Source organism: Streptomyces tagetis (genome assembly GCF_018069565.1).
Classification (GTDB): domain Bacteria; phylum Actinomycetota; class Actinomycetes; order Streptomycetales; family Streptomycetaceae; genus Streptomyces; species Streptomyces tagetis.
Genome location: NZ_JAGPNL010000011.1, coordinates 1 through 55,893, shown reverse-complemented (window position 1 = coordinate 55,893; position 55,893 = coordinate 1). Strand labels below are relative to the sequence as shown.

General features: G+C 73.3%; 52 protein-coding genes. 24 read left to right on the top strand and 28 right to left on the bottom strand.

From position 1 onward, the window contains the following. Positions 1-54: 54 nt before the first annotated feature. From ureG to J5Y05_RS29300, 3 genes are all read left to right on the top strand, one after another. Positions 55-732 carry an urease accessory protein UreG gene (gene ureG, locus J5Y05_RS29310; protein ID WP_210876320.1) on the top strand — a complete coding sequence of 226 codons (678 nt, stop codon included), beginning with the start codon at positions 55-57 and terminating at the stop codon, positions 730-732. Beyond that, complete coding sequence (locus tag J5Y05_RS29305; RefSeq protein ID WP_210876319.1) at positions 720-1,490, top strand: urease accessory protein UreD; 771 nt, start codon at positions 720-722, stop codon at positions 1,488-1,490. Before ureG ends, J5Y05_RS29305 begins: the two co-directional genes overlap by 13 nt. 172 nt (positions 1,491-1,662) lie before the next feature. Continuing rightward, the gene (locus J5Y05_RS29300) at positions 1,663-3,273 is read left to right on the top strand and encodes an alpha/beta hydrolase (protein WP_210876318.1); all 1,611 of its coding nucleotides are present in this window, start codon (positions 1,663-1,665) and stop codon (positions 3,271-3,273) included. 83 nt (positions 3,274-3,356) lie between these two features. On the opposite strand, the gene J5Y05_RS29295 is transcribed toward J5Y05_RS29300, so the two are convergent. The 5 genes from J5Y05_RS29295 to J5Y05_RS29275 form a co-directional block, all read right to left on the bottom strand. Further along, entirely contained in the window at positions 3,357-4,079 is a 723-nt protein-coding gene (locus tag J5Y05_RS29295; protein ID WP_210876317.1) for a lysophospholipid acyltransferase family protein, read from the bottom strand. A gap of 169 nt (positions 4,080-4,248) precedes the next feature. Further along, positions 4,249-5,769, bottom strand: coding sequence for a glycine betaine/L-proline transporter ProP (gene proP, locus J5Y05_RS29290; protein WP_210876316.1), 1,521 nt, complete (start codon positions 5,767-5,769; stop codon positions 4,249-4,251). 199 nt (positions 5,770-5,968) lie between these two features. Next, positions 5,969-7,189 (bottom strand): ornithine--oxo-acid transaminase, encoded by a 1,221-nt coding sequence (gene rocD / locus J5Y05_RS29285; protein ID WP_210876315.1) that lies wholly within the window; start codon positions 7,187-7,189, stop codon positions 5,969-5,971. Then, on the bottom strand, positions 7,186-8,025 hold the full coding sequence (gene ddaH, locus J5Y05_RS29280; protein WP_210876314.1) for a dimethylargininase: 840 nt from the start codon (positions 8,023-8,025) through the stop codon (positions 7,186-7,188). Before ddaH ends, rocD begins: the two co-directional genes overlap by 4 nt. A gap of 126 nt (positions 8,026-8,151) precedes the next feature. Then, positions 8,152-8,655, bottom strand: coding sequence for an Lrp/AsnC family transcriptional regulator (locus J5Y05_RS29275; protein WP_210876313.1), 504 nt, complete (start codon positions 8,653-8,655; stop codon positions 8,152-8,154). Between the two features lie 100 nt (positions 8,656-8,755). Here J5Y05_RS29275 and J5Y05_RS29270 point away from each other — a divergent pair, with 100 nt between their 5' ends. From J5Y05_RS29270 to J5Y05_RS29255, 4 genes are read left to right on the top strand one after another with little or no spacing between them, the layout of a single operon-like run. Then, complete coding sequence (locus J5Y05_RS29270; RefSeq protein WP_210876312.1) at positions 8,756-9,526, top strand: LytR/AlgR family response regulator transcription factor; 771 nt, start codon at positions 8,756-8,758, stop codon at positions 9,524-9,526. 2 nt (positions 9,527-9,528) lie between these two features. Then, a complete protein-coding gene (locus tag J5Y05_RS29265; protein WP_210876440.1) occupies positions 9,529-9,891 on the top strand; it encodes a hypothetical protein in 363 nt (120 codons plus the stop codon). 8 nt (positions 9,892-9,899) lie between these two features. Next, complete coding sequence (locus J5Y05_RS29260) at positions 9,900-11,615, top strand: sodium/solute symporter (RefSeq protein WP_210876311.1); 1,716 nt, start codon at positions 9,900-9,902, stop codon at positions 11,613-11,615. Continuing rightward, positions 11,612-12,817, top strand: coding sequence for a sensor histidine kinase (locus tag J5Y05_RS29255; RefSeq protein ID WP_210876310.1), 1,206 nt, complete (start codon positions 11,612-11,614; stop codon positions 12,815-12,817). The genes J5Y05_RS29260 and J5Y05_RS29255 overlap by 4 nt, the downstream gene beginning before the upstream one ends. A 30-nt stretch (positions 12,818-12,847) precedes the next feature. Here J5Y05_RS29255 and J5Y05_RS29250 read toward each other — a convergent pair whose 3' ends face one another. The 5 genes from J5Y05_RS29250 to J5Y05_RS29230 all read right to left on the bottom strand — a co-directional run bounded on the left by J5Y05_RS29250 (position 12,848) and on the right by J5Y05_RS29230 (position 17,419). Continuing rightward, a complete protein-coding gene (locus J5Y05_RS29250; RefSeq protein ID WP_210876309.1) occupies positions 12,848-13,018 on the bottom strand; it encodes a hypothetical protein in 171 nt (56 codons plus the stop codon). 124 nt (positions 13,019-13,142) lie between these two features. Continuing rightward, a complete protein-coding gene (locus J5Y05_RS29245) occupies positions 13,143-14,093 on the bottom strand; it encodes a cytochrome c oxidase assembly protein (protein WP_210876308.1) in 951 nt (316 codons plus the stop codon). A gap of 97 nt (positions 14,094-14,190) precedes the next feature. After that, positions 14,191-15,216, bottom strand: coding sequence for a 6-phosphofructokinase (locus J5Y05_RS29240; RefSeq protein WP_210876307.1), 1,026 nt, complete (start codon positions 15,214-15,216; stop codon positions 14,191-14,193). A 211-nt stretch (positions 15,217-15,427) separates the two neighbouring features. Further along, the gene (locus tag J5Y05_RS29235; RefSeq protein ID WP_210876306.1) at positions 15,428-16,156 is read right to left on the bottom strand and encodes a type 1 glutamine amidotransferase; all 729 of its coding nucleotides are present in this window, start codon (positions 16,154-16,156) and stop codon (positions 15,428-15,430) included. Positions 16,157-16,180: 24 nt separating this feature from the next. Beyond that, entirely contained in the window at positions 16,181-17,419 is a 1,239-nt protein-coding gene (locus tag J5Y05_RS29230; RefSeq protein WP_210876305.1) for a MurT ligase domain-containing protein, read from the bottom strand. A gap of 171 nt (positions 17,420-17,590) precedes the next feature. Between J5Y05_RS29230 and def the strand changes: the two genes are divergently transcribed. Beyond that, positions 17,591-18,160, top strand: a complete 570-nt coding sequence (def, locus tag J5Y05_RS29225) for a peptide deformylase (protein WP_210876304.1) — start codon at positions 17,591-17,593, stop codon at positions 18,158-18,160. A 12-nt stretch (positions 18,161-18,172) separates the two neighbouring features. Here def and J5Y05_RS29220 read toward each other — a convergent pair whose 3' ends face one another. After that, positions 18,173-18,829, bottom strand: a complete 657-nt coding sequence (locus tag J5Y05_RS29220; RefSeq protein WP_210876303.1) for a TetR/AcrR family transcriptional regulator — start codon at positions 18,827-18,829, stop codon at positions 18,173-18,175. Between the two features lie 170 nt (positions 18,830-18,999). Between J5Y05_RS29220 and J5Y05_RS29215 the strand changes: the two genes are divergently transcribed. Beyond that, positions 19,000-20,226, top strand: a complete 1,227-nt coding sequence (locus tag J5Y05_RS29215) for an acyl-CoA dehydrogenase family protein (RefSeq protein ID WP_210876302.1) — start codon at positions 19,000-19,002, stop codon at positions 20,224-20,226. A 48-nt stretch (positions 20,227-20,274) separates the two neighbouring features. Here J5Y05_RS29215 and J5Y05_RS29210 read toward each other — a convergent pair whose 3' ends face one another. From J5Y05_RS29210 to J5Y05_RS29190, 5 genes are all read right to left on the bottom strand, one after another. Continuing rightward, positions 20,275-20,511 (bottom strand): DUF6213 family protein, encoded by a 237-nt coding sequence (locus J5Y05_RS29210; RefSeq protein WP_210876301.1) that lies wholly within the window; start codon positions 20,509-20,511, stop codon positions 20,275-20,277. A gap of 26 nt (positions 20,512-20,537) precedes the next feature. Then, the gene (locus J5Y05_RS29205) at positions 20,538-21,923 is read right to left on the bottom strand and encodes an NADP-dependent succinic semialdehyde dehydrogenase (protein ID WP_210876300.1); all 1,386 of its coding nucleotides are present in this window, start codon (positions 21,921-21,923) and stop codon (positions 20,538-20,540) included. 75 nt (positions 21,924-21,998) lie between these two features. Next, positions 21,999-22,457: an NUDIX hydrolase gene (locus J5Y05_RS29200; RefSeq protein WP_210876299.1), complete on the bottom strand. Its 459-nt coding sequence runs from the start codon at positions 22,455-22,457 to the stop codon at positions 21,999-22,001. Continuing rightward, complete coding sequence (locus tag J5Y05_RS29195; RefSeq protein WP_210876298.1) at positions 22,454-23,992, bottom strand: ATP-dependent DNA ligase; 1,539 nt, start codon at positions 23,990-23,992, stop codon at positions 22,454-22,456. Before J5Y05_RS29195 ends, J5Y05_RS29200 begins: the two co-directional genes overlap by 4 nt. 29 nt (positions 23,993-24,021) lie before the next feature. Then, complete coding sequence (locus J5Y05_RS29190) at positions 24,022-25,110, bottom strand: NAD(P)/FAD-dependent oxidoreductase (RefSeq protein WP_210876297.1); 1,089 nt, start codon at positions 25,108-25,110, stop codon at positions 24,022-24,024. Positions 25,111-25,187: 77 nt separating this feature from the next. Here J5Y05_RS29190 and J5Y05_RS29185 point away from each other — a divergent pair, with 77 nt between their 5' ends. The 5 genes from J5Y05_RS29185 (at position 25,188) to J5Y05_RS29165 (ending at position 29,464) form a co-directional block, all read left to right on the top strand. After that, positions 25,188-25,760: a helix-turn-helix domain-containing protein gene (locus J5Y05_RS29185; RefSeq protein ID WP_210876296.1), complete on the top strand. Its 573-nt coding sequence runs from the start codon at positions 25,188-25,190 to the stop codon at positions 25,758-25,760. A gap of 166 nt (positions 25,761-25,926) precedes the next feature. Further along, positions 25,927-26,898, top strand: a complete 972-nt coding sequence (locus tag J5Y05_RS29180) for an NADPH:quinone oxidoreductase family protein (protein ID WP_210876295.1) — start codon at positions 25,927-25,929, stop codon at positions 26,896-26,898. Then, the gene (locus J5Y05_RS29175; protein WP_210876294.1) at positions 26,895-28,076 is read left to right on the top strand and encodes an acyl-CoA dehydrogenase family protein; all 1,182 of its coding nucleotides are present in this window, start codon (positions 26,895-26,897) and stop codon (positions 28,074-28,076) included. Before J5Y05_RS29180 ends, J5Y05_RS29175 begins: the two co-directional genes overlap by 4 nt. Further along, the gene (locus tag J5Y05_RS29170) at positions 28,073-29,146 is read left to right on the top strand and encodes an acyl-CoA dehydrogenase family protein (protein ID WP_210876293.1); all 1,074 of its coding nucleotides are present in this window, start codon (positions 28,073-28,075) and stop codon (positions 29,144-29,146) included. Before J5Y05_RS29175 ends, J5Y05_RS29170 begins: the two co-directional genes overlap by 4 nt. A 123-nt stretch (positions 29,147-29,269) precedes the next feature. Continuing rightward, the gene (locus tag J5Y05_RS29165; RefSeq protein WP_210876292.1) at positions 29,270-29,464 is read left to right on the top strand and encodes a hypothetical protein; all 195 of its coding nucleotides are present in this window, start codon (positions 29,270-29,272) and stop codon (positions 29,462-29,464) included. Between the two features lie 39 nt (positions 29,465-29,503). Here J5Y05_RS29165 and J5Y05_RS29160 read toward each other — a convergent pair whose 3' ends face one another. From J5Y05_RS29160 to J5Y05_RS29125, 8 genes are all read right to left on the bottom strand, one after another. Continuing rightward, positions 29,504-29,872 (bottom strand): DUF779 domain-containing protein, encoded by a 369-nt coding sequence (locus J5Y05_RS29160; RefSeq protein WP_210876291.1) that lies wholly within the window; start codon positions 29,870-29,872, stop codon positions 29,504-29,506. A 50-nt stretch (positions 29,873-29,922) separates the two neighbouring features. Further along, positions 29,923-30,312: a luciferase domain-containing protein gene (locus tag J5Y05_RS29155; protein ID WP_210876290.1), complete on the bottom strand. Its 390-nt coding sequence runs from the start codon at positions 30,310-30,312 to the stop codon at positions 29,923-29,925. Positions 30,313-30,494: 182 nt separating this feature from the next. Beyond that, complete coding sequence (locus tag J5Y05_RS29150; RefSeq protein ID WP_210876289.1) at positions 30,495-31,610, bottom strand: lytic polysaccharide monooxygenase; 1,116 nt, start codon at positions 31,608-31,610, stop codon at positions 30,495-30,497. A 228-nt stretch (positions 31,611-31,838) separates the two neighbouring features. Further along, the gene (locus tag J5Y05_RS29145; RefSeq protein WP_210876288.1) at positions 31,839-32,978 is read right to left on the bottom strand and encodes a glycoside hydrolase family 12 protein; all 1,140 of its coding nucleotides are present in this window, start codon (positions 32,976-32,978) and stop codon (positions 31,839-31,841) included. A 352-nt stretch (positions 32,979-33,330) separates the two neighbouring features. Continuing rightward, entirely contained in the window at positions 33,331-34,662 is a 1,332-nt protein-coding gene (locus tag J5Y05_RS29140) for a globin domain-containing protein (protein WP_210876287.1), read from the bottom strand. A 338-nt stretch (positions 34,663-35,000) separates the two neighbouring features. Continuing rightward, positions 35,001-35,717 carry a glycoprotein gene (locus J5Y05_RS29135; protein WP_210876286.1) on the bottom strand — a complete coding sequence of 239 codons (717 nt, stop codon included), beginning with the start codon at positions 35,715-35,717 and terminating at the stop codon, positions 35,001-35,003. Beyond that, positions 35,714-36,304, bottom strand: coding sequence for an RNA polymerase sigma factor (locus tag J5Y05_RS29130; RefSeq protein WP_210876285.1), 591 nt, complete (start codon positions 36,302-36,304; stop codon positions 35,714-35,716). Before J5Y05_RS29130 ends, J5Y05_RS29135 begins: the two co-directional genes overlap by 4 nt. Further along, positions 36,304-36,498 carry a hypothetical protein gene (locus J5Y05_RS29125; RefSeq protein ID WP_210876449.1) on the bottom strand — a complete coding sequence of 65 codons (195 nt, stop codon included), beginning with the start codon at positions 36,496-36,498 and terminating at the stop codon, positions 36,304-36,306. Before J5Y05_RS29125 ends, J5Y05_RS29130 begins: the two co-directional genes overlap by 1 nt. A 350-nt stretch (positions 36,499-36,848) precedes the next feature. On the opposite strand from J5Y05_RS29125, the gene J5Y05_RS29120 reads away from it, so the two are divergent. From J5Y05_RS29120 to J5Y05_RS29110, 3 genes are all read left to right on the top strand, one after another. Next, positions 36,849-37,679: an SAM-dependent methyltransferase gene (locus tag J5Y05_RS29120; protein ID WP_210876284.1), complete on the top strand. Its 831-nt coding sequence runs from the start codon at positions 36,849-36,851 to the stop codon at positions 37,677-37,679. A gap of 739 nt (positions 37,680-38,418) precedes the next feature. Beyond that, the gene (gene ctaD, locus J5Y05_RS29115; RefSeq protein WP_210876283.1) at positions 38,419-40,146 is read left to right on the top strand and encodes an aa3-type cytochrome oxidase subunit I; all 1,728 of its coding nucleotides are present in this window, start codon (positions 38,419-38,421) and stop codon (positions 40,144-40,146) included. Continuing rightward, positions 40,136-40,507, top strand: coding sequence for a hypothetical protein (locus tag J5Y05_RS29110; RefSeq protein WP_307854147.1), 372 nt, complete (start codon positions 40,136-40,138; stop codon positions 40,505-40,507). Before ctaD ends, J5Y05_RS29110 begins: the two co-directional genes overlap by 11 nt. A 203-nt stretch (positions 40,508-40,710) precedes the next feature. On the opposite strand, the gene oxc is transcribed toward J5Y05_RS29110, so the two are convergent. Continuing rightward, the gene (gene oxc / locus J5Y05_RS29105; RefSeq protein ID WP_247615531.1) at positions 40,711-42,447 is read right to left on the bottom strand and encodes an oxalyl-CoA decarboxylase; all 1,737 of its coding nucleotides are present in this window, start codon (positions 42,445-42,447) and stop codon (positions 40,711-40,713) included. Positions 42,448-42,673: 226 nt separating this feature from the next. Between oxc and J5Y05_RS29100 the strand changes: the two genes are divergently transcribed. Beyond that, positions 42,674-43,357: a GntR family transcriptional regulator gene (locus tag J5Y05_RS29100; protein WP_210876282.1), complete on the top strand. Its 684-nt coding sequence runs from the start codon at positions 42,674-42,676 to the stop codon at positions 43,355-43,357. Between the two features lie 155 nt (positions 43,358-43,512). Here J5Y05_RS29100 and J5Y05_RS29095 read toward each other — a convergent pair whose 3' ends face one another. Continuing rightward, on the bottom strand, positions 43,513-45,669 hold the full coding sequence (locus tag J5Y05_RS29095; protein ID WP_210876281.1) for an acetate--CoA ligase family protein: 2,157 nt from the start codon (positions 45,667-45,669) through the stop codon (positions 43,513-43,515). A 2-nt stretch (positions 45,670-45,671) separates the two neighbouring features. Continuing rightward, a complete protein-coding gene (gene frc / locus J5Y05_RS29090) occupies positions 45,672-46,901 on the bottom strand; it encodes a formyl-CoA transferase (protein ID WP_210876280.1) in 1,230 nt (409 codons plus the stop codon). 307 nt (positions 46,902-47,208) lie between these two features. Here frc and J5Y05_RS29085 point away from each other — a divergent pair, with 307 nt between their 5' ends. From J5Y05_RS29085 to J5Y05_RS29065, 5 genes are all read left to right on the top strand, one after another. Further along, complete coding sequence (locus tag J5Y05_RS29085) at positions 47,209-47,943, top strand: acyl-CoA dehydrogenase family protein (protein WP_210876279.1); 735 nt, start codon at positions 47,209-47,211, stop codon at positions 47,941-47,943. A 277-nt stretch (positions 47,944-48,220) separates the two neighbouring features. After that, positions 48,221-48,703 (top strand): formate dehydrogenase subunit gamma, encoded by a 483-nt coding sequence (locus J5Y05_RS29080; protein ID WP_210876278.1) that lies wholly within the window; start codon positions 48,221-48,223, stop codon positions 48,701-48,703. Positions 48,704-48,750: 47 nt separating this feature from the next. Continuing rightward, complete coding sequence (locus J5Y05_RS29075) at positions 48,751-50,388, top strand: formate dehydrogenase beta subunit (RefSeq protein ID WP_372450538.1); 1,638 nt, start codon at positions 48,751-48,753, stop codon at positions 50,386-50,388. Then, positions 50,385-53,201 (top strand): formate dehydrogenase subunit alpha, encoded by a 2,817-nt coding sequence (gene fdhF, locus J5Y05_RS29070; protein ID WP_210876277.1) that lies wholly within the window; start codon positions 50,385-50,387, stop codon positions 53,199-53,201. The genes J5Y05_RS29075 and fdhF overlap by 4 nt, the downstream gene beginning before the upstream one ends. A 1-nt stretch (position 53,202) precedes the next feature. Then, positions 53,203-53,439, top strand: a complete 237-nt coding sequence (locus J5Y05_RS29065; protein ID WP_210876276.1) for a formate dehydrogenase subunit delta — start codon at positions 53,203-53,205, stop codon at positions 53,437-53,439. A 431-nt stretch (positions 53,440-53,870) separates the two neighbouring features. Here the strand turns inward: J5Y05_RS29065 and J5Y05_RS29060 are convergent, their stop codons facing one another. Further along, positions 53,871-54,884, bottom strand: coding sequence for a 2-dehydropantoate 2-reductase (locus tag J5Y05_RS29060; RefSeq protein WP_210876275.1), 1,014 nt, complete (start codon positions 54,882-54,884; stop codon positions 53,871-53,873). A gap of 285 nt (positions 54,885-55,169) precedes the next feature. On the opposite strand from J5Y05_RS29060, the gene J5Y05_RS29055 reads away from it, so the two are divergent. Continuing rightward, a partial coding sequence (locus J5Y05_RS29055) for an ATP-grasp domain-containing protein (RefSeq protein WP_210876274.1) occupies positions 55,170-55,893 on the top strand: 724 nt, incomplete at its 3' end.

Below are 55,893 nucleotides of genomic sequence, written 5' to 3'. Positions count from 1 at the left end.
ACGTGCCGCACCCCCGGCCCGCGGGGCCCGCCCCACGACAACCGGAGTCGCACCATGCACCTCGGCCACCACCACGACGGCCCCGCCGCCGTCTCCGCCGACGCCCACCGGCCCGACGGCACCCGCCGCGCCCTGCGCATCGGACTCGGCGGACCCGTCGGCACCGGCAAGACGGCCACCGTCGCCGCGCTCTGCCGCGCCCTGCGCCAGGAACTCTCCCTGGCCGTCGTCACCAACGACATCTACACCCGCGAGGACGCCCGGTTCCTGCTCCGCGAGGCGGTGCTGCCGCCCGAGCGGATCACCGCCGTGGAGACCGGTGCCTGCCCGCACACCGCCATCCGCGACGACATCTCCGCCAACCTGGAGGCCGTCGAGGACCTGGAGGACACGGTCGGGCCGCTCGACCTCGTCCTCGTCGAGTCCGGCGGCGACAACCTGACCGCCACCTTCTCCAGGGGCCTCGTCGACGCGCAGGTCTTCGTGATCGACGTGGCCGGCGGCGACGACATCCCCCGCAAGGGCGGCCCCGGCGTCACCACCGCCGACCTGCTCGTCGTCAACAAGACCGACCTCGCCCCCCACGTCGGCTCCGACCTGGAGCGGATGGCCGCCGACGCGCGGGCACAACGCGGCGACCTGCCCGTCGTCTTCCAGTCGCTGCGCGGCGAGGCCGGGGTCCGGGACGTGGCCGACTGGGTCCGCGCCCGGCTGGCCGCGTGGACGGCGTGACCCCGCCGGGCGGCGTACGGGCGAGGGCCGAGATCCTCGCCCGCGGCGACGGACACGGACGTACGGCGCTGCCGCTGCTCGCGGGGGAGGGGCCCCTCGCGGTGCGGCGGACCCGGGGCACCGGCACCGGGGCCCGGGTCCTGCTGGTCGGCGCCATGAGCGGCCCCCTCGGCGGCGACCACTTCACGGTGACCGCCCGCGCGGCGGCCGGCGCCCGGCTGAGCGTCGGCTCGGCCGCCGCCACCCTCGCCCTGCCGGGGCAGGACCGGGCCGGCGCCCGCCACGAGGTCCGGCTCGCCGTCGACGACGACGCCGAACTCCGCTGGCTGCCCGAGCAGTTGATCTCCGCCCACGGCAGCGACCTGGAGGTCGTCACCCGCGTCGACCTCGCGCCCACCGCCCGGCTGGTGCTGCGCGAGGAACAGGTACTGGGCCGGGCCGGTGAGGAACCGGGACGCCTCTCCAGCCGTCTCACCCTGCGGATCGGCGGACACTGCCTCCTCGACCAGGAACTGGCCTGCGGGCCGGGCGCCCCGGCGGGCTGGGACGGCCCGGCCGGACTCGGCGGCCACCGCGCCGTCGGACAACTCCTGGTCGCCCGGCCGGAGTTCGCAACGGAGCCACCGGTGACCCGGATGCTCGCGGAGGGCGCCGCCCTGCTGCCGCTGCCCGGACCCGCGGTGCTGGTGAGCGCCGTGGCCCCGGACGGGCTGCGACTGCGCCGTCTGCTGGACGCGGCCCTCGCGGCCCTGGGCTGAGGCCCACTGGACGCGGCCCTCGCGGCCCTGGGCTGAGGCCCACTCGCCGAACACGCCTCTCCGTTTATCGGATTGGCAAAGAAGTCGGGCCGCCCCTGTTCCCCGGGAACGCCCAGCCGCCAGGATCGGTCCCCGTACTTGTCATGTCAGCAACGTGCACGGGGAGAGTCACTTGAGGAAGACAAGGCTGCACCGGGGGACCGGCCGGGCCGGCGCCGTCGGAGCGCTCGTCGCCGCCACCCTGATAGCCGGGAGCGTCGTCGCGCCCGCCGCCGGCGCCGCCCCGGCCGCCACCGCGCAGGGACAGGGCCGGGACCGGGAGGCGCGCGGCGTCGAGATCGCCGCCGCCCGCGCCGCCAAGGCCGGCATCGACTGGCGGGACTGCCCCGCCGACTGGAACCTCCCCCGGCCGATCCAGTGCGGCTGGGTCACCGTCCCCGTCGACTACGCCCGGCCCGACGGCCGCCAGATCGACCTGGCCGTCGACCGGATCGCCGCCACCGGCACCAAGGCCGAGCGCCAGGGCGCGCTGGTCTACAACCCGGGCGGACCGGGCGGCTCCGGCCTCCGCTTCCCGACCCGGGTCACCGGCAAGAACGCGGTGTGGGCCAAGGCCGCCACCGCCTACGACTTCGTCGGCTTCGACCCGCGCGGCGTCGGCAAGTCGGCGCCCCTCTCCTGCGTCGACCCGCAGGAGTTCGCCCAGGCGCCCAAGCCCGACCCGGTGCCCGCCTCGGAGGCCGACAAGCGCGCCCAGCGCCAACGGGCCCGCGCCTACGCCGAGGGCTGCCGGCAGCGCGGCGGCGACCTGCTGCCGTACCTGACCACCCCGAACAGCGCCCGCGACCTGGACGTCATCCGCGCCGCCCTCGGGGAGCGGAGGCTCAACTTCCTCGGCGTCTCCTACGGCACCTACCTCGGCGCCGTCTACGGCACCCTCTTCCCCGGCCACGTACGCCGCATGGTCGTCGACAGCGTCGTCAACCCCTCCCGGGAGAAGATCTGGTACCAGGCCAACCTGGACCAGAACGTCGCCTTCGAGACCCGCTGGAAGGACTGGCAGGACTGGGTCGCCGCCCACGACGCCGCCTTCCACCTCGGCACCACCCGCGCCGAGGTCCAGCAGCACTGGCTCACCCTGCGCGCCACCGCCGCGAAGAAGCCCCTCGGCGGGGTCGTCGGCCCCTCCGAGCTGATCGACTTCTTCCAGAGCGCCCCGTACTACGACTCCGCGTGGGTGCCCGTCGCCACCGTCTTCTCCCGGTACGTCGCCGGGGACACCCAGGCGCTGATCGACGCCGCCGCCCCCGACCCCACCGACACCGCGGGCAACGCCGCCGCCGAGAACGGCAACGCCGTCTACACGGCCGTGGAGTGCACCGACGCCAAGTGGCCCACCGACTGGCGCACCTGGGACCGGGACACCACCCGGCTCCACCGCGACCACCCGTTCATGACCTGGGCCAACACCTGGATGAACCTGCCCTGCGCCACCTGGCCGGCCAAGCAGCGGACCCCGCTCGACGTGAGGACCGGCAAGGGGCTGCCGCCGGTCCTCATCGTCCAGGCCGAGCGGGACGCGGCCACCCCGTACGCGGGTGCCCTCGCCCTGCACCAGCGGTTCAAGGGCTCGCGCCTGATCACCGAGCGGAACGCCGGTTCCCACGGCGTCACCGGCCTGGTCAACCCCTGCGTCAACGACCGGGTCGACACCTACCTGCTCACCGGCGAGGTCGACGCCCGCGACGTGACCTGCGCCCCGCACGCCACGCCCAGGCCGTGACCCGAGTGGGTACGGGAGTCCGGTGACCGGGCAAGCGGAGGGGGCGGCCGGTCGCGTACCGGCCGCCCCCTCCCGCGTCCGTCTCAGGACCGCCGGCGCGGCACCCCCGGCAGCCGGGGCCCCTTCGCCGCGGCCTCCTCCGCCTTCACCTCGGCCGCGTACCGGTCCACGTACTCCTGGCCGGAGAGCGACATGACGGCGTACATGATCTCGTCGGTGACCGCGCGCAGCACCGCCTTCTCGCGCTCCATCCCGGCGTAGCGGGAGAAGTCCAGCGGCCGGCCGAAGCGGATGACCACGGGGTGCACCCGGGGCAGCACCCTGCCGGGCGGCTGCGCCTCGAAGGTACCGATCATGGCGCAGGGCACGACCGGGACGCCCGCCCGCAGCGCCATCACCGCGACGCCGACCTTGCCCTTGTAGAGCCGGCCGTCGTGCGAGCGGGTCCCCTCGGGGTAGATGCCGAGCAGCTCGCCCCGGTCCAGCACGCCCAGCCCCTCGCGGATCGCGGCCTGGCCCGCGTCCTTGCCCGAGCGGTCCACCGGGATCTGCCCGGCGCTGCGGAAGAAGAACGCGGTGAGCCGCCCCTTGACCCCGGGCCCGGTGAAGTACTCGGCCTTGGCCAGGAAGGTGATCCGGCGCCGGAGCACCGAGGGCATCAGGAAGTGGTCGGCGAAGGAGAGGTGGTTGCCGGCGACGATGGCCGCGCCCGACGCCGGCACGTGTGCGAGCCCCTCGATCCGGGGCCGGAAGACCAGCCTCAGCAGCGGCCCCAGGAGCACGTACTTGAGCAGGTGGTAGAACACGACTCGCCCCTCACTGCGCCGGCCCGGGAAGGCGGCAGCCCTTTCCGGGGTCACCCTACGCGCATCCGGGCGGCTGATGCGTACGCGCCAGAGGGGACCGGCGGCGGCCGGGGCCCTTCCGCCACGATGCGCCGGAAAGGCCCCGTAAGGGCAGGTCACGCCCGGGTCCCTAGAACTTCGGCGTGGGTGCCCGGGACTCGGCCAGCTCCGCCGCTTCCTCCTCCGTCTGGACCGAGGGCGGGGAGCCCTCCAGGGGGCGGCGCGCGGTCTCCTTCATGCAGGCCACCGCCACCACGCCGACCAGCGCCGCCGCCATGGCGTAGTAGGCCGGCATCATCGCGGAGCCCGTCGCGCTGATCAGCGCCGTGATGACCAGCGGGGTGGTGCCGCCGAAGAGCGAGGCCGACACGTTGTAGCCCACCGACAGGGAGCCGTAGCGCACGGAGGTCGGGAACATCGCGGGCAGCGCCGCCGACATCGTGCCCAGCAGGCAGACCAGGCAGAGGCCGAGGATCAGCATGCCGGCCGTGATGGCGAGGAGGCTGCCCCGGCGCACCAGCAGGAACGCGGGGGCGGCGAAGACGAGGAAGCCCAGCATCCCGGTCATCAGCACCGGCTTGCGCCCGAAGCGGTCGGAGAGCCGGCCCACCTGGTTGATGACCAGCATCAGCACGACCATCGTGGCGACCAGGACCAGCAGGCCGTGCGTCTCGGTGTAGTGCAGCTCGTCCGAGAGGTACGTCGGCATGTACGACAGCAGCATGTAGTCGGTGATGTTGTACGCGCCGACCAGCGCGACGCAGAGCAGCAGCGCCCGCCAGTGGGTGCGGAAGATGGCGGCGAGGTCGCCCCGGGCCGTGGTCTCCACCGCGTCGGCGGCCTCGGAGACGTGCACGTCGGCGTCGTCCAGCCTGAGGAACGCGGGGGTCTCGTCCAGCCGCAGCCGCAGGTGGATGCCGACGACGCCGAGCGGGGCCGCGAGCAGGAAGGGCACGCGCCAGCCCCAGGAGTCCATGCCGTCGGTGCCGAGCCAGGCGGTGAGGGCGGTCACCAGACCGGCCGCGCCGGTGTACCCGGCCAGCGTGCCCAGCTCCAGGAAGCTGCCGAAGTACCCCCGCCGCTTGTCCGGCGCGTACTCCGCGATGAAGGTGGACGCGCCGCCGTACTCGCCGCCCGTGGAGAAGCCCTGGAGCAGGCGGAAGAGGATCAGCAGCACCGGCGCCCAGAAGCCGATCGTGGCGTAGCCGGGGACGAGCCCGATGGCGGCCGTGCCGATCGCCATGAGGATCATCGTCAGCGCCAGCACCTTCTTGCGGCCGATCCTGTCGCCCATCGGCCCGAACACCATGCCGCCCAGCGGGCGCACCAGGAAGGCGACGGCGAAGGTGGCGAAGGACGACAGGAGCTGCACGGTCGGGTTGCCGGACGGGAAGAACACGCGGCCGATGGTGGCGGCCAGGTAGCTGTAGATGCCGAAGTCGAACCACTCCATGGCGTTGCCGAGCGAGGCGGCCCTCACCGCCCGCCGGACCGCGTTCTCGTCCGTCACCGTAATGTCCGACCTGCGCAGACGCGGATTCTGCCGCCGCCGGACGGCCCGGAAGAGGGCCGGGTGGCGGCGGAGCGCGGCGGAGTCGGGAACGGGATCGTTCTCGGGGGAGGACGTGGCGTACTTCCTTTCCGGGGGCATACCGCTCCGAAGCGACTCTTGTGGAGCTTCTGCGCGTACCTGCGGTTCTCAGGTCGTATGGTTCCCGGAACGCGCCGCGTATCGACGTGGCGTCAGTCGTGTGGATCAGTGCCCGCCGGCCACGCGCCCGTCAGGACGGCGCCGGCCGCCCGCGCTGCCTTCGCGCGAGCGGCCGGGGAGAGCGGGGCCGTGCGGCCCCTCAGGCGGTCAGGACCTTCTCCAGCGTGCCCAGTGCCTCCTCCAGCTCACCTCGGGTGATGGTGAGCGGCGGGGCCAGCCGGATGGTGGAGCCGTGGGTGTCCTTGACGAGGACGCCCTCGCGCATCAGCCGCTCGCTGATCTCGCGGCCGGTGCCGAGCGCCGGGTCGACGTCCACCCCGGCCCAGAGCCCGCGGGCCCGGAAGCCCACCACGCCGCGGCCGGTCAGCGCCTGGAGCCCGTCCCGCAGCACCGGGGCCAGCTCGGCCGCCCGGCGCTGGTACTCGCCGGTCTCCAGCAGCTCCACCACCGCCGTGCCGACCGCCGCGGCCAGCGGATTGCCGCCGAAGGTCGAGCCGTGCTCGCCCGGGTGCAGCACGCCCAGCACCTCGCGGCGGCCCACCACCGCGGAGACCGGCACGATGCCGCCGCCCAGCGCCTTGCCGAGCAGCACCACGTCCGGCCGCACCCGCTCGTGCTCGACCGCCAGGGTGTGCCCGGTGCGCCCCAGCCCGGACTGGATCTCGTCCGCGACGAACAGGCAGTTCGCGCGGCGGGTCAGCTCCCGCACGCCCGTCAGATAGCCGTCGTCCGGCACGATCACCCCGGCCTCGCCCTGCACCGGCTCGATCAGCACGGCGGCCGTCGTCTCGTCCACGGCCGCCTCCAGCGCGGCCAGGTCGTTGTACGGCACGACGCGGAAGCCGGGCGTGAAGGGGCCGAAACCGGCGCGGGCCGACTCGTCCGTGGAGAAGCTGACGATGGTCGTCGTCCGGCCGTGGAAGTTGTCCGCGGCCACCACGATCGTCGCCCGGCCGTCGGGGACGCCCTTGACGTCGTAGGCCCATTTGCGGGCCACCTTGATGCCGCTCTCCACCGCCTCGGCGCCGGTGTTCATCGGCAGCACCATGTCCGTGCCGGTCAGCGCGGCGAGCCGCTCGGCGAACCCGGCCAGCCGGTCGTTGTGGAAGGCCCGCGAGGTCAGCGTCAGCCGGTCGAGCTGGCGGTGGGCCGCCTCCACCAGCGCCGGATGGCGGTGGCCGAAGTTCAGCGCCGAGTAGCCGGCCAGCAGGTCGAGGTAGCGGCGGCCCTCCACGTCCTCCACCCAGCAGCCCTCGGCGCGGGCGACGACCACGGGCAGCGGGTGGTAGTTGTGGGCGAGGACGGGCTCCTCCGCGCGGATCAGCTCCTCGGAGCCGCGGGGTCGGGCCGGTGCGGTCATGAGCGGATCTCCCGGATCTCCTGGGTGCAGCACTTGATGCCGCCGCCCGCCTTGTGGAACTCGGACAGGTCGACGGGGACGGGGACGTAGCCGAGGCCGGCCAGCCGGTCCGCCAGCCCGGTCGCCTCCGGCGCGATGAAGACGTGCTTCCCGTCGGACACCGAGTTGAGCCCGAAGGCCATGGCGTCCTCACGGGTCGCCCGCACCGCCCGAGGATAGAGCCGGGCGAGCACCTCGCGGCTGCCCGGGGAGAACGCCTCCGGGTAGTACGCGATGTTCCCGTCGCCGCCCTGTGCCCCGTCGTCGAGGACGAACAGCGCCGTGTCCAGATGGTAGAAGTACGGGTCCACCAGGGTCAGCGAGACCACCGGCATCCCGAAGTGCTCCTGCGCCTCCCGATGGGCCTCCCGGGTGGTGCGGAAACCGGTCCCGGCGAGAATCCAGCGGCCCGCCGGCACGAGGTCGCCCTCGCCCTCGCAGACCGACTCGGGATGGTGCACCTCGAAGCCCGCCCCCTTGAACCAGGTCTCGTACGGGAGGGACTCGGGGCGGCGCTCGGGCGCGTGGAAGAGGGAGCCGAAGACCCGGCCCTCCACCACCAGCGCCGAGTTGGCGGCGAAGACCATGTCCGGCAGACCGGGCACGGGCGCCACCGTCTCGACGGTGTGGCCGTGGGACTCGTAGCTCTCCACCAGCGCCCGCCACTGGGCCTGCGCGAGGCCGGTGTCGACGGGGGCGTCGGGACGCATCCACGGATTGATCGCGTACTGCACGTCGAAGTGTCGGGGTTCGCAGACGAGGTAGCGCCGGCGACGCGGCACACGGGGGTCGGGCACGAAGGGGTTCCTCCGCTTCCTGACGGGGCGTGACTGAGGGATGACACCACGGTAAGAAGTGATCGAGACGGACGACAAGCGACAAAGGCTGCGTGTGGACGCAGGATCGCTGCGTCCTTCGGGCCCTCAGCGCATGTTCGCTGCGCGGTCCGGGGCGGGCTGGGTCGCCCCGGCCTCCGGACTGTCCGCGATCAGGTGGGACAGCACCATCACGCTGATCGTCTTGCGGATGAACGGCTCGGCACGAATGCGTTCCAGCACCTCCTCGAAGTGCTCCACGTCCCGCGCCCGCACGTGCAGCAGCGCGTCCGCGCCCCCCGTCACCGTCATCGCCGCCGTGATCTCCGGATGGTTGCGGACCACCTCCGCCAGCCGCCGCGGCGGCGCCGCCCCCACGCAGTACACCTCGACGTACGCCTCGGTCCGCCAGCCCAGCGCCGAGGGCCGCACCGTCGCCGTGAACCCGGTGATCACCCCGGTCTCCCGCAGCTTGTCCACCCGGCGCTTGACCGCCGTCGCCGACAGCCCGATCTCCGTGCCGATCTCGGCGAAGGACGTCCGGGCGTTCGCCATCAACGCGGTGACGATCTTCCGGTCGAGGTCGTCGAACGGCGTGGTCCTGCTGCTCATGCCCGCACTGTAACCACCGGCCGCCGCCGACCGTGTCCGGCACCGACGGGCACGCCGGACACGTGTCCAGACGTGCACATTGCACCTACACTCCACCTTCATGCTGCGCGCCCTCGCCGTCGACGACGAACGTCCCTCGCTGGAGGAACTGGTCTACCTCCTCAACGCCGACCCCCGCATCGCCGGCGCGGAGGGCGCCGGGGACGCCACCGAGGCGCTGCGCCGCATCAACCGGGCCCTGGAGTCCGGGCCCGCCGGTCCCGAGGCCATCGACGTGGTCTTCCTCGACATCCAGATGCCCGGCCTGGACGGGCTGGACCTCGCCCGGCTGCTCACCGGGTTCGCCCGGCCGCCGCTGGTCGTCTTCGTCACCGCCCACGAGGACTTCGCCGTCCAGGCGTTCGACCTCAAGGCCGTCGACTACGTCCTCAAACCCGTGCGCACGGAACGCCTCGCCGAGGCCGTCCGCCGGGTCGTCGAACGCCGCGCCGCCGAACAGCGCGACACCACCCCCGCGCCCCGCATACCCGTCCACGAACCCGACCCGGACCACATATCCGTCGAACTCGGCGGCGTCACCCGCTTCGTGGCCGTCGACGACATCACCCACGTCGAGGCCCAGGGCGACTACGCCCGCCTCCACACCGACAAGGGCAGCCACCTCGTCCGCATACCGCTCTCCACCCTGGAGGAGCGCTGGCGGGCCCGCGGCTTCGTCCGCATCCACCGCCGCCACCTCGTCGCCCTGCGCCACATCGGCGAACTCCGCCTGGACGCGGGCAGCGTGAGCGTCCTGGTCGGCACCGAGGAACTCCAGGTCAGCCGGCGCCACGCCCGCGAACTGCGGGACCTGCTCATGCGGAGGCCGTGACGATGGCCCAGGACCCCGCCGAACGCCGCGTCGTCGTCACCGGCCCGCCCCGCCGCACCGGCGGCCGGGCCTCCGGCTACTACCGCCCGCGCACCGAGATCGACGAGCAGACCACCCTCGGCCACACCTACGTCCGCTCCCTGATGCGCAGTCAGCTCCGCGCCGGGCTCACCGTCTTCGCCGTCCTCGCGCTGCTGGTCCTGCCGCTCCCGCTGCTCTTCGCGGTGCTGCCGGACGCCCGCCGCCTGGAGTGGGCCGTCCTCGGCTTCGGCGTCTACGGCCCCTTCGTCCTGCTCGCCCGCTGGTACGTACGCCGCGCCGAAGGCAACGAACGCGACTTCGTCCGCCTGGTCGAGGACCGCTGACCGCGCCGATGAACTCCGGTTACGCCGTCCCCGCCGTCGCCCTCGTCCTGGTGTCCACCGTCCTCGTCGGCGCCTTCGGCCTGCGCATCTCCCGCACCACCTCCGACTTCTACGTGGCCTCCCGCACCGTCGGCCCCCGCCTCAACGCCGCCGCCATCAGCGGCGAGTACCTCTCCGCCGCCTCCTTCCTCGGCATCGCCGGACTCGTCCTCGTCCAGGGCGCCGACATGCTCTGGTACCCGGTCGGCTACACCGCCGGCTACCTCGTCCTGCTGCTCTTCGTCGCCGCCCCGCTGCGCCGCTCCGGCGCCTACACGCTGCCCGACTTCGCCGAGGCCCGGCTCGCCTCCCAGGCCGTGCGGCGGCTCGCCGGGGCCTTCGTCGTCGGCGTCGGCTGGCTGTACCTGCTGCCCCAGCTCCAGGGCGCCGGACTGACGCTGACGGTGCTGACCGGGGCGCCCGACTGGCTCGGCGGTGTGATCGTCGCCGTCGTCGTCACCGCCATCGTCGCCGCCGGCGGCATGCGCAGCATCACCTTCGTCCAGGCGTTCCAGTACTGGCTGAAGCTGACCGCCCTCCTCGTCCCCGCGCTCTTCCTGGTGCTGGCCTGGCAGGGCGACGGCGCACCCGGCCGCGCCTTCGACGAGCCCGCCGCCTTCCGCGAGCAGCGCTCCGTACGGGTCCAGGACCCCCTCGCCCTCAGGCTCGACCGGCCGCTGACCGTCACCGTCGACGGCACCGTGGACGGCCGCGCCCACGACCACGCCGCCGTGCGCCTGGAGCCCGGCACCCACCGGATCGCCGCCGGCACCCACCTCACCTTCGCCGCCGGCACCCCCGTCCCCGCCGCCGGGCACGGCGCCGACGACGCCCTGTCGCCCTCCCGCGCGGAGAGCCGTACCGAACGCCCGCTGTACGCCACCTACGGCCTGATCCTCGCCACCTTCTTCGGCACCATGGGCCTGCCGCACGTCGTGGTCCGCTTCTACACCAGCCCGCACGGGGTGGCCGCCCGCCGCACCACCGTCGCCGTCCTCGCCCTGATCGGCGCCTTCTACCTGCTGCCCCCGGTCTACGGCGCCCTCGGCCGCCTCTACGCCCCCGAGCTGACCCTCACCGGGGACGCCGACGCCGCCGTCCTGCTGCTGCCGGGCCGGATGATCGGGGGCGTCGGCGGCGACCTGCTCGGCGCGCTGGTCGCGGGCGGCGCCTTCGCCGCGTTCCTGTCCACCGCCTCGGGGCTGACCATGGCCGTCGCGGGCGTCCTCACCCAGGACGTGCTGCCCTCCCGGGGCGTACGCCACTTCCGGCTCGGCACGGTCCTCGCCATGGCGGTGCCGCTCGCGGCGAGCGCCCTGGTCGGCGGGTTGCCGGTCGCCGACGCGGTCGGCCTCGCCTTCGCCGTCTCCGCCTCCTCCTTCTGCCCGCTGCTGGTCCTCGGCATCTGGTGGCGGCGGCTGACCCCGCCCGGCGCCGCCGCCGGGATGCTGGTGGGCGGCGGTTCCGCGCTGCTCGCCGTCGCCGCCACCATGGCGGGGTTCCCGGGCGGCGGGGGAGCCCTGCACGCGCTGCTGGCCTGGCCGGCGCTGTGGTCGGTGCCGCTGGGCTTCCTCACCATGATCCTGGTCTCGCTGGCCACGCCGGGCCGGGTGCCGGCCGGGACGGCGGCGATCCTGGCCCGGTTCCACCTGCCGGAGGAACTGCGCTCGGAGGTGACGCCGTGAGCGGATTCCTCGCCGGGCTCGTCGTCGCCGTGCTCCCGCTGCTGGCCGCGGGGTTCTGGCTGGGCCGGCGCACCGCCCGCCCCCAGCACCTGGGCGGGCTCGGCACCCCGGTCGAGCACGCCACCTTCCAGACCCTGCACACCGCCTCCCTCGCCACACCCCCGCTGCGGGCGGGGCTGACCGAGGAGACCGCCCGCAAGTCGGCCCGCAAGCTGCGCTCGCTGCTGGGCACGGACGCGCTGTGCCTGACCGACCTCACGGACGTGCTGGTCTGGGACGGGGCGGGCGCCCACCACCGCACCGAGATCATGGAACGGCTCGCCGGCCCGCTGGAGACCGGCCGCGGCGAGGCGTTCCCCCTGGTCTGCGACACCCCGGACTGCGCCGTGCGCTGGGCGGTGGTCGCCCCGCTCACCGTCGACGACCGGGTGCACGGGGCGCTCGTCGCGTGCGCGCCGAAGGAGTCCGCCGTGCTGGTGCGGGCCGCCGGGGAGGTGGCCCGCTGGGTCTCCGTCCAACTGGAGCTGGCCGACCTCGACCAGTCCCGCACCCGGCTCATCGAGGCCGAGATCAAGGCGCTGCGGGCGCAGATCTCCCCGCACTTCATCTTCAACTCGCTCGCGGTGATCGCGTCCTTCGTGCGCACCGACCCCGAGCGGGCCCGGGAGCTGCTGCTGGAGTTCGCCGACTTCACCCGCTACTCGTTCCGCCGGCACGGTGACTTCACCACCCTCGCCGACGAGCTGCACGCCATCGACCACTACCTCGCGCTGGTGCGGGCGCGTTTCGGCGACCGGCTCGCCGTCACCCTCCAGATCGCCCCCGAGGTGCTGCCGGTCGCCCTGCCCTTCCTGTGCCTCCAGCCCCTGGTGGAGAACGCCGTCAAACACGGGCTGGAGGGCAAGACCGACCGCTGTCACATCCGGATCAGCGCGCAGGACGAGGGCGCCGAGGCGCTGGTCGTCATCGAGGACGACGGCGCCGGGATGGACCCCGGCCTGCTGCGCCGCATCCTCGCGCGCGAGGTGAGCCCCTCGGGCGGCATCGGCCTGTCCAACGTCGACGACCGGCTCCGCCAGGTCTACGGCGACGACCACGGCCTCGTCATCGAGACCGCGGCCGGCGCCGGAATGAAGATCACCGTCCGGCTGCCGAAGTACCAGCCGGGCGTGCACTCGGCCGGCCGGATCGGACGCGGGTGAGGGCCGGGCCGCGCGGGCCCGGGGGAGGGCTCAGGTGCTGCTCGTGGCGATCATCCCCAGGGTGAGCAGGCCGAGGACGACCCAGCCGAACCACAGCCATCCGTTGCTGCCGAGCGCCACCGTGTAGGCCGTCACCGCGATCAGGCCGCCGACGGTGAGCACCCCCATCGCCTTCGTGGAACCGTCCGTGGAACCGGGCATCGTGACACCCTCCTCTGGTCCGTTCCCTCCATGGTGCCCCGGTTCCGCCCGTGTGCAGCCCGTACGGCGAGATCTGCGAGAAGTCCCGGTGCCCGCGCGGGCACCGGGACAGGGGTGCCGGAGGTCAGCCGCCGCGGGTGTTCAGGGAGGCCAGGTAGGCGTTGTACGCCTGCAGCTCCTTGTCGCCGTCGCGGTCGGCGGCCCGGTCGCCGCGGCGGGCCTGGCGCTGGTCGGAGGCGTGCCACTGGAAGAGCAGCGCGATCAGCACGAGGACGGAGGGGACCTCGCTGAACGCCCAGGCGATGCCGCCGGCCGCGTTCTGGTCGGAGAGCGGGTCGACGCCGAGCGAGGCGGGCGGGTTCAGGAAGGTGTCGACCATGGGGGAGGTGGCCATCATCAGGGCGATGCCGAAGAAGGCGTGGAACGGCATGCCCGCGAACAGCTCCAGCATCCGCATCAGGTGGTTGGGCCGGTGCGGGCCCGGGTCCACGCCCATGATCGGCCAGAAGAAGACCAGGCCGACCGCGAGGAAGTGGACCATCATCACGATGTGCCCGGTGGCCGAGCTCATCAGGAAGTCGAAGATCGGGGTGAAGTACAGCGCGTACAGGCTGGCGATGAACATCGGGATGGTGAACATCGGGTGCGTGACCACCCGCATGTAGCGGCTGTGCAGCAGCATCAGCAGCAGCTCACGCGGGCCCTTGCGGCCCCGGCCCGCCACCGGCAGCGCGCGCAGCGCCAGGGTGACCGGGGCACCGAGCAGCAGCAGGATCGGCGAGATCATGCTGATGACCATGTGCTGCACCATGTGCACGCTGAACATGACCATGCCGTAGTCGTTGAGCCCGGTGCACATCACCAGCAGGATGCTGAGCACCCCGAGGACGAAGGCGACGGTCCGCCCCACGGGCCAGGCGTCCCCGCGGCGCACCAGCCGCACGACGCCCCAGACGTAGAGCACCAGCCCGAGGAGGCAGGTGATCAGGAAGAAGGGGTCGGCCGACCACGCGAGCCCTCTCCCCAGCGTGAACGGCGGCAGGTCCATCATCATGCCGTGCCCGCTGTGGTCCATCCGCCGGCTCCGTTTCATGGGGGTTGAGCGCTGTCTGTCCGCACCCAGACTAGGACCGCCCCCGGCGACGCCTGTCACCGGGGGCGGGAGCCTCGGGTCACAGCACGCACTGCGCCTCGGCGAACCGCTGGGCCGGCACCGTCTTGAGCCGTTCCACCGCGTCGGCCAGCGGCACGGTGACGATCTCGGTGCCGCGCAGCGCGGTCATCCGCCCGAACTCCCCGCGGTGCGCGGCCTCCACCGCGTGCCAGCCGAACCGGGTCGCCAGCACCCGGTCGTACGGCGTCGGGGTGCCGCCGCGCTGGACGTGGCCGAGGATGACCGGCCGGGCCTCCTTGCCGAGGCGCCGCTCCAGCTCCAGGGAGAGCTGGCGGGCGATGCCGGCGAAGCGCTCGTGCCCGTAGACGTCCGTGCCGCCCTCGTCGAAGCGCATCGTGCCCGGCCGCGGCTTGGCGCCCTCGGCGGCGACCACGATGGCGAACCGCTTGCCGGCCGAGAAGCGGGCGCCGACCTGGGCGGCGAGTTCCTCTATGTCGAAGGGCCGCTCCGGGACGACGACGGCGTGCGCGCCGGCCGCCGTGCCCGAGTGCAGCGCGATCCAGCCGGTGTGGCGGCCCATGACCTCCACGATCAGCACCCGCTGGTGCGATTCGGCGGTGGTCTTGAGCCGGTCCAGGGCCTCGGTGGCCACGGTGACGGCGGTGTCGAAGCCGAAGGTGACGTCCGTGGCCGCTATGTCGTTGTCGATGGTCTTCGGCACGCCGACGATGGGCAGGCCGTTGTCCGAGAGCAGCCGGGCCGCCTTCAGCGTGCCCTCGCCGCCGATCGGGATGATCGCGTCCAGACCGAGGTCGGCGACGTGCCCGCGGGCCCGCTCCACACCGTCGCGCAGGTGCTCGGGGCGGACCCGGGAGGAGCCGAGGATGGTGCCGCCCCGGGCCAGGATGCCGGCCACCGCGTCCAGGTCGAGCTTGAGGTAGTCGCCGTCCAGGAGGCCCTTCCAGCCGTCCCGGAAACCGATGACCTCGTCGCCGTGGTCGACGACGGCCCGGTGCACGACGGATCGGATGACGGCGTTCAGGCCGGGGCAGTCGCCGCCGGACGTCAGGACACCAATGCGCATAGCCCGGAACACCTTCTCGATGGGCGCGGGGGCCGGACCGCGCTGTCCGGCTCGATTCCCGCCACCCTAGTGCCATCCGGGGCCCCCGACGCACCGCACGTCCGTCTACTGGACGTACCCGCTCACCTGTGCGTATGAGTCATCAGACGGGCCGTTGACGCTCCCGGTTGACGTGCCGGGAGCGCCCGGCGGGCGACGGGCCCGCGCCGGCTCAGGCGGGCTGCTGCGCGGCGGAGATGCGCTCGTTGCGCAGCGCCTCGTACCACCGGTCGTCGGTCGGCGGCAGCGCGTTCACGTCCAGCGCCAGCTTCAGCAGCAGGTCCGCGAGGAGCGGGTTGCGGGCGAGGACCGGACCGTGCATGTACGTGCCGAAGACCGTGTCGTTGTACGCGCCCTCCGTGCCGTCGCCCGATCCGTTGCCCTTGCCGATGCGGACCTGGGCCAGCGGACGGGAGCCGGGGCCCAGGTGGGTGACGCCCTGGTGGTTCTCGAAGCCGGTGAGCGGGGGCAGCCCGAGGCGGGAGTCGATGTCGCCGAGGACGTCGCCCACGCACCGCTCGCCCTCGCCGCGCACCGAGACGACGTCGAGCAGGCCGAGGCCCGGCTCGCGCTGGCCGAGGTCGTTGACGAACTCGTGGCCGAGGATCTGGTAGCCCGCGCAGACCGAGAAGACGATCGCGCCGTTCTCCACCGCCCGGGGCAGACCGCTGTCCCGGCGCAGCCGCTCGGCCGCCAGCCGCTGGGGCCGGTCCTCGCCGCCGCCGATGAGGTAGATGTCGCCGGAGGTCGGGATCGGCTGGTCGCTGCGCACGTCCAGCCGGGCCACGTCGAGACCGCGCTGGCGGGCCCGGCGCTCCACGACCAGGACGTTGCCCTGGTCGCCGTAGGTGCTCAGGAGGTCCGGGTAGACCCAGACGACCCGCAGTTGGTTGTCGCTCACTTCAAGTCCCCTGAGGTCTCGTGATCAGTTGCCGACACGACGGCGCAGGTCCTGGAACGCGGTGTAGTTGGCGATGACCTCGATCCGGCCGGGCGGGCAGAGCTGCACCGCCTGGTCCACCGTGTCGCACACCTGGAACTGCTGGTTGGCGACCTCCAGGCGGACCGCGAGGTCCAGCTTCCGGTCGCCGAGCACGAAGATCGGGTGGCCGCTCAGCCGCGTGTAGTCGACGTCCCAGAGCCAGGAGGTGTCGGTGCCGTCGGCGCCGCGCGCGTTCACCGAGAGGATCACCGGGGCCGGCGGCTGGTCGATCAGGGAGAAGGTCTCCAGCCAGCCCGCGGGGTTCTTGGCGAGCAGCAGCCGCAGGTCGCGGCCCTGGAACTGGACCACGTCGTAGCGTCCGGCGACCGCCTGCACCTGGTACATCCGCTCCAGGGCGACCTGCGGCGGCACCCCGAAGACGGCGGCGACCGCGGCCGAGGAGGCGGCGTTGGCCTTGTTGGCGCGGCCCGGGAGCTGGAGGTGGATCGGCCAGGCGGAGCCGTGCGGGTCGAGGACGTGGTCCCCGGACAGCGCCCAGCTCGGCGTCGGCCGGCGGAAGCCGCACTCGCCGCAGAACCAGTCGTCGCCGGGGCGCTGCATCACACCGCCGCAGGACGGGCAGGACCAGGCGTCGTCCTTCCACATCTGCCCGGCGGCGACCCAGATCACGTTGGGCGAGGAGGAGGCGGCCCACACGACCAGCGGGTCGTCGGCGTTGGCCACGATGACGGCCTTGGAACCGGCCAGGCCCTCGCGCCAGTTCTCCGCGAGCATCCGGGTCTCGGCGGCGCGGTCGAGCTGGTCGCGGGAGAGGTTGAGCAGCGCGATGCACTTCGGGTCGGTGTCCCGGGCGACCCCGGCGAGGTACTTCTCGTCGACCTCGATGACGCCGAACCGGGCGTCCGAGCCGCCGGCGAGCGCCGAGGTGATGCCGGCCGGCATGTTGGCGCCGAGCGCGTTGGAGACGACGGGGCCCGCGGCCCGCAGCGCCTCGGCGATCAGCCGGGTGGTGGTGGTCTTGCCGTTGGTCGCCGAGACCAGGGTCACGTCCAGGTGCTGGGCGAGCCGGGCGAGGAGGTCGGGGTCGAGTTTGAGCGCGACCCGGCCGCCGATCACCGAACCGCTGCCGCGTCCCGCGGCGCGTGACGCCGCCGCGACCGCCTTGCCCGCGGTCACGGCGATCTTGGCCCGCGGCGTGAGCGGGTCCGAGTTGCCTGCCATCAGTTCTCGATCCTCCTTGCGTACGCGCCGCGCCTGAAGCCTGACGGCCACGTGGTGTGAAGCTCAGCCTATCGAGATCGCTGCTCACTCCCGAATCGCGGCACCGCCGCGGAACCCCCGGCCGGTGGGCGCCGACCGCCCGGGGGACACAGGGACCTTACTCTTGCCGCCATGCGACACGGTTCCATCCCCGGCGTCCACGGGCGCGTACGGCCCCTGCGCCTCCTCGGCGATCCCGTCCTGCACGCGCCCTGCGAGGAGGTCACGGAGTTCGGTCCGGAACTCGCCGCGCTCGTGGAGGACTTGTTCGCCACCATGTACGCGGCCCACGGCGTGGGCCTGGCCGCCAACCAGATCGGCGAGCCGCTGAGGGTCTTCGTCTACGACTGTCCGGACGACGAGGACGTGCGCCACCTGGGTCATGTGGTCAACCCGCGGCTGGTCGAGGCCGGCGGGGTGGAGCTGCGCGGACCGGAGGGCTGCCTGTCGCTGCCGGGGCTGGAGGCGGGTACCGAGCGGTACGACGAGGCGGTGGTCGAGGGGTTCACGGCGGACGGGGAGCGGGTCAGGGTGCGCGGCACCGGGTTCTTCGCGCGCTGCCTCCAGCACGAGTGCGACCACCTGGAGGGCGGGGTGTACGCCGACCGCCTGACGGGATGGCGCCGGCGACGGGTGCTCCGGCAGGCCGCCAAGGCCCCCTGGGCCCGCCGGGAGACCGCGCCCCGGCCGGAGGCGGTCTAGAAGCCAGGTGGTCTAGAAGCCGGGCCCGCCGGCCCGGTCTCCGGCGACGGCGAGCCGGCCCCAGAGCAGGTCGGCCAGGCCGTGCACCAACTCGGCGCGGGAGCAGGGGCGTTCGCCCAGCCACCAGTCGCCGGCGGCGTGCATCATGCCGACGATGCCGTGGCCCCAGACGCGGGCGAGACGCTGGCCGGCGGGTCCGAGGTCGAGCCGCTCCTCGATGACCTGGGCCAGTTCCTCGCCCATCCGGCGCAGCAGCGGCGCGGAGTGCTTGCCGACGTCGAAGCCCTGCTCGCCCTGGTCACCGGGGGCCGGTGCGCCCTCCGCCGGATGCATCAGGAAGCGGTACACCTGCGGGCGTGCCTCGATGGCCGCGAGGTAGGTGTCGAGGGTGGCCTCCACGCGCCGGCGCCGCTCCGCCGGGGCGTCCAGCGCGGCCCGCAGCGAATCGAGGAGGGCGTCCGTGTGGCGCTGGGCGAGGGCGGCGTACAGTCCGCCCTTGTCGCCGAAGTGGCGGTAGAGGATGGGCTTGGTGATGCCGGCCTCGGCGGCGATGGCGTTCATCGAGGCGTGCGGGCCCTCGCGCAGCACCACCCGGTCGGCGGCCTCCAGCAGCTCGCGCCGTCGGCGGTCGGCGGACCGCTGCTGTTCGGTCCGCTGCGTGGTGTCCATGAACTCTCCCCACCCGTGGTGATTCGGTGACGCCTGCGCAAAGTAACACCCGGCACGTCAGGGCCACCGTACGGGCTCCGCGGGGTGCGGCCTGGAGTTGACTTTTCCTACCGGCCGGTAACAGACTCGGTGTTACCGTAAGTAACACCGGGTGCGTCACTGGAGGGGACATGGCCGAGTTCACGATGGAGCCGAACGACGAACAGAAGGAGGTCCGGGAGTGGCTGCACGGCTTCGCCGCCGACGTCATCCGCCCCGCGGCCGCCGAATGGGACGAGCGTGAGGAGACTCCCTGGCCGGTCATCCAGGAGGCCGCCAAGGTCGGCATCTACTCGCTCGACTTCTACGCCCAGCAGTACTTCGACCCCACCGGACTCGGCATCCCCATGGCGATGGAGGAGCTGTTCTGGGGCGACGCGGGCATCGCCCTCTCCATCGTCGGCACCGGCCTGGCCGCCGTCGGCGTCCTCGCCAACGGCACCGAGGAGCAGATCGGCACCTGGATACCCCAGATGTACGGCGACCCGGACGACGTGAAGGTCGCCGCCTTCTGCTCCTCCGAGCCCGACGCCGGCTCCGACGTCGCCTCGATGCGCACCCGCGCCGTCTACGACCAGGCCAAGGACGAGTGGGTGCTCAACGGCACCAAGACGTGGGCCACCAACGGCGGCATCGCCAACGTCCACGTGGTCGTCGCCGTCGTCGACGCGGACCTCGGCTCCAAGGGCCACGCCTCCTTCATCGTCCCGCCGGGCACCCCCGGCCTCTCCCAGGGCCAGAAGTTCAAGAAGCACGGCATCCGCGCCTCGCACACGGCCGAGGTCGTCCTGGAGGACGTCCGCGTCCCCGGCTCCTGCCTGCTCGGCGGCAAGGAGAAGCTCGACGAACGCCTCGCCCGCGCCCGGGAACGGGCCGGCAAGGGCGCCGAGCGGGTGAAGAACGCCGCGATGGCCACCTTCGAGGCGTCGCGCCCGGCGGTCGGCGCCATGGCCGTCGGCACCGCCCGCGCCGCCTACGAGGTCGCCCTCGACTACGCCCGCACCCGCGAGCAGTTCGGACGCCCCGTCATCGACAACCAGGGCGTCGCCTTCCAGCTCGCCGACATGCGCACCTCCATCGACGCCGCCCGGCTGCTGGTCTGGCGGGCCTCCTGGATGGCCGTGAACGGCCGGCCGTTCACCGCGGCCGAGGGCTCGATGTCGAAACTGTTCGCGAGTGAGACGGCGAAGAAGGTCACCGCGCAGGCCATCCAGATCCTCGGCGGCAACGGCTACACCCGGGAGTACCCGGTCGAGCGGATGCACCGGGACGCCGCGATCTACACGATTTTCGAGGGCACGAGCGAGATCCAGCGCCTGGTGATCGCCCGGACGCTGTCCGGGATGCCGATTCGCTGACGGTGCGGATGCGAACCGCCGGCCTCGCCGGGAGCGGGGCGGGCGGTCTCAGGAGGCGGGGCCGCTGCTGTGCGCGATGCAGGCCACGTCGATGCGGTCGGCGAGCTTCGCCAGCTCGATGGTGAGGGCCGCGACGGTGTCCTCGTCCAGGCCCTCCTCGCCGCTCTCCACCAGCCGCAGCCAGCGTCCGCCCACCGTGCGCAGCAGTTTGCTCACGTCGGCGGCGGCGACCTGGAGGGTGCCGTGGTCGTCGACGATCAGGGGCAGGGTCACTTCGCGGGTCACAGGAGGGGATCGTAGTGCCGAAAGCCTCACGCTCCGTGCCATACGGTGGTGATGTTGCAGAACTCGCGGATTCCGTGCCCGGACAGCTCACGTCCGTAACCCGACCGTTTGACCCCGCCGAACGGGAACGCCGGATGCGAGGCCGTCATCCCGTTCACGTACACCCCGCCCGCCTCCAGGTCCCGTACGAAGCGGTCCACCTCGGCGTCGTCCTGGGTCCACACGTTGGAACTCAGCCCGAAGTCGCTGTCGTTGGCGATGAGCACCGCCTCGTCCAGGTCGTCCGCCCGGTACACCGTGGCGACCGGCCCGAACGCCTCCTCCCGGTGGACGCGCATGTCCCGGGTGATGCCGGCCAGCACGGTCGGCGGGTAGTACCAGCCGGGCCCCCCGGGGCGCTCGCCGCCGCACAGCACCCGCGCCCCGCCGCGCACCGCGTCCTGGACCAGCTCCTCCAGATCGCGCACCCCCTGCTCGCTGGAGAGCGGCCCGACGTCCGTCTCCTCGTCCATCGGGTCGCCCATCCGCAGCGCCCGCATGCCCTCGGCGAAGCGCTCGGTGAAGGCGCCGTACACCGCCTCGTGCACGATGAACCGCTTGGCCGCGATGCAGGACTGCCCGGCGTTCTGCGTCCGCGCGGTCACCGCGACGCGCACCGCCCGGTCGAGGTCGGCGGAGGGCATGACGACGAACGGATCGCTGCCGCCCAGCTCCAGCACCGTCTTCTTGATCATCTCCCCGGAGGTGGCGGCGACCGCGCGGCCGGCCGGCTCGCTGCCGGTCAGCGTCGCGGCCCGCACCCGCTCGTCGCGCAGGACGCCGTCGACCGCCGCCGACCCGATCAGCAGCGTCTGGAAGCAGCCCTCCGGGAACCCCGCCCGGTGGAACAGGTCCTCCAGGTACAGCGCGGTCCCCGGCACGTTCGAGGCGTGCTTGAGCAGACCGACGTTGCCCGCCATCAGCGCGGGCGCCGCGAACCGCATCACCTGCCACAGCGGGAAGTTCCACGGCATCACCGCGAGCACCGGGCCGAGCGGCCGGTAGCGCACCAGGGCCCGGGAGGCGCCCGAGTCCTTCACGTCGGCCGCGTCCGGCTCCTCGTCGGCGAGGAGCGAGGCCGCCCGGTCCGCGTACCAGCGCATCGCCTTGGCGCACTTGGCGGCCTCCGCGCGGGACTGCGCGACCGGTTTGCCCATCTCGGTGGTGACGAGCGCCCCCAGCTCCTCCAGGTCCTCCTCCAGCAGGTCGGCGGCCTGCCGCAGCAGCCGCGCCCGCTCCTCGAACCCGGTCGTCCGGTACGTCCGGAAGGTGGCCTCCGCGAGCTGGAGCCGCCGCTCGATCTCCTCCTCGCCCATGGCCTCGTACGTCCTGAGCGTCTCGCCGGTCGCGGGGTTCACCGTCGCGATGGGCATGGCCGGCCTCCTCGGTGCGGACTCGTGCTTCGACCTTGGCCCGCACCGGTGCGTGCCGCAACGCGGACGGGCCTGTCAGTGCGAGTGCTCGCGGAGCCGGTCGAGAAACGCCCGCTGCGCCGGCACGATCACCTCGCGGGCCGCGTCGAGCGTGAACCACGCCACCCGGTCCAGCTCCGGGAACCGCGCCGTCCGTCCCGACCGCGGCGGCCACTCCATGCGGAAGGTGCCGGGCACCACCGCCGCCGGATCGAGGTCCGCCTCGACGGCCCACGCCGTCACCGTCTTGCCGCCCGCCTGCTGGACCTCGCCCAGCGGCACGGCCTCGCCCTCCGGCGGCGCCAGCCCCAGCTCCTCCGCGAACTCCCGCCGCGCCGCCTCCCAGGCCGTCTCGTCCGCCGCGTACTCGCCCTTCGGCAGCGTCCACGAACCCGCCCCGCGGCGCGCGTGGAAGGGGCCGCCCATGTGCCCGAGGAGCACCTCCGTCCCGGCGCCGGACCGGCGGAAGAGCAACAGGCCCGCGCTGCGCCTCACGGGGCGGCCCCCGGATGGGCGGCGAGCAGGGCCGCCACCGTGTCCGCCTCCTCGGGGCGCTTGTCCTCGCGGTAGCGCAGCACCCGGGCGAAGCGCAGCGTGACGCCGGCCGGATAGCGCGAGGAGCGCTGGAGCCCGTCGTAGGCGATCTCGACGACCAGCTCCGGGCGCACCGTCACCACGTGCCCGGACTCGGCGACCGCCAGCTCGCGCAGCCGCCGGGTCTGCCAGGTCAGCATCCGGTCCGTCATGCCCTTGAAGGTCTTGCCGAGCATCACGAACGAGCCGTCGGCGGCGCGCGCCCCCAGGTGCAGGTTGGAGAGCAGGCCGGTGCGCCGGCCGTGGCCCCACTCGGCGGCCAGCACCACCAGGTCCAGCGTGTGCACGGGTTTCACCTTCAGCCAGGCCGCGCCGCGCCGGCCCGCGCTGTACGCGGCGTCGAGCGCCTTGACCACGACGCCCTCGTGGCCGCGCGCCAGCGTCTCGGCGAGGAACGCCTCGGCCACCGCCGTCTCCCCGGGCCCCGGCACCACCACGCGCCGCACCCGCATCGGCTCCGGCACCAGCCTGGCCAGCTCCGCGTGCCGCCGGGCCAGCGGCAGGTCGAGCAGGTCCCGGCCGTCCACCGAGAGCGCGTCGAAGAAGACCACCGAGACGGGGAGCGACCGGGCCGCGGTGGCCACGTCGGTGCGCGAGCCGACCCGCCCGGCCGTCTCCTGGAACGAGCGGGGCCGCCCGTCCGCGTCGAGGGAGATCGCCTCGCCGTCCAGGATGAACCGCCCGCCCGGCAGGCCCCGGGCCGCCTCGGCCACCTCGGGCAGCCGGCCGGTGATGTCGTCCAGCGTGCGCGTGTGCACCCGTACCGTGCCGCCGTCGCGGTGCACCTGGACGCGGATGCCGTCCAGCTTCTCCTCGACCGCCGCGGCGCCCAGCCTGCCCACCGCCTCGGCGACCGAGGAGGCGCTGTGCGCGAGCATCGGCAGCACGGGCCGCCCGACGGTGAGCCGGAACCCCTCCAGCGCGGCGGGCCCCTCGGCGAGCAGCGCCCCGGCCACCGTCTGGAGCGAGCCCGCGAGCATCACCGCCCGCCGCACGTCCGCCGGGGGCGCCCCGGTCGCCGCCGCGAGCCCCTCGACGGCGGCGGCGTCCAGCGCGCCCTGGCGGACCTCGCCGGTCAGCAGCCCGAGCAGGAAGCGCTGTTCGTCGGCGGTGGCGGCGGCCAGCAGCTCGCCGGCCTGCCGGGTCCGTTCGGCCTGCGAGCCCGTGCCGGAGACCGCGGCGAGGCGGGTGAGCCGCTCGTCCACCTCGCGCACGGTCAGCGACGGGGAACCGGCCGGGGCGACCGGCCGGCCCAGCACCTTCCAGCCGACCCCGATGCGTCCCTGCGGCAGCCGCCCGGCGAGGTACGGGATGACGACCGGCACGTCGGCCGGCTCCGCCTCCCGGAACAACTCCGCGAGCAGGGCGGTCTTCCGGGACCGCGCCGAGGTGGCGGCGACCTCCCGGGACACCTGGGCCAGCCGGGCGAGCAGCATGCTGCCATGGTGCACCGGAGCGGGCCGCCTCACACCCGCTGCGCCGCCTCCTGCCCGGCGAGGTCCGCGTCCTGCCGGGCGAGGTCCGCGTCCTGCCGGGCGAGGGCCGCGTCGACCCCGGACATGATCAGGTCGCCGACGACCGCCGCGGCGGCCCGGTGGCCGGCGCCGGCCGCGTTGACGACCTGCTCGGCGAAGCCGGTCGCGTTGCCCGCCGCCCACACGCCGGGCACGCTGGTCCGGCCCGTCGCGTCGACCACCGGGTAGGTGCCGTTCGGGGTCTCGTGCGCTTCGGCGCCGAGCCGCTCCAGCAGGCCGGTGCCGGGCACCGCGCGCGGGGCGACGAAGAGCGCCGTCCGGTCGCGCACCGAGCCGTCCGCCAGCCGGACGCCGGTGAGCCGGTCGTCCTCGACGCGCAGACCGGTGACCTCGCCGCGCACCACCTCGACACCTGCCGCGGCGAGCCGCCGCAGGTCCGTGGCGGACGGCTCCCCGCCGGGGAGCGTGTGCGCGAAGAGGACCACGTCGTCCGACCAGCCGGAGACCATCAGCGCCTGGTGCACGGCGAGCGGGCCGGTGGCGAGCACCCCGAAGGCCCCGTCGCGCACCTCCCAGCCGTGGCAGAACGGGCAGTGCAGCACGTCCCGGCCGAACCGCGCGGCCACCCCGGGCACGCCGGGCAGCTCGTCCCGCAGCCCCGTGGCGACGATCAGCCGCCGGGCGCGCACGGTACGGCCCCCGGCCAGCCTCACCGCGAAGTCCCCGTCCCGTACGACGTCCACCGCGCGGTCGTGGACCAGCCCGACGCCGTACCGGGCGATCTCCGCGCGGCCGAGCGCCAGGAAATCGGCGGGCGGCATGCCGTCCCGGGTCAGATAGCCCTGCATGTGGTCCGAGGGCGCGTTGCGCGGCTCGCCCGCGTCGACGACGAGCACGCTCCGGCGCGACCGGCCGAGGACCAGCGCGGCCGACAGGCCCGCCGCGCCGCCTCCGACGACGACCACCTCGTAGGCGTCGGTGCTTGTCGCGTGTGTCGCGTGTGTCGCGTGCGTCGTGTGGGTGGTGTGTGTGGTGTGCGTCGCGTGTGTCGCGTCGCGCCGTCCGTTGCTCCGGGTCATGGCGACCACCTCCGCCGCCACGGTCGCCCGGGGCCTGCCGGGTTGACAAATGCGTTTGCCGGTTCTGCAATAAACGCATGACGGCGGACGAGGTGCTCGCGGGGGTCGGACCGAGGCTGCGCCAGGTGCGCAAGGAACGGCAGGTGACCCTCGCCGCGCTCTCCGAGGCGACCGGCATCTCCGTCAGCACCCTCTCCCGGCTGGAGTCGGGGCTGCGCAGACCGAGCCTGGAGCTGCTGCTGCCCATCGCCCGCGCCCACCAGGTGCCGCTGGACGAGCTGGTCGGCGCCCCGCCGGTCGGCGACCCCCGGGTGCGGTCCAAGCCGATCGTGCGCCACGGGCGCACCTACTGGCCGCTGACCCGCCAGCCGGGCGGACTCCAGGCGTTCAAGGTCCTCGAACCCCGGCGCCGCCAGGAGCCCGACCCCCGCACCCACGAGGGGTACGAATGGCTCTACGTCCTCTCCGGCCGGCTCCGCCTGGTCCTCGGCACCCACGACATGGTGCTGACGGCGGGGGAGGCCGTCGAGTTCGACACCCGGGTGCCGCACTGGTTCGGCTCGACGGGGGAGGGGCCGGCGGAGTTCCTCAGCCTCTTCGGTCCGCAGGGGGAGCGCATGCACGTGAGGGCGCGGCCGACGGGCTCGTGACGGCGGGCCGCCGTCACGGGTGAGCCGTACGTGCCGGGAGCGGTGACGGGGCAGGGGGCGGGGGGCGGGGCGGCAAGGGGCAAGGGGCACGCCGTGGCTGTTCCCCCGGCGGCAAGCGACCGCTTAGTATGCCGTCATCCCGTCCGACGGTCGCGTGGAGGCCCGCATGCAGGCATGGCAGGTGCACGAGAACGGCGAGCCGAGCGAGGTGATGCGGCTCGCGGAGGTGGCGCGGCCCGTCCCCGCCGACGGCCAGGTCCTGCTGAGGGTCCGCGCCGCGAACGTCAACTTCCCCGACGCCCTGCTCTGCCGGGGCGAGTACCAGGTCAGGCCCCCGCTGCCCTTCACCCCCGGGGTCGAGGTCTGCGGCGAGACCGAGGACGGCCGCCGCGTCCTCGCCACCCCGGCGCTGCCGCACGGCGGCTTCGCCGCGTACACGCTCGCCGACGCCGCCGCCCTGCTGGACGCGCCGGACTGCCTGGACGACGCCGAGGCCGCCGCGCTCCACATCGGCTACCAGACCGGCTGGTTCGGCCTGCACCGCCGGGCCCGCCTGGAGGCCGGCGAGACCCTGCTCGTGCACGCCGCCGCCGGCGGGGTCGGCAGCGCCGCCGTCCAGCTCGGCAAGGCCGCCGGCGCGACCGTCATCGGCGTCGTCGGCGGCGCCGAGAAGGCCGCCGTCGCCGACGGACTCGGCTGCGACCTCGTGATCGACCGGCGCACGGAGAACGTCGTCGCCGCCGTCAAGGACGCCACCGGCGGCCGGGGCGCGGACGTGGTCTACGACCCGGTCGGCGGCGACGCCTACACCCAGTCCGCCAAGGCCGTCGCCTTCGAGGGACGGATCGTGGTCGTCGGCTTCGCGAGCGGCACCGTCCCGCGCCCCGCCCTCCACCACGCCCTGGTCAAGAACTACGCCGTCCTCGGACTGCACTGGGGCCTGTACAACGCCAAGAACCCCGGCCTGGTCCGCGAGTGCCACGACCGGCTCACCGAACTGGCCGCCCGCGGCGCGATCAGACCGCTGGTCAGCGAGCGGGTGCCGCTCGACGAGGCCGCCGCGGCCGTCCAGCGGGTCGCCGACGGCACCACCACCGGCCGGGTGGCCGTCCTCCCCGGACAGGAGACCGCCGCATGACCGACGCCGACGACCTGCGCCGCCGCACCGCAGCCCTGCTCGCCGCCCACCCGCCGCGCACCACCGGCCGACGGGAGTTCCTGCGGGCCCGCTTCGACGCCGGGCTCGCCTGGGTGCACTTCCCCGACGGCCTCGGCGGCCTCGGCGCCCCCCGCACCCTCCAGAGCGTCGTCGACGCCGGACTCGCCGCCGCCGGCGCCCCCGACAACGACCCCCGGCGCATCGGCATCGGCCTCGGCATGGCCGCCCCGACCATCCTGCGCCACGGCACCGAGGAGCAGAAGCGGCGCTTCCTGCGCCCGCTGTGGACCGGCGAGGAGGTCTGGTGCCAGCTCTTCTCCGAACCCGGCGCCGGCTCCGACCTGGCCGCCCTCGGCACCCGGGCCCTCCGGCAGGGCGACGACTGGATCGTCGACGGGCAGAAGGTGTGGACCTCCAGCGCCCACCTCGCCCACTGGGCCATCCTCCTCGCCCGCACCGACCCGGACGCGCCCAAGCACCAGGGCATCACCTACTTCCTCTGCGACATGACCGACCCCGGCGTCGAGGTCCGGCCGCTGCGCCAGATCACCGGCGAGGCCGAGTTCAACGAGGTCTTCCTCACCGGCGTCCGCATCCCCGACTCCCGCCGCCTGGGCGCCGCCGGCGACGGCTGGCGGGTCGCCCGGACCACGCTGGAGAACGAGCGCGTCGCCATCGGCGGCACCCGGCTGCCCCGCGAGGGCGGCATGATCGGCCCGGTCGCCCGGACCTGGCGCGAACGCCCCGGCCTGCGCACCCACGACCTGCACCAGCGGCTGCTCGGCCTCTGGGTCGAGGCGGAGGTCGCCCGGCTCGCCGCCGAACGGCTCAGCCAGGGCCTCGCCACGGGCCGGCCCGGCCCCGAGGGTGCCGCCATGAAGCTCGGCTTCGCCCGCCTCAACCAGGAGATCAGCGGCCTGGAAGTCGAACTCCTCGGGGCCGAGGGCCTGTTGTACGACGACTGGACCATGCGCCGTCCCGAACTGGTGGACTTCACCGGCCGCGAGGCCGGCTACCGCTACCTGCGCTCCAAGGGCAACAGCATCGAGGGCGGCACCAGCGAGATCCTGCTCAACATCGTCGCCGAACGCGTCCTCGGCCTGCCCGCCGAACCCCGTACCGACAAGGACGCCGCCTGGAAGGACCTGGCCCGATGAGCGACCTGCTCTACTCCGCGGAGGAGGAGGCGCTGCGCGCCGCCGTCCGGGACCTGCTCGACGACCACTGCGAGGTGGCCGGCGTGATCGCGCGCGCCGACACGGCCGAGCCGCACGACCTCGCGCTGTGGCGGCGGCTCGCCGACGGCATGGCCCTGGCCGGGCTGCTGGTCCCCGAGGACCGGGGCGGACAGGGCGCCTCCCCGCGCGAGGCCGCCGTCGTCCTGGAGGAGCTGGGCCGCGCCATGGCCCCCGTGCCCTTCCTGACCAGCGCCGTCGTGGCCACCGAGGCGCTGCTCGCCTGCGAGGCCGGCGACCTCCTCGCCGAGCTGGCGGCAGGCCGCCGCACCGGGGCGCTGGCCGTACCGCTCCACGTGGGACCCGGCGCCGCCCACCCCCACGCCCGGCTCTCCGGCGGCACCCTGCACGGCGAGCTGACCGGTGTCGCGGATGCCACCGTCGCCGACCTGCTGCTGGTCCCCGCGGACGACGGCGCCCTGTACGCCGTGGACGCCGACGCGGTCACCGTGACGCCGCTGACCTGCCTGGACCCGACCCGGCCGCTCGCCACGCTCACCCTTGAGGGTGCGCCCGGAGAGCGGCTCGGCGCGTCCGGGCCCGCCGTGCGCCGGGCCCTCGGGACCGCGGCCGGACTGCTCGCCTCCGAACAACTCGGGCTCGCCTCCTGGTCGTTGGAGGAGACCGTGCGTTATTTGAAGGAGCGCCGCCAGTTCGGCCGGCCGGTCGGCGGCTTCCAGGCCGTCAAACACCGGCTCGCCCGGCTCTGGCTGGAGAACGTCAATCTGCGCGCCGCCGCCCGAGGCGCCGCCGACGCCCTCGCCACCGGCGAGGACACCGACACGGCCGTCGCCGTCGCCCAGGCGTACGCGAGCGGGGCCGCCGTCCACGCCGCCGAGGAGGCGCTGCAACTACACGGAGGCATCGGCATGACCTGGGAACACCCGGCCCACCTCTACCTCAAGCGGGCCAAGGCCGACTCCCTCGCCTACGGCACGGCGGGCGCCCACCGCGAGGCGCTGGCCGCGCTCGCGGACCTTCCCGCGCCCTGAGGGGGCACTCGAACGTGCGGACACCACACGTTCGGAGGACAGCCGAGCCGCACGGACGAACCCCCCGCTACGCCACACTTGCGGCCGAACGCCGCGAAGCGAACGTGGCGGAGGAGGTTCACGATGGCCATTTCCATCTCGGTGGTGCTGTTCCTGCTCGTCCTTGCGGTGATCTTCCTGCGCAACGGAGGACTGAAGATCTCGCACGCCCTGGTCTGCCTGCTGCTCGGCTTCTACCTGGCGAGCAGCAGCATCGCCCCCACCATCCACAGCGGCCTCACGGCCACCGCCGACCTCGTCGGCAGCCTCCGGCCCTGACGGGAGGGGCCCCGCCAGGCGCACGAGGGGGGGGCGACGTCAGGTCCCGAGAAGCCGGGAGCGGATGAGGAAGCGCACCCCCTCGGGCGCCTCCAGGGAGAAACCGCTGCCCCGGCCCGGGACCACGTCCACGATCAGCCGCGTATGGCTCCACACCTCGAACTGACTGCGCGACATCCAGAACGGCACCGGCTCCCCGACGCCCTCGACCGCCAGCTCGGCGAGGAGGACGTCCGAGGCGCCGGTACGGAACTCACCGGCGGGATAGCACATCGGCGCACTGCCGTCGCAGCACCCGCCGGACTGGTGGAACATCAGCGGACCGTGCGCCGCGCTCAGCCGCCGCAGCAGTCCGGCCGCCGCGCCGGTGACCTCGACGCGCGGGACCCCCTCGTGTGTGTCGTCCATGCTCGCCATACCAGCACGGCGAAGGTTGCGAGAGCGTTGCGCCGCGCGGCTCAGCCGGTGCCCGCCCCGTCGCGGGGCAGCACCGTCACCCGGTGCAGATTGCACCCGGACGGCTGCCCGGTGACCGGCTTCCTCTGGTGCGCCTGCAAGGCGATGCTGACCAGGCTCAGCAGCAGGTCGACATCGGTGTCGCAGTCCAGGTGGACCGTCACCCAGCGCGAACCCGGCACCAGCCGGATCGCGCTGGAGCCGCCCAGCCCCTCGTGGAAGCGCCGGATGGAGTCGAGGGTGAGGTGCAGGTCCGCGTCCCGGCCCGAGTGGAAGTGGACGATGTCGTCGTGGACGGAGCGGAGCGCCCGCCCCGTTCCGCAACTGGCCGGACCCACGGTGAGGTCGGGCCAGGCTTGCAGCCGGTCGAGGGCGCGCTGGGCCAGTGTCATGCCCCCCATCGTCGCCCGGTCCTCGCCTCGCAACCAGGGGTTGAGCGATTCGTAACCCGTGCGTGAGGACGGCACCGAGGACGGCACGCGGGACGGCCGGCGGCACGAGGCCACCGGCCGTCCCTCCGTTCAGGGGCGGGCGGCGCCGTGCGGGGCACGCGCGGCGCCGCCCGCCGGCCGCGTCACGGTGCGACGCAGCCGATGGTTCCCACCGGGAAGTCGTTTCCGGTGGAGGTGGCGGTGAAGCCGAAGGTGACACTGCCGTCCGGTGGGATGACCCGGTTGTGGTCCACGTTGCGGACCGTCACCGAGCCGTCCCCGTTGCCGGACAGGGCCCCGTTCCACACCCCGCCGATCGTCGTCCCGTTGCCGGGCTGCCAGCGCACGGCCCAGCCGTTCAGCGGCTGGGTGGAGTGGTTCATGACCTCGACGGAGCCCTGGAAGCCGCCGCTCCAGGAGTTCTGCACGGAGTACACGGCCATGCAGGACCCGGAGTGGTCCGGCGGGGTCGTCGGCGGCGGAGTGGTGGGCGGCGGGGTCGTCGGCGGAGGCGTGGTGGGAGGCGTCGTACCGCCGCCGGAGCCGCGGATGCCGGTCACCTCGCCCTTGCCGCCGTCGAAGACGATGTCGGAGCAGGAGAAGAAGTTCTCCTGGCTGTCCGACCGCACCCACTGGATGAAGAGCAGCGCGTCACCGGAGCGGCCCGAGGGCAGCGCCAGGTCCCAGTAGTAGTGACCCCCGTTGGTGCCCGGCGAGCCCTGCTGCGGCGGGTTGGACACCGTCTGGACGAGCTGGAGGTCGGCCCAGGCCAGCGGCGTGTTCGGAGACCAGCCCTGCTTGGTCAGGTACACCCGGAAGTCGCCCGGGTGGTGCGCCCAGTTGCTGTACTGCACCTTCATGGAGGACCCCGAGGTCAGGTGGGTCCGGGGCCAGTCGGAGCGGGCGGCGTTGTAGGCGGAGAAGTCGTACGGGGAGCGGTTGCCGGCGCTGCACAGGGTGCCGTCCGGCACGTAACCGGCGCCGCGCCCGCCCGCGTTGGAGTCGAGCACGGCGAACCAGTTGTAGAGCGCGTTGGCGCCGCTCTTGTTGAGGGCGTCCCGGCAGGCCGGGTTGGTCGGGTTCAGCGCGCCCGTTCCGGTGAGGCCGTCGAGCTGGCAGAGGTAGGTGCGCGAACCGGGCGTCATCGCGACGCCGTGTGCCTCGGCCTTTCCCTGACCGAGCAGGAAGGTCACGCCGAGCGCGCCGAGCAGCGTGGCCATCACCGCCGTCAGGGTGAGCAGTCTGCTGCGTCGAACCATGGGATCTCCTGTATTCCACTCGAATGCTGATCGGGGCATGACATTCAGGAGTCGTACGGTGGAGCCCCCGCCCGCCCGGGGAGGCGGTCCGACCGGACGGGCGGGGGGCCGAGGGGCCACACGGTCGCGCGCTCAGGCGGTCGCGCGATCGTGCGGCCGTGCGGTGGTGTGGCTGTGCGGTGGTGCGGCCGTGCGGTGGTGCCGTGGTGCGGCCGGGCCGCGGGGCGGTCAGGCCGTGGCGCAGGCGGCGTCGTTCAGCCGGAAGCCGGCCGGTGCGGTGAACGAGCCGGTGTAGGTCCCCTGGAAGCCGAAGGTCAGGGCGGCTCCGGGGGCGATCCGGGCGTTGTGCGCCAGCCCGGTGGCCGTGACGGCACCGGAGGCGGGGGTGACACCGGCGTTCCAGGCGTTGGTGATCCGCTGTCCCGAGGGCAGCGTGAAGGCCAGCCGCCAGGCGTCGACGGGCGAGGAGCCGGTGTTGGTGACGGTGACGTCGGCGGTGAAGCCGCCCGGCCAGACGTTGGTGGCGTAGGCGACCTTGCACGCCGCCGGGTCACCGGGACCCGGCTCCCCGGGACCGCCCGGGGTGCCGGAGGTGTCGATGCCGGCCGAGAACGAGGTCAGGGCCAGGCCCGCGCCCTTCTGCCACGGCTCGAAGCCCGCCTGGACGCTCGTCAGGTACCAGTCGTTCCCGGCGAGCCCGCGCGCGACGGCCTGCCGGACGAAGTCCATCACGTCGAAGTTCCAGCTCCCGATGGCCGACGGGGAGACGAAGGACAGCACGTCGTTGCTGCCGTTGCCGCCCGTCCACACCTCCCAGGTGCGTCCGGCCACCGTGGCGGTCCCCACCCGGGAGCCGACCGGCTGGATCGGGCCGACCCGGTTGAACCAGACCATGATCTCGGTCCGGTTGACCCCGTCGGTGCGCGGTGTCGGGTCGAGCCAGATGTCGTAGGCGGCGTCGTAGACGGCGTCGTCCACGTAGCCGAAGGAGACCGAGGTGGGCGCCGAGGTGATGCCGCCGACGCGCGCGGGCAGTTGCGTGCCGGGCGCGCAGACGGTGTAGTGGCAGCCGTCGAAGACGGACGGGTACGACTTCGGGGCCCCGTTGGTCGGTGCCGAGCCCTCGGCGCGGTCGATCCGGAAGCCCGAGTCGGTGACGGTGATGCACTGGGTCGCGCTGGTGCCCCAGCGGTTGTTCTGGACGACGTAGCGTCCCTGGATCGTGGTGGTCCCGAACGGTTCGCAGAGCGCGGTGTCCGCCTGGGCCGGTGCCGCCGCGGTCATGAGCGACGCGAGGACGGCGAGCGCCGCGAGCAGCGCTCCCAACAGGCCGTGCCGGGGGCGGACATGATGCCGTGACGGTCGCATGGGGAGCCTCTCCGGGAGGGTGCGGGGGGACAGGACCGGCGGCGGGAGCGCTCCCACCTCCCCACGGGTGGGAGCGCTCCCATTTACCGGTTGTGCTGGGGACTGTAGAAGCGGTTCATGTCCCTGACAAGGCTGTGCGCACGGATCGTGTCGAACGATTCCCGAAATCCCAGGTGGAGGGCGTCCCCGCGGTCCCGTCCGGCCGTGTGTCCACGGTGGCACCGGTTCAGTAGGCGGAACGGTGTGCCGCAGGATGACACCGGCACGGGTGGCCGAAACGCCCCGGGTGACGCCGGACGCGCACCCGTGCCCCGGGCCGGAGGGGGCCCGGGGCACGGGTGCGCGGGGACGGTCAGGCCGGGACCGGCCGGTCGCGCGGGGGCGCCGCGACGCCGGGACCATGGCCGCCCGCGGTGTACGGCCCGGGGTACGGGCCGTCCGGCAGCGGGTCGTGCAGGACGTTCCCGGCGGGCAGCCCGGCGTCGAGGAGCAGGCCGGTCACCGCGCGGACCATGGCCGGCGGCCCCGCGACCAGCGTCCGGCCGGACGCCGGGCCGGCGCCGTGGGCCACCGCGCGGGCCAGCCGGCCGTACGCGTCCTCGCCCGGGGCCCCGCCCGCCACCGTCACCACGCTCAGCCAGGGCCGGCGCCGCTCCAGCTCGGCCGCGTACCCGGTGTCGTAGAGCCCGGCCGGGGTGTCGGCGCCGAGGAAGAGCCGCACCCGGCGCTCGGCCGCGGGCCGGGCCCGCCGCTCCGCCTCCCGCAGCAGCGCCTTCATCGCCGCCCAGCCGGTGTCCCAGGCCACCAGGCGCACTTCGCCCTCCGGGCCGTCGCCGAGGGCGAGGCTGCCCTTGGGCGGGCCGAGCCGCACCCGGTCGCCGGCCCCGGTGCGGTGCACCAGCGCCTCGCTCACCCCGCCGGGCGCCGTGCACCGTACGTGGAACTCCAGCTCCCCGTCCCGGCCCGGCTCGCCGGCCACGTAGTACGGCCGCCAGGTGTGCGGCAGCAGCGCGTGCTCGACGGCCGTGTACTGCCCGGCCCGGTACCGGAAGGGCTCGTGCGGACGCGCGCGGAGCACCGCGAGGTCCGGCCCGCACCGCCGGTGCTCCGTCACCGTGGCGCTCCAGCACGCCGGTTCGCGCAACGCGGCCTCGGCGCCGCGGACCATGGCCGTGACGCCGAGGCGCAGCATCCGGACCCAGGCGTCCTCCAGCTCCGCGCTCCAGTGCTCGCCGGACCGGAACCGCAGGGCCTCGCACAGGGCCTGCTCGAAGGCCGTGTACTGGGCCGGGCGCACGCCCAGTTTGCGGTGGTCGCGGCCGAGCTGGGTGAAGGTCTCGGTGATCCGCTCGGGCTGGTCCAGATGCTCGATCAGGTACCAGAACGCCCGTGCCAGATGGGCCTGCTGGAACTCCATCCCGGACGGGAAGAGCGAGCGCAGCGCGGGGTGCCGGGTGAAGAGCGCCGCGTAGAGCTGGGTGATCAGCTCGTCGAAGGGTGCCACCAGGTCCAGTCGGCTCATGATCAGCCGTTGGTCGGCGGCCCCGTCGTACGGCTCCTGCGGCGCCGGGCGGGCGGTGTCGCCTGGTTCGGTGCCGCCGCCCGGGGAGAGGAGGTTTCGGCGCAGCCGCATCGCGTCGTGCCGGGCGAGGAGCGCGTGGTAGGTGCCGTCCTCGGCGCTCATGACCGGCCGCCTCCGCGCGTCCCGCCTCCGACGGTGGCCCGCGCGGCGCCCGGCGCGGGGGCGCACGGAGCGTGCAGGGCCGGTGCTCTGCCGGGAAGCGGGCGGATGACTGGACGCATGGAGGTGCTCCTGGAGACGTGTAGGGGTGGGCGACGCCGTGAACGGAAGGCGTCCGCCCGGTGAAACCGCAGGTCAGTATGGCATTACGGGCATTTGCCCCAACGTCCCTGGTTGCCGGGGCCGTTGGGCCCTGGACAGCTCCCCGCGCACCTGATCACGGCGGTGCGGACCCCGGCGCGGCCCGGGGCCCGGGATGCCGGGCCCCGGCCGGACTCCCGTCAGCCCGGCGGGTGTTCGTGTCCCGGGAGCCGGGTGAGGACGTCGTCGGGGCGGGGGATCTCGCCGAAGTCCTCGTCGGCGCAGTCGACGGGGAGGCCGTGGATGACCGCTTCGAGCCTCGGGGGCAGGGTCGGCCGCCGCCCCTCCCAGCAGCGGCTGATCAGCTCGCGGCGCACGCCCTCGGAGAGCAGCGGACGCTGCCGTCTCCTGGCCGGTGCCGGGTGTTCGGCGGGGGCGGCGGCGGTGCGCGCCTGCCCGCGCCAGTAGGCGGCGGCGCGGTGCTCGGCCCGCCCCTGGTGGAGCAGGTAGAGGCAGAAGGCGGCGGTGCGGTTGCCGGCGCCGGCGGCGAACTCGAACCAGAACTGCGCCTGGTCCCCGTACCCCGCCAGGCGCAGCAGCGCGGCGAAGACGAGGGCGCCCTCGGGCTCGATGCGGTCGAGGTCGACCAGGCGGGCGAGGCTCACGTGCGCCTGCGGGGAGTCCACGATCAGGGTGACCGCCAGGTCCAGGTCGTGCGCGGCCTGTTCGTGCGCCGTGGGGTAGGGGGCGGGGGGCTGGGCGCGGGTGGCGGGGTCGGTGGCGCGGCCGTCCGCGAGGGCCGTGACGCGCCGCAGCGCCCGGTCGGTGTCGTAGTCGTCGTAGGCGCTGGTGAGGGCCTGGGCCGCGCGCAGGGCGGCGTCGATACCGGGGGCGGGTTCCTGGTGCGTACGAGTCACTGCTGGGGGTCCGTCTCCTGGTAGGGGATGTGGAGTTCCCTGGCGAGGGAACGGCGGGCGTGGCGGATGTGGGAGCGCACGGTGGCGGCGTCGATGCCGAGGCACTCGGCGACCTCCTCGTCGTCCATGCCGAGCAGGAAGCGCAGGACGATCACGTCGTAACGGCGTTCGGGCAGGGCGGAGATGGCCGCGTACAGACCTATCTCCTGGGAGATGACGCGGAGTTCGTCGCGCATCTCGTGCAGGAGGAGCTTTTGCAGGGCGGTCAGGAAGGCGGCGTCGCCGACCTGGGGTTCCAGGTCGCGTTCGGCGAGCCAGCGGTGGACCTCCTCCTTGAGGACCATCCAGGCGTAGCGGGGCACCGACTCCTGGAGCAGCACCGTGGGCCAGTCGGCCTTGAGGCGGGCGCAGGCGGTGTCCACGACGCTCTCGGCGCTGGTGCTGCTGCCGACCTGGGTGTGGGCGTACCGCATCCAGAGCTTGCGGTGGTAGGCGTGGAAGGCGTCGAACGTCAACGCCAGCCGCCCGGGTCGGGCGGGGGAGGGGCGGGTGTGTCGCCCGCGCGAACCGTCGAGGGAGGGGGTCATCACGCCTCACTGTCACGGGTGGTGGCGTCCAAGGCGGGGGAAGGGGCGGCCGGGCCGCCCCGCTCCGGGAGGAGTCGGCCGACTTCGCCGCGCAGGGCGTCGGCGAGCAGGTGCCGGCCGGCCCGGCGCAGGTCGGGGGCGAAGATCCGGGCGGCGGTTCCCCAGACCGCCAGGCTCTCCAGATCGAGGTCCACTGGCGTCCTTTGACTGTGCACCGCGCCGCTCCCCGTTGGGGCGGAGTCGGTGTGGGACAAATGTTTCCCACTCGTCAGCCAACCGGATGACGGGCCGTCCTGTGCAAGCCGTACCTCAACTTTCTCGGCACGCCACATTAATGTGATTAATCATGCGTTGGAGGGAGGGGTATTCGACCATAGTTGACCTTTTCGTACGGGCGGTGGAGCCGGGCGTTGGCTGGTCCCCACGGTTGCCCGGAGGGTCCCCGGGGGAGGAAGCTCAGGTGGCGCGGGGTGGCGCAGCCCGGCGCGCAGGGTGGCGACCGGTGGGACGGCGCCGGTGCACGGCGACTGGGGGGAGACCGACGATGGCTGGGGGCGGCACCGCGGACGAGCGAGCCGATGTGGTGGACCTGGAACTCGACCGGGCGCACTCGGCCCGTATGTACGACTACTTCCTCGGCGGGATCACCAACTTCCCCGCCGACCGGGAGGCGGCCGGCCGGGCCATGGCGGCCTTCCCGTCGATCCTCATCGCGGCGCGCAGCAACCGCAGTTTCGTCCACCGTTCCACCCGCCACCTGGCGCAGATGGGCATCGGACAGTTCCTCGACATCGGCACCGGCATCCCCACCTCGCCGAACCTGCACGAGGTCGCCCAGGCCACCAACCCCCGGGCACGGGTGGTGTACACGGACAACGACCCGATCGTCCTGGCCCACGCCCGCGCGCTGCTGCGCAGCCATCCCGAGGGCGGCACCGCCTACATGCAGGCCGACGTGACCGACCCGAAGTCGCTCCTGGACCACCGGGTGCTCCGGGAGGAACTGGACTTCGAACGGCCCATCGCGCTCAGCCTCAACGCGCTGCTGCACTTCATCACCGACCGGGACGACGCCCACGGCATCGTCGCCCGGCTCAAGGACGCCCTGCCCTCCGGCAGCATCCTGACGATCAGTCATGTCACCCCCGACTTCGACCCCGAGGCGATCGCCCGCCTCACCACGATCTACGAGAGCGCGGGAACCCCCGGACAGGCCCGCACCCGGGACGAGATAGCGGCCTTCTTCGACGGCTGGGACCTCCTCGAACCCGGCCTGACCCCCGTCCTGCGCTGGCGTCCGGACCCCGACGAGCCGCACGCGAACGTCACCGACGCCGAGGCCGCCCTGTACGCGGGCATCGCCCGCAAACCCTGACAGGACCCCGCCTGCCTCCCCTCCCGCCGGACGAGCGCCCCTGAAGGGGCGGCTCCGGCGCGCGCCCCTTTTCCCCGGACGCCGGTACGCGTCCGCCGCACTCCGGACGGCCGAGGGGCCCGGGGTGCCCCTTCCACCCTTCCCGCCCCCGCCGGGGCCGACGGCCGGATGGCCTCTTTCGGGTGAACGGCACGCGGCACTGCCATCGCCCGGTGGACGCCGGTGGTATGAGCACACGGCGGCGTGGTGCCCGCCGTCCCGGTAGCGTCGATGGGACCCTGCTGGCGCGCGTGCACACGGGAGGTGGGATGAGCCAGAGCGAGAGGGTGCGTCCGGCCGCCCGGCCACGCACCGCCCTGCTGCCTGCCGCCGCGCTGCTGCCTGTCGCCGCGCTGCCGGCTGCCGCCGCCCTGGCGCGCACCGCCCCGCCGCCCGCCGCCGCCCTGCCCCGTGCCGCGCACCGCACGGCGTCGCCGGTCCGCCGTCCGGGGGACGCGGCTGCCGGTGTCTCCTCGGAGGCCGACGGCGCGAGCGAGGGCCGTACGGGCGACAGCCGTACGGGCGCCGGCGGCCCGGCCCTCCCCCCTCCCGGCCGTGTCCGCACCGGCCCCACCGGCTGCGCCGCCTCCCTTCCCGCCCGGCGTCCCCGGCCGGCTTCCCGGCGAATACGCGGAGCCGCTTCGTAGCACCGGCCCGTAGCCCGCCCGCCGTCCATCGGCGTCCATCAGGGAGAACCCGCGTGACCGCCCTCGACCAGCCGCCCGTGACCACCGCCGGACCGCCCCGCCGAAAGCCGGGGCAGGTCGTGGTCTCCTGGGTGACCAGCACCGATCACAAGACGATCGGCAGCCTCTACATGATCACGTCGTTCGTCTTCTTCATCGCCGGCGGCGTGATGGCCCTGGTGATCCGGGCCGAACTGGCCCGTCCCGGCCTCCAGATCGTCTCGAACGAGCAGTTCAACCAGGCGTTCACCATGCACGGCACGGTGATGCTGCTGATGTTCGCCACGCCGCTGTTCGCCGGTTTCGCCAACTGGATCATGCCGTTGCAGATCGGTGCGCCGGACGTGGCGTTCCCCCGCCTGAACATGTTCGCGTACTGGCTCTACCTCTTCGGCTCGATCATCGCCATGGGCGGCTTCCTCACCCCGGGCGGCGCCGCGGCCTTCGGCTGGTTCGCCTATTCGCCGCTGACCGACGCCTCCCACGCGCCGGGCCTCGGCCCCGACCTGTGGATCATGGGACTGGCCTTCTCCGGCTTCGGCACCATCCTCGGCTCGGTCAACTTCATCACCACGATCATCTGCATGCGCGCCCCCGGCATGACGATGTTCCGGATGCCGATCTTCACCTGGAACATCCTGCTCACCGCGGTCCTGGTCCTGATGGCCTTCCCGGTGCTGGCCGGGGCGCTGCTCACGCTGGAGGTGGACCGCAAGTTCGGCGCCCACGTCTTCGAGGCGGCCAACGGCGGGGCGCTGCTGTGGCAGCACCTCTTCTGGTTCTTCGGCCATCCCGAGGTGTACATCATCGCGGTGCCGTTCTTCGGCATCATCACGGAGATCATCCCGGTCTTCTCGCGCAAGCCGATCTTCGGCTACGTCGGCCTCATCGGGGCCACCATCGCCATCGCGGGTCTGTCCATCACCGTGTGGGCCCACCACATGTTCGTCACCGGGGGCGTGCTGCTGCCGTTCTTCTCCTTCATGTCCTTCCTGATCGCGGTCCCGACCGGGGTGAAGTTCTTCAACTGGATCGGCACCATGTGGCGCGGCTCGCTCTCCTTCGAGACGCCCATGCTGTGGGCCGCGGGCTTCCTCGTCACCTTCCTCTTCGGCGGGCTCAGTGGTGTCATCCTGGCCTCGCCGCCGCTCGACTTCCACGTCTCCGACTCGTACTTCGTGGTGGCCCACTTCCACTACGTGGTCTTCGGCACCGTCGTCTTCGCCATGTTCGCCGGCTTCTACTTCTGGTGGGCCAAGTTCACCGGGAAGATGCTCGACGAACGCCTCGGGAAGATCCACTTCTGGACGCTGTTCATCGGCTTCCACACCACCTTCCTCGTCCAGCACTGGCTCGGTACGGAAGGCATGCCCCGCCGGTACGCCGACTACCTGGCCTCCGACGGGTTCACCGCCCTCAACACCGTCTCCACCATCGGCTCCTTCCTGCTCGGCGCCTCGATGCTGCCCTTCGTCTACAACGTCTGGAAGACCGCCAAGTACGGCACGCCGGTGGGTGTGGACGACCCCTGGGGCTACGGCCGTTCGCTGGAGTGGGCCACGCCCTGCCCGCCGCCGCGCCACAACTTCGTCACCATGCCCCGCATCCGCTCGGAGTCCCCGGCGTTCGACCTGCACCACCCCGGACTGTCACAGATCGACCAGGAGGAGAACGTCGGCCGGCGCGACGCCGTCGAGCCGCACCCGGGCACGCCCGGTCTCCCGCGCGACGGTGACCGGTAGGGGGCAGGGCGGGCCGGACCCGGAGGAGGGGGCCGGCGACCCGGCCGGGGCCGGACTGCTCCGGCTGGAGGGGTACCTGCTGTGGCAGGCCGAGGTGGAGCAGGCCCGCAAGGAGGCGGAGGCCATGGCGGACCGCCTGGAGTGGCTCACCTCGGCGCAGCGCGAGGCGGTCGTCGACTGTTTCGCCGAACGGCAGTTGCAGCTCTCGCGCCGCTTCCTGGAGCGCACCGCGCTGCGGGCGCGGTCGCTGCGCGGCGAGTACGAGCAGCGTTACGCCCTGCTCCGGGCGCGGCTGTGCGCCCTGACCCTGCTCGGGTTCACCGCCGCGGTCCTGCTGCTCTGCCTCGTCGCCGGGCGCTGACCCGGGCCCGGCGCGGGGCAGGGGCGGAACCGGCGGTGCCGAATGGCCGGTGCGGAATCGGCGGTGCGGAATCGGCGGCGCCCCTCCACCCGGGTGCTCGGTCCGGGGGGAGGGGCGCCTTCGCGGGCGGGTCCGCCGCCGGCCGGCCGGGACCCCGTCCCGGTCCCGGTCCGCCGCGCCGCGGGCCCGCCGTCCTCGGCCGCTCACCGCCCGGTGGTGATCCCCTTGGGGTTGAGGTGGGCGATGTTGCCGCTCTCGGTCCCGTCGGCGGGGTCGATCACGCAGTCGATGAGCGCCGGAGCCCCCGCGGCCAGGGCGGCGCGCAGGCTGGTGGCGACCTCCTCGGGGGTGGTCGCCTGGACGCCCGTACCGCCGAACGCCTGGATCATGACGTCGTGCCGGGCCTTGAGCGCGGTCGGCGCCGGGTCCGAGGAGGTGGACGCCTCGTCACCGCGGTAGACGCCGCTGTTGTTGAGGACGACGGTGACGACGGGCAGGCCGTAGCGGCAGACCGTCTCCACCTCCATGCCGCTGAAGCCGAAGGCGCTGTCGCCCTCGATGGCGACGACCGGCCGGCCGGTCTCCACGGCGGCGGCGATCGCGTACCCCATGCCGATCCCCATGACGCCCCAGGTGCCGCTGTCCAGGCGGTGGCGGGGTACGCGCATGCCGATGGTGTTGCGTGCCAGGTCGAGCGCGTTCGCCCCCTCGTTGACGAGGTAGGTCTCCGGGTGCTCGTGGAGGATGTCGCGGATCACCTGGAGCGCGCCGAGGAACTTCATCGGGTGCGCGGTGCGCGCGGCGGCCAGACGCTCGGCCATCTTGGCGGAGTTGCGGGCGGAGCGGGCCGCCAGCTCCTCGCGCCAGGCCGCGGGGGCGGAGATCCGGCCCGGTTTGCTCCGCTCGGCCAGGGCCTCCATCACCGAGCCGATGTCGCCGACGAGCGGGGCCGCGATGGGCTGGTTGCTGTCCATCTCGGCGGCCTCGATGTCCACCTGGACGAAGGTGGCGTCGGGGTCCCACTGGGGAGCGTCGCCGTGCCCCAGCAGCCAGTTGAGCCGGGCGCCGACCAGGACGACGACGTCCGCCCGGCGCAGGGCGAGGGAGCGGGCGGTGGCCGCCGACTGCGGATGGTCGTCGGGCAGCAGGCCCTTCGCCATCGACATCGGCAGGTAGGGCACGCCGGTGCCCTCGACGAAGTCGCGGATGGACTCGTCCGCCTGGGCGTAGGCGGCGCCCTTGCCGAGGACGATCAGGGGCCGCTCGGCGTTGGCCAGCAGGTCGATCGCGCGGTCGACCACCTCGGGGTCGGGCAGTTGGCGCGGGGAGGGGTCGACGACCTGCCAGAGCGAGGCGGCGCCGCGCTCCGCGTCGATGACCTCGCCGAGCACCGCGGCCGGGATGTCGAGGTAGACCCCGCCCGGCCGGCCGGAGGCGGCGGTGCGGATGGCGCGGGCGATGCCCCGGCCGATGTCCTCGGCGCGGTGCACCCGGTAGGCCGCCTTGACGAACGGCCGGGCCGCCGCGAGCTGGTCCATCTCCTCGTAGTCGCCCCGCTGGAGGTCGACGAGGTGCCGCTCGCTGGAGCCGGAGATCTGCACCATCGGGAAGCAGTTGGTGGTGGCGTTGGCGAGCGCCACCAGTCCGTTGAGGAAGCCGGGGGCGGAGACCGTGAGGCAGATGCCCGGCTTCTTGGTGAGGAACCCGGCCGCCGCCGCGGCGTGTCCGGCGTTGCTCTCGTGGCGGAAGCCGATGTAGCGGATGCCCGAAGCCTGCGCGACGCGAGCCAGGTCGGTGATGGGGATGCCGACGACACCGTAGATCGTCTCCACGCCGTTGTTCTTGAGGGCGTCGACGACCAGATGGATTCCGTCGGTGAGGGCGGCCGGATCGGCAGTGCCCCCGACCTCGGTATCCGGCATCGGAGGAGCGTTGGTCATGGTCAGGACCCTCCTTGTGTCGCGCAAACTCGGGAATACTGTATGCAGTATCCCTCGGGTCGAGTGTGGGAGCAAGGGGCGGGCGGATCAGGTGCGCGGTGCGCGCGGAGGCGCCGGCCGGCCGGGCGTGCGCGGGTGGCCGCGCGGGCGGGCGGGGGCGAGGCCGGTAGACTGTAGACGAAAGCCGATGTCCGGCTCGCCGGGCCGCCGATCAGGGATGGAAGCGATGCTGTCCACGGAATTGCCGAAGGGGGCCGTGCCGAAGCTGGAGCGGCCGGGCCCGCTGCGCGAGCGGGTCTACGAAGCCCTCCTGGAGCTGATCATCACCAGGGTGCTCCAGCCCGGTCAGCATCTGGTCGAGACCGAACTCGCCGGACAGCTCGGCGTCTCCCGCCAGCCCGTCCGCGAGGCGCTCCAGCGGCTCGACACCGAGGGCTGGGTCGATCTGCGCCCCGCCCAGGGCGCCTTCGTGCACGAACCCACCGAGCAGGAGGCCGACCAGCTCCTCGCGGTACGCGGCCTGCTGGAGGCCGAGGCGGCGCGGCTCGCGGCGGCCAACACCACGCCGGAGGCGTCGAAGCGGCTGCGCGCCCTCTGCGACGAGGGCGAACGGGCCCTGCGCGCCGACGACATCGACGCCGTCGTCGCCACCAACGCCGCCTTCCACGCCCAGGTCATGGAGCTGGCGGCCAACTCCGTGCTCGCCGAACTCTCCGCCCAGGTGGACCGCCGTATGCGGTGGTTCTACACGCCGATCGCGCGGACCCGCGGCGCCCACTCCTGGGACGAGCACCGCGAGCTGATCGCGGCCATCGAGACGGGCGACGAAGAGCGCGCCCAGCAGGCGATGCGCGCGCACACCGAGCAGACCCGCGCCGCCTACCGCGAACACTCCGGCTCCGGCCACTGACCCGGACGGGCCGGTGCCGCGACGCCACCGGCCATCCCCGTACGGGGCGAGAACGGGCGCGAGAACGGGAACGGGAACGGGTCCGGTCCCGGCGCCGGGGCGCCCGGACCGGACCCGCCCGGCGGACCGCACCGCCGGGGCGGTCCGCGGCTCGGTCACCCCTTCGCGGGGAGCAGCCCGGCGGCCCTGGCCCAGCGGTACTTGGCGCCCAGCGCGGCCACCGGCTGCTCGGTGGTGTACGGGTAGGCGACGACCCCGTGCGCGAAGAGGTGGGCGCTGGCCGCCTCCACCTCGGTGTCCCCGGCGAGCGAGGCCACCACCGGCTTGTGGATGCCCTTGGCCCGCGCCTCGGCGACGACGCGCGCGGTCAGCTCGGCGAAGACCATCGGCGGGGTGACGATGGTGTGCCAGTAGCCCAGGATCAGGGCGTGCACCCGCGGGTCCTCCAGGCCGAGACGGATCGTCGCCTCGTAGGTGGACGGCGGCTCCCCACCGGTGATGTCGATCGGGTTGCCCGCCGCGCCGAACGGCGGGATGTACCGCATGAACGCCTCGTCCAGATCGGCCGGGATGTCCATCAGCGACAGCCCGTTGTCCACGCAGGCGTCCGAGAGCAGCACCCCGGAGCCGCCGGCACCGGTGATGATGACGACGTTCTCGCCCTGCGGGGTGGGCAGGACCGGCAGCGCCCGCGCGTACTCCAGCATCTCGTTGAGGCCCGGTGCGCGGATCACGCCGGCCTGGCGCAGGATGTCGTCGTACACGGCGTCGTCGCCGGCGAGCGCGCCGGTGTGCGAGCCGGCCGCCTTCGCCCCGGCGGAGGTGCGCCCCGCCTTGAGCACCACGATCGGCTTCTTCGGCACGGTGGCGCGGGCCGCCTCGACGAACGCCCGGCCGTCCTTGAGGTCCTCCAGGTGCATGGCGACGCACTTGGTGTGGGGGTCCTCGCCGAAGTAGGTCAGCAGGTCGTCCTCGTCGATGTCGGACTTGTTGCCCAGGCCGACGATGGCGGAGACACCGGTCTTGGTGGTGCGGGCGAAGCCGAGGATCGCCATGCCGATGCCGCCGGACTGCGAGGTCAGCGCCACCGGCCCCTTGACGTCGTACGGGGTGCAGAAGGTGGCGCACAGGTCCTGCCACGGCGAGTAGTAGCCGTAGATGTTGGGACCGAGCAGGCGGATGCCGCGCTCCTCGGCGATGGCGACGATCCGGTCCTGCAACTCGTGCTCGCCGGTCTCGGCGAAACCCGAGGGGATCAGCACCGCGTTGGGGATGTTCCTGGCGCCGACCTCCTCCAGCGCGGCGGGCACGAACTTCGCCGGGATGGCGAAGACGGCGACGTCCACCTCGCCGGGGACGTCGAGGACGGAGGCGTACGCCTTGCGGCCCTCGATCTCGTCGGCCTTGGGGTTGACCGGGTGGATGTCGCCCGCGAAGCCGCCGTCGATCAGGTTGCGCATGACCGAGTTGCCGATCTTGCCGGCCTCGGAGGAGGCGCCGATGACCGCCACCGACCGCGGCTGCATGAGCCGCGTCATCGACGAGAGGATCTCCTCGCGGGTGTGGGTCCGGCGCGGGGCCGGCACGCTCTCGGCGAGCAGGACGCGGATGTCCGCGGCGAGGGCGCCCTCGGGCGTGGCGATCACCGGGTTGAGGTCGACCTCGGCGATCTCCGGGAAGTCCGTGACCAGTTGGGAGACCCGGCGGATCTGTTCGGCCAGCGCCGCGCGGTCCACCGCCGGGGCCCCGCGCACCCCGCGCAGGATCTCGGCCGCGCCGATGGAGTCCAGCATGGAGGCGGCCTCGTCCTCGGTGACCGGGGCCAGCCGGAACGTCACGTCCTTGAGGACCTCGACCAGCACGCCGCCGAGCCCGAAGGCGACGACCTTGCCGAAGGTCGGGTCGGTGACCGCGCCGACGATGACCTCCTGGCCCGGCGGCAGCATCTGCTGCACCTGGACGCCGGTGATCCGGGCCCCCGCGTCGTACTCCCGGGCGTTGGCGACGATCCGGTCGTAGGCGGCGCGGACCTGCTCGGCCGACTCCACTCCGACGATCACCCCGCCCGCGTCCGTCTTGTGCAGGATGTCGGGGGAGACGATCTTCAGCACGACCGGTCCGTCGAAGGAGCCGGCGTGCGCCACCGCCTCGTCCGCGCTCGTGGCCAGGGCCTCGCCGGGGGTGGCGATCCCGTAGGCGTCCGCGATCCGCTTGCCCTCGGGCGCGGTCAGGGCGCTGCGGCCCTCGGCGCGCACGCCGGCGAGCACCTCGGTCACGGTGTCGCGGTCGACTGCGTCATGGTTCACGGGCATGCTCAGATCACTCCGTTCGACTTGAGGAGCTGGAGTTCGCCGGAGTCGAGACCCAGCTCCCCGACGTAGACCTCTTCGTTGTGCGCGCCGAGCAGGGGTGAACTGGTCACCTCGACGGGGGAGTCGGAGAGCTTGAGCGGGCTGCCCACGGTGGTGAACTCGCCCCGCTCGGGGTGCGGGACGCGGACGACCATCTCGTTGGCGGCCAGCGACTCGTCCTCGATGATCTCCTTGGTGGAGAGGATCGGCCCGCAGGGGATGCCGTGGGCGTTGAGCGCCTCCAGCACCTGCCACTTGGGCAGGGTGCTGCTCCACTCCTCGATGAGCTGGAACATCTTGTCCAGCTTGGACAGCCGTGCCTCGGGGGTGGCCCACTCGGGGTCCTCGGCCAGTTCCGGACGGCCCATCAGCTCGGCGATGGGCTGCCAGCCGACGGGCTGGACCACGATGTACACGTAGTCGTTGGGGCCGCCGGGCGCGCACCTGACCGCCCAGCCGGGCTGTCCGCCGCCGGAGGCGTTGCCCGAGCGCGGCACGGTGTCGCCGAAGTCCTCGTTCGGGTACTCCGCGAGCGGGCCGTGCGCCAGGCGCTGCTGGTCGCGCAGTTTCACCCGGCACAGGTTGAGCACCGCGTGCTGCATGGCGACGTTGACCCGCTGGCCGCGGCCGGTGCGCTCGCGCTGGAAGAGCGCGGCGAGGATGCCGGCGACCAGGTGGACGCCGGTGCCGGAGTCGCCGATCTGGGCGCCGGTCGCGGTGGGCGGACCCTCCTCGAAGCCGGTGGTGGCCATCGAGCCGCCCATCGCCTGGGCGACGACCTCGTACGCCTTGAAGTCGGTGTACGGGCCCTCGCCGAAGCCCTTGATGGAGGCGTAGACGAGGCGGGGGTTGATCTCCTGGACCCGCTCCCAGGTGAAGCCCATCCGGTCGACGGCGCCGGGGCCGAAGTTCTCGACCATGACGTCGGAGCGGCGGATCAGCTCGGTCAGGATCTCCTTGCCGCGCTCGGTCTTGGTGTTGAGGGTGATGCTCCGCTTGTTGCAGTTGAGCATCGTGAAGTACAGGGAGTCGACGTCCGGGAGGTCGCGCAACTGACGGCGCGTGATGTCGCCGGCCGGCGCCTCCAGCTTCACGACGTCCGCGCCGAGCCAGGCCAGCAACTGGGTGGCGGAGGGGCCGGACTGGACGTGGGTCATGTCGAGGACGCGCACGCCCTCAAGAGCCCTGGTCATGGGGTCACCTCGCTTGTACATGGTCGGATCGGGCGGCCTGCATACAGTCAACGGATACTGTATGCAATAAATCGTAGCCCTCCCGGGGTGGTGGCTGTCCAGGTGTGTGCGCGGGATTTCGCCGGGAGGCGGGCGATGTGCGTCGTACGGGGTGCCCGGCGGGGTTCGTCAGTATACTGTATGCAGTCTGCACCGCGAGGGTGTTCCGCCCTCGCGGCCGGGCCCCGGCCGCGAGGGCGGCGGGGCCGGCTGCGCCGCCCGGCGGCGGATCAGGGACCACTCCGACGCGACTTCAAGGGGCCGCCCCATGTCGTACCGCACCGCTCTCTCCCACGTCATGACGAGCGTCATCGGGCCCGGCGCCGAACGGGCCGGTGCCGACGCGCGGTTCCCGCGCGCCTCGGTCGCCGCCCTGGGGCGGGCCGGACTGCTGGCGCTCACCGTCTCCGCCGAACTCGGCGGCCAGGGGCGCGGCCTGGCGGAGGCCGCGGAGGTGGTGACCGAGGTGTCCCGGGCCTGCCCGGCCACCGGCGCCGTGCTCCGCTCGCACTACGCGGCCGTCGCCGTCATCGAGGCGCACGGCATCCCCTGGGTGCGCCGGCGGACCGCCGGCGGGCACCACCTCGGCACCCTCGCCCTGGGGGAGTCCGGCGGGGCCGGCGCGGTCCCGCCGCCGCACTCGACGGCGACCCGCGCCGGGGACGTGGTGGCCCTGCGGGGTCACAAGCGCGACGTGGTCGCCGCGGGGGAGGCCGACGGCTACGTCTGGTCCACCGGCCCGGCCGACGGCCAGGACGGGCTGACCCTGTGGCTGGTGCCGGCCGACGCCCCCGGACTCTTCGTGCCCGCCCGGCCGGACGGCCGGGGCCCCCGCGGCAGCGCGGCCTCCACCGTCCGCGCCGACCCCGTGCTGATCCCCGCCTGCGCGCGGCTCGGTCCGGACGGCGGCGGGCTCGACACCGTGCTCGGCACCATCCTGCCGTGGCTGGCCGCGCTGCCCGCCCCCCAGGCCGTCCGGCCGGTGGGCGCCGAGGCGCCGTGAGCGGCGGCGCGCAAGGCCCGGTCGCCGGGCCCTCACGGTGTGATCGCCGACACCGTGGGTATGTTGACGACTGTATACAACCAGCCGGGTGCGCGCCTATGCTGGCACGCGCCATCCGCGGTCCGGCCGGTACGCCGCGAGGCCGTGCCGCCGGTCACCGCCTTCGCGTATCCGCACGAGGAGGGCCGAGGATTCCCATGTCCGCGAGACGAGACGTGTACGACGGCGGCGAGAGCCTCGCGCCCGACGCCCGCCCGCGACGCCGAGTGGAGCCATCATGACGACCAGCGTGAGTGAGGTGGCCACCAAGGCCGTGATCGCCACGATCGTGGCCGCCCACCGCGGCCGGCGCGGCGCGCTGCTGCCCATCCTCCACGCCATCCAGGCCGAACTCGGCCACGTCCCCGAGGAGACCGCCGCCCTGCTCGCCCGGGAACTCAACCTCTCCCGGGCGGATGTGCACGGCGTGATCTCCTTCTACCACGACTTCCGCCGTGAGCCGCCGGGCCGTACGACGGTACGCATCTGTCGCGCCGAGGCATGCCAGGCACTCGGCTCCGAGGCCCTGGTGGCCCACGCCCGCGAACGGACGGGGATCTCCCCGGGCGAGACCACGGCGGACGGCTCGCTCACCCTGGAACAGGTCTTCTGCCTCGGCAACTGCGCGCTGGGACCGGCCGTCCAGGTCGGCGACCGGCTGCACGGGCGGATGGACCCGGACCGCCTGCGCGCCATACTCGACGAGGCGGTCTCCTCATGACGATGCCCGAGCCGACGATGTCCGGGGCGACGATGCCCGAGCCGAAGATGTCCGAGCCGACCATGTCCGAGCCGACGACGCCCGGGGACACCCCGGTGACGCTCTACGTCCCCCGCGACTCCGCGGCCCGCTCGGTCGGCGCCGACGCGGTCGCCGACGCCCTGCTGCGCGCCACGGCCCGCGGGGACCGCCCCGTCGAGCTGGTGCGCAACGGCTCCCGCGGCATGCTCTGGCTGGAGACCCTGGTCGAAGTCGCCACGCCCGAGGGCCGGGTGGGGTACGGGCCCGTGGCCCCCTCCGACGTGGAGGACCTGCTCGCCGCCGGCCTCCTCGACGGCGGGGACCACCCGCTGCGCCTCGGCCTCGTCGAGGAACTGCCCTGGCTGGCCCGGCAGAACCGGGTCACCTTCGCCCGGATCGGCGTCACCGACCCGCTCTCCACCGAGGACTACGTGCGCCACGGCGGACTCGAAGGACTGCGCACCGCGCTGCGGCTGCCGCCCGCCGAGGTGGTCGACACGGTCACCGAGTCCGGCCTGCGCGGCCGGGGCGGCGCCGGCTTCCCGGCCGGCGTCAAGTGGAAGACCGTCGCCGGCTGCGCCGACGAGCTGAAGTTCGTCTGCTGCAACGCCGACGAGGGCGACAGCGGCACCTTCGCCGACCGCATGGTCATGGAGGGCGACCCCTTCATGCTCATCGAGGGCATGACCATCGCCGCGCACGCGGTCGGCGCCCGCGAGGGGTACTTCTACATCCGCTCCGAATACCCCGACGCGGTCGCCACGATGCGCACCGCGATCGAGATCGCCCGCGCCCACAACTGGCTGGGGGAGGACATCCTCGGCTCCGGCCTCACCTTCGACCTCCACGTCCGGGTCGGCGCCGGCGCCTACATCTGCGGCGAGGAGACCTCCATGCTGGAGAGCCTGGAGGGCAAGCGCGGCACGGTCCGCCCCAAGCCGCCCATCCCCGCGGTGGAAGGGCTCTTCGGCAAGCCGACCGTCGTCAACAACGTCCTCACCCTCGCCACCGTGCCGGTGATCCTCGCCCACGGCGCCCGCGCCTACCAGGAGCTGGGCACGGGCCGCTCGCGGGGCACCCAGGTCTTCCAGCTCGGCGGCAACATCGCCCGCGGCGGCATCGTGGAGACCGCCTTCGGCATCACCCTGCGCGAACTCCTGGAGGAGTACGGCGGCGGCACCTTCTCCGGCCGGCCCGTGCGCACCGTCCAGGTCGGCGGCCCCCTCGGCGCCTACCTGCCGGAGTCCCAGTTCGACCTGCCGATGGACTACGAGGCGTTCGCGGAGGCCGGCGCCATGCTCGGCCACGGCGGTCTCGTGGTCTTCGACGACACCGTGGACATGGCCGCGCAGGCCCGCTTCGCCATGGAGTTCTGCTCCGTGGAGTCCTGCGGCAAGTGCACGCCCTGCCGGATCGGCTCGGTCCGCGGCGTCGAGGTGATCGACCGGATCGTCGCCGGCGAGGACCGCGACGACAACCTCGCGGTTCTGGAGGACCTCTGCGATCTGATGACCGACGGTTCGCTGTGCGCCATGGGCGGGCTGACCCCGATGCCGGTCCGCAGCGCCATCACCCACTTCTCTGACGACTTCCTCGTCCGTGACACGCGCGGAGCGGTGCACACCGCGCACCCGGGCGGCACGAGGACGGAGGGCACGACATGAGCCTTCTCAAGGAACCCGACTTCGGCACCCCCGAGCGGCCCGGCGAGGCGACGGTCTCGGTGGACGTCGACGGACTGAGCGTCGCCGTGCCCGAGGGCACGTCGGTGATGCGCGCGGCGGCCCTCGCCGGCGTCGACATCCCCAAACTGTGCGCCACCGACAGCCTGGAGGCGTTCGGCTCCTGCCGGCTGTGCGTGGTGGAGATCGACGGACGCAGGGGCACCCCCGCCTCCTGCACCACCCCGGTCGCCGACGGGATGCGGGTCCGCACCCAGACGCCCAAGGTGGCCAAGCTCCGCCAGGGCGTCATGGAGCTGTACCTCTCCGACCACCCGCTGGACTGCCTCACCTGCCCGGCCAACGGCGACTGCGAACTCCAGGACATGGCCGGCGTCGTCGGCCTGCGCCAGGTCCGGTACGGCTACGAGGGGGAGAACCACCTCGACGCCGAGACCGACCGGTCCAACCCCTACTTCGACTTCGACCCGTCCAAGTGCATCGTCTGCTCCCGCTGCGTGCGGGCCTGCGGCGAGGTGCAGGGCACCTTCGCGCTCACCATCGAGGGCCGCGGCTTCGACTCCAAGGTCTCGCCCGGCGCCGGCGAGCTGTTCATGGACTCCGAGTGCGTCTCGTGCGGCGCCTGCGTACAGGCGTGCCCGACCTCGACCCTCCAGGAGCGGTCGGTGGTCGAGCTGGGCATGCCGACCCGCTCGGTCGTCACGACCTGCGCCTACTGCGGGGTCGGCTGCTCCTTCAAGGCCGAGATGCGCGGCGACGAACTGGTGCGCATGGTGCCGTACAAGGACGGCGGCGCCAACGAGGGCCACTCCTGCGTGAAGGGCCGCTTCGCCTTCGGCTACGCCAGCCATCCCGACCGCATCCTCAAGCCCATGGTCCGCGACCGGATCACCGACCCCTGGCGCGAGGTCGGGTGGGACGAGGCCATCAGCACGGTGGCCACGCGGATGCGCGGCCTCCAGGAGCGGTACGGACCCGGCTCCATCGGCGCCATCAGCTCCTCGCGCTGCACCAACGAGGAGGTCTTCGTCGTCCAGAAGATGGTCCGGGCGGCCTTCGGCAACAACAACATCGACACCTGCGCCCGCGTCTGCCACTCCCCGACGGGGTACGGGCTGAAGCAGACCTTCGGCGAATCGGCCGGCACCCAGGACTTCCGCTCGGTCGCCCAGGCCGACGTGATCATGGTGATCGGCGCCAACCCCACCGACGGCCACCCGGTCTTCGCCTCCCGGATGAAGCGCCGGCTGCGCGAGGGCGCCCGGCTCGTCGTGATCGACCCGCGCCGCATCGACCTGGTGCGCTCGCCGCACATCGAGGCCGCCCACCACCTCCAGCTCCGGCCCAGCACCAACGTCGCGGTCGTCAACGCCATGGCGCACGTCGTGGTCACCGAGGGGCTGGTCGACCGGGAGTTCGTGGACGCCCGGTGCGAAGGGTTCGAGGAGTGGGAGGAGTTCGTCGCCCGGCCGGAGAACAGCCCGGAGGCGACCGAGTCCGTCACCGGCGTCCCCGCCGGGGAACTGCGGGCCGCCGCCCGGCTGTACGCCGAGGCTCCCAACGGGGCCATCTACTACGGCCTCGGCGTCACCGAGCACAGCCAGGGCTCCACCATGGTGATGGGCATGGCCAACCTCGCCATGGCCTGCGGCAACCTCGGCCGCGACGGTGTCGGCGTCAACCCGCTGCGCGGCCAGAACAACGTCCAGGGCTCGTGCGACATGGGCTCCTTCCCGCACGAACTCACCGGCTACCGCCATGTCTCCGACGACGCGGTGCGCACGGTGTTCGAGGAACTGTGGGGCCGCACGCTCCTGTCCGAGCCCGGACTGCGCATCCCCAACATGTTCGACGCCGCGATCGACGGGACCTTCCGGGGCCTGTTCGTGCACGGCGAGGACATCGCCCAGTCCGACCCGAACCTCCAGCACGTCACCGCCGCGCTGGAGTCCATGGAACTGGTCGTGGTCCAGGACCTGTTCCTCAACGAGACCGCCAAGTTCGCCCACGTCTTCCTGCCGGGCGCCTCCTTCCTGGAGAAGGACGGCACCTTCACCAACGCCGAACGCCGGGTCAACCGGGTCCGCTCGGTGATGAGGCCGAAGGCCGGCAAGCACGAGTGGGAGATCGTCTGCGACATCGCCACCGCCATGGGCTACCCCATGTCCTACGACCACCCCGGCCAGATCATGGACGAGATCGCGCAGGTCACCCCGACCTTCCGCGGCATCTCCTTCGAGACGCTGGACAAGCACGGCAGCATCCAGTGGCCGTGCAACGAGGACGCACCCGAGGGGACGCCGACCATGCACGTGGACTCCTTCGTCCGCGGCAAGGGCAGGTTCGTGGTCACCAACTACCTGCCGACCAACGAGCGGACCACCTCCCGCTTCCCGCTGGTCCTGACCACCGGGCGCATCCTGAGCCAGTACAACGTCGGCGCGCAGACCCGCCGCACCGGCAACGTGGCCTGGCACCCGGAGGACCTGCTCGAACTGCACCCGCACGACGCCGAGGTGCGCGGGGTCCAGGACGGCGACGAGGTGACGCTCGCCAGCCGGGTGGGGAAGACGACGCTGCGGGCCCAGATCTCCGACCGGATGCCGCCGGGTGTCGTCTACACCACGTTCCACCACCCGGTGACCGGCGCCAACGTGGTCACCACGGAGAACTCGGACTGGGCGACCAACTGCCCGGAGTACAAGGTCACCGCGGTACAGGTGGGGCTCGCCCATCCGCTGGGCGCGCGCGATGCCGACCCGGTCCGCGAGGGCCGGCCCGTGGGGGTGGAGTGACATGGCCGGCACCGTGCCGGCGGAGCGCCGGATGGTGAACGAGATCGCCGTCGCCTTCCAGCACCTGCCCGAGACGGAGGCCGCGGAGGCGGTCGCGCGGCACATCCGCTCCTTCTGGGACCCGAGGATGCGCGCGCGGCTGGCGGAGTTCGTCGCCTCGGGCGCGGAGGGGTTCAACCCCGTCGCGCTCGCCGCGGCCCGGATCGTGACCCGGCCGGACGGCGCCGCCGTCGGCTGACCCGGCCGCCGCCCCACCGCCCCGCCTCCCCGCGTACGCAGGCCGTACGGAGGGGAGGCGGGGCGGTGGCGTGTGCGGGTGGGGAGTCCGGCGGGCCCCGCGGCGCGGCCCGTGGGGGAGCGGAGCGGTCACGCGGGGCCGGCCGGGTGCCGGTGCGGGCCGGCCGCGTACCCGGTGGTCCGCCCGTGTCCGGGCATGCGTCGGCGGCCGTCGGCGAGGCCCGACGCGCGGGTGCGCACCTCGCCGACGACCGCCCCGGGGCCCGTGGAGCCCCGCCCTCCCCTGCGCGCGGAGCGGAGGGTACCCTGCCCTTCCGCCCCGCCCCCCCGGGTACGCGCGCGGCGGACAGGCGTTTCCGCCCCGCGCGTACGTCTCCTACGGCCGGACGTCCCGGAACCGCGCGGGCCCCGGAACGCCCGGCCGGCCCCGGCTCACGCGGGCACGGGCGCGGGGGCGGCGCGGTCCTGTCCGGCCCCCGGCGCGCCGCACCGCGCGAGCAGGTCGGTGGCCGCGTGGACGGCGCGCAGGGTCGTCGCCTCCGCCCCGGTGATGTCGGCCAGTTCCACCACCGCGGTCACGATGGCGTCCAGCTCCAACTGCTTGCCGGCCTCCAGGTCCTGGAGCATCGACGTCTTGTGGTGCCCGACCCCCTCGGCGCCGCGCAGCCGCTTCTCGATGGATATCCGGGGCCGGCTGCCGACCCGCTCCGCGATGTCGAGGGTCTCCTCCATCAACCGGACGACCAGCCGCCGGGTCTCGGGGTGCCGGCAGATCTCCACCATCGTCGCCCGGGTGAGCGCGCTGAGCGGATTGAAGACCACGTTGCCCATCAGCTTGATCCAGATGTCGTCGCGCAGGTTCTCCTCGACCGGCGCCTTCAGCCCCCCGGCGACCATCGCCTCGCTCAGCTCCGTGCAGCGCGAGGAGAGGGCGCCCGAGGGTTCGCCGAGGGAGAAGCGGGTGCCCTCCAGATGCCGGATCACCCCGGGGCTCTCGATGACGGTGGCCGGGTAGACGACGCAGCCGATCGCGCGTTCCGGCGGCAGCACGGCGCTGGTCGCGCCGCCCGGGTCGACGGCCTCGACCCGCCGGCCCTCATAGGGGCCGTCGAGCTGGTGGAAGTACCACCAGGGGATGCCGTTCTGGCCGGCCACGACGGCGGTGTGATCGGCGAGCAGCGGCTCGATGAGCGGGCCGCACGACGGGTAGGAGTGGGCCTTCAGCCCGAGGAAGACGTAGTCGACGGGACCGATCTCGGACGGATCGTCCGTGGCGTGCGGCCGGGCGACGAAGTCGCCGCGCGGGCTCCTCACCCGCACCCCGTCCGCCCGCATGGCCCGCAGGTGTTCTCCCCGGGCGACCAGGTGCACCTCGGCACCACCCCGGTGGAGCGCCGCTCCGACGTAGGCGCCGATCGCCCCGGCTCCGAGAACCGCGATCTTCACGATGGGACTCCTCTCGTGGCAGACTGAATACTGTATACAAAGCTGGCGGGCGCGGTCCAGGGTCGCGTCGCCCGCCGATCGGGTCGGGTCTCTCCGTCGGCGAGAAGGGCGATCCTTCCGCTCCAGGAGGGCCCTTCCGGGGTATTGCATACAGTATTCAGTTGACCTTATGGTCATTCTGCCGCAGACACATCCCCGCGTGAGCGGCGTCGTCTGGTTCCCACCGCGCGCTCCCGGCCGGTTTCTCCGTCCGGTCGGTCGCGCCAGTGCCCGGGAGGCACGTCTATGGACCTGTTCGAGCATCAAGCACGAGATCTCTTCGCCCGGCACGGTGTGCCGGTGATGGACGCCGAGGTCGTCGAACGTCCCGAGGCCGCCCGCGCGGCGGCCGAGCGGCTCGGCGGCCGGACCGTGGTCAAGGCTCAGGTGAAGGTCGGTGGCCGCGGCAAGGCCGGTGGCGTCAAGCTGGCCGGCACCCCGGACGAGGCCGTCGCGCGGGCGACGGACATCCTCGGCATGGACATCAAGGGCCACACCGTCCACAAGGTGATGCTGAGCCCCGCGGCCGAGATCCTCGACGAGTACTACGTCTCCTTCCTCCTCGACCGCGCCGCGCGCACCTTCCTCGCCATGGCCTCCGTCGAGGGCGGCATGGACATCGAGGAGGTCGCCGCGACCCGGCCCGACGCGCTGGCGAAGGTCCCGGTCGACGCGAACGAGGGGGTGACCGCCGAGAAGGCCCGCGAGATCGTCGAGGCCGCGAAGTTCCCGGCGGAGGTGGCCGGGGAGGTCGCCGACGTCCTTCGCGTGCTGTGGCGCTCCTTCGTCGCCGAGGACGCCCTGCTGGTCGAGGTCAACCCCCTGGTGAAGACCGGCGACGGCAGGATCATCGCCCTGGACGGGAAGGTGTCGCTGGACGACAACGCGGAGTTCCGTCACCCGGACTTCGAGGCGCTGCACGACAAGGAGGCGGCCGACCCGCTGGAGGCCGCTGCCAAGGAGAAGAACC

Excerpts from the sequence above, each read along its gene's own strand:
- ureG (WP_210876320.1), top strand. The coding sequence starts at position 55 with ATGCACCTCGGCCACCACCACGACGGCCCCGCCGCCGTCTCCGCCGAC.
- proP (WP_210876316.1), bottom strand. The coding sequence starts at position 5,769 with ATGCCCCCGGAAAGGAAGTACGCCACGTCCTCCCCCGAGAACGATCCC.
- rocD (WP_210876315.1), bottom strand. The coding sequence starts at position 7,189 with ATGACCGCACCGGCCCGACCCCGCGGCTCCGAGGAGCTGATCCGCGCG.
- J5Y05_RS29275 (WP_210876313.1), bottom strand. The coding sequence starts at position 8,655 with ATGAGCAGCAGGACCACGCCGTTCGACGACCTCGACCGGAAGATCGTC.
- J5Y05_RS29270 (WP_210876312.1), top strand. The coding sequence starts at position 8,756 with ATGCTGCGCGCCCTCGCCGTCGACGACGAACGTCCCTCGCTGGAGGAA.
- J5Y05_RS29265 (WP_210876440.1), top strand. The coding sequence starts at position 9,529 with ATGGCCCAGGACCCCGCCGAACGCCGCGTCGTCGTCACCGGCCCGCCC.
- J5Y05_RS29260 (WP_210876311.1), top strand. The coding sequence starts at position 9,900 with ATGAACTCCGGTTACGCCGTCCCCGCCGTCGCCCTCGTCCTGGTGTCC.
- J5Y05_RS29250 (WP_210876309.1), bottom strand. The coding sequence starts at position 13,018 with ATGCCCGGTTCCACGGACGGTTCCACGAAGGCGATGGGGGTGCTCACC.
- J5Y05_RS29245 (WP_210876308.1), bottom strand. The coding sequence starts at position 14,093 with ATGGACCACAGCGGGCACGGCATGATGATGGACCTGCCGCCGTTCACG.
- J5Y05_RS29240 (WP_210876307.1), bottom strand. The coding sequence starts at position 15,216 with ATGCGCATTGGTGTCCTGACGTCCGGCGGCGACTGCCCCGGCCTGAAC.
- J5Y05_RS29230 (WP_210876305.1), bottom strand. The coding sequence starts at position 17,419 with ATGGCAGGCAACTCGGACCCGCTCACGCCGCGGGCCAAGATCGCCGTG.
- def (WP_210876304.1), top strand. The coding sequence starts at position 17,591 with ATGCGACACGGTTCCATCCCCGGCGTCCACGGGCGCGTACGGCCCCTG.
- J5Y05_RS29220 (WP_210876303.1), bottom strand. The coding sequence starts at position 18,829 with ATGGACACCACGCAGCGGACCGAACAGCAGCGGTCCGCCGACCGCCGA.
- J5Y05_RS29215 (WP_210876302.1), top strand. The coding sequence starts at position 19,000 with ATGGCCGAGTTCACGATGGAGCCGAACGACGAACAGAAGGAGGTCCGG.
- J5Y05_RS29205 (WP_210876300.1), bottom strand. The coding sequence starts at position 21,923 with ATGCCCATCGCGACGGTGAACCCCGCGACCGGCGAGACGCTCAGGACG.
- J5Y05_RS29195 (WP_210876298.1), bottom strand. The coding sequence starts at position 23,992 with ATGCTGCTCGCCCGGCTGGCCCAGGTGTCCCGGGAGGTCGCCGCCACC.
- J5Y05_RS29190 (WP_210876297.1), bottom strand. The coding sequence starts at position 25,110 with ATGACCCGGAGCAACGGACGGCGCGACGCGACACACGCGACGCACACC.
- J5Y05_RS29185 (WP_210876296.1), top strand. The coding sequence starts at position 25,188 with ATGACGGCGGACGAGGTGCTCGCGGGGGTCGGACCGAGGCTGCGCCAG.
- J5Y05_RS29180 (WP_210876295.1), top strand. The coding sequence starts at position 25,927 with ATGCAGGCATGGCAGGTGCACGAGAACGGCGAGCCGAGCGAGGTGATG.
- J5Y05_RS29175 (WP_210876294.1), top strand. The coding sequence starts at position 26,895 with ATGACCGACGCCGACGACCTGCGCCGCCGCACCGCAGCCCTGCTCGCC.
- J5Y05_RS29170 (WP_210876293.1), top strand. The coding sequence starts at position 28,073 with ATGAGCGACCTGCTCTACTCCGCGGAGGAGGAGGCGCTGCGCGCCGCC.
- J5Y05_RS29165 (WP_210876292.1), top strand. The coding sequence starts at position 29,270 with ATGGCCATTTCCATCTCGGTGGTGCTGTTCCTGCTCGTCCTTGCGGTG.
- J5Y05_RS29160 (WP_210876291.1), bottom strand. The coding sequence starts at position 29,872 with ATGGACGACACACACGAGGGGGTCCCGCGCGTCGAGGTCACCGGCGCG.
- J5Y05_RS29155 (WP_210876290.1), bottom strand. The coding sequence starts at position 30,312 with ATGACACTGGCCCAGCGCGCCCTCGACCGGCTGCAAGCCTGGCCCGAC.
- J5Y05_RS29150 (WP_210876289.1), bottom strand. The coding sequence starts at position 31,610 with ATGGTTCGACGCAGCAGACTGCTCACCCTGACGGCGGTGATGGCCACG.
- J5Y05_RS29145 (WP_210876288.1), bottom strand. The coding sequence starts at position 32,978 with ATGCGACCGTCACGGCATCATGTCCGCCCCCGGCACGGCCTGTTGGGA.
- J5Y05_RS29140 (WP_210876287.1), bottom strand. The coding sequence starts at position 34,662 with ATGAGCGCCGAGGACGGCACCTACCACGCGCTCCTCGCCCGGCACGAC.
- J5Y05_RS29130 (WP_210876285.1), bottom strand. The coding sequence starts at position 36,304 with ATGACCCCCTCCCTCGACGGTTCGCGCGGGCGACACACCCGCCCCTCC.
- J5Y05_RS29120 (WP_210876284.1), top strand. The coding sequence starts at position 36,849 with ATGGCTGGGGGCGGCACCGCGGACGAGCGAGCCGATGTGGTGGACCTG.
- oxc (WP_247615531.1), bottom strand. The coding sequence starts at position 42,447 with ATGACCAACGCTCCTCCGATGCCGGATACCGAGGTCGGGGGCACTGCC.
- J5Y05_RS29100 (WP_210876282.1), top strand. The coding sequence starts at position 42,674 with ATGCTGTCCACGGAATTGCCGAAGGGGGCCGTGCCGAAGCTGGAGCGG.
- J5Y05_RS29095 (WP_210876281.1), bottom strand. The coding sequence starts at position 45,669 with ATGCCCGTGAACCATGACGCAGTCGACCGCGACACCGTGACCGAGGTG.
- frc (WP_210876280.1), bottom strand. The coding sequence starts at position 46,901 with ATGACCAGGGCTCTTGAGGGCGTGCGCGTCCTCGACATGACCCACGTC.
- J5Y05_RS29085 (WP_210876279.1), top strand. The coding sequence starts at position 47,209 with ATGTCGTACCGCACCGCTCTCTCCCACGTCATGACGAGCGTCATCGGG.
- J5Y05_RS29080 (WP_210876278.1), top strand. The coding sequence starts at position 48,221 with ATGACGACCAGCGTGAGTGAGGTGGCCACCAAGGCCGTGATCGCCACG.
- J5Y05_RS29075 (WP_372450538.1), top strand. The coding sequence starts at position 48,751 with ATGTCCGAGCCGACCATGTCCGAGCCGACGACGCCCGGGGACACCCCG.
- fdhF (WP_210876277.1), top strand. The coding sequence starts at position 50,385 with ATGAGCCTTCTCAAGGAACCCGACTTCGGCACCCCCGAGCGGCCCGGC.
- J5Y05_RS29065 (WP_210876276.1), top strand. The coding sequence starts at position 53,203 with ATGGCCGGCACCGTGCCGGCGGAGCGCCGGATGGTGAACGAGATCGCC.